This is a genomic window from Corynebacterium hiratae (assembly GCF_009708045.1).
Classification (GTDB): Bacteria; Actinomycetota; Actinomycetes; order Mycobacteriales; family Mycobacteriaceae; genus Corynebacterium; species Corynebacterium hiratae.
In genome coordinates, this window is sequence record NZ_VIOG01000009.1 from 54176 (window position 1) to 110559 (window position 56384).

The window sequence follows — 56384 nt, forward strand, 5'->3', positions numbered from 1 at the left end:
CCAATCGGCAAATATTCCTCCGCCCAGAGTACAGCCACCCAAGCTCGCTGTGGCCGTCTAAAGAACTCATAGTTTCTGGGGCTAATAGAATCGGATTCTATCTTCCTGAAGACTTAGGAATTGAGTCCGATCTGGGACGCGAAATCCTTGAGTGGACGGAGGAGTTTCAGCAGAATTTCCTCGAGATACCCGATAGCTTTCGCCAGCGTCCGCGTTGGAAGGGGCAATTCGATAGATTTCGATGGTACGACGCGGGTTGGCGTATTACTCACCAATTAAGGGAGCAATTTCCATCGGTACAGATTGTTCCCCAGTTCGCTCAATTCGTTTTCTCCGTTAATGAGCGAAGAGAAAATGCAGGGAAGAAGCCCTTATGCCTCCCCGGAGAACAACTCACAGGGTTTGTATGCATTAGGGATGTGAGGAATGGCGATTAAGGGAAGTTATCGCTTTACGGCGTCAGGCATTGTCTCCGTTGTTCATCGCTGCAGTCACCCAGCTCAGAACGCATCCCACTAGTAGGAACCCGCTAATTTGCAGGTGGGTGGCCCAGTTTCCGCCGCCGCCAGGCAAGGCGAGAAAAATTGAAAATGCAACTGCGGCAAGGCAGTGGAGGGTCAACCGGCTATGTGCGCCTAGACGTCGTTGTGGCCAGGCTTTTTCGATGGCCCAGCTCACTGCTGTGAGAATGGCGTAAAAGGTGATTCCCGCTAAGGCCCCTGGAACAAGGTAGAGCATGGATTCATCTCCTCTCGGGGGGGGAATAATGGTTGTGGTAAGGAAGGCGGTTTCGTGATGTCAGAGGATAACTATTCGGCGTGGGTAGAGACTGATTATCTTTTCGGCTCCCCAGTCAATGCTCGCCGGCTATTGGAGTCTTACGAGCAAGTACTGGACGGAAAGGCTAAGGAGCACGACATCGATCTAGATGTGTAAGAACTATCTTCCGATCGAAGTGGAGTATTCACCTTCTGGCAGGGTGGAACCGGTATTGTTTATCTGAGAGGAATTTTGCCTATTTCCGGTAAACATCTCGTCGGTGAGCAACGCGCAGGACGAGCACCACGAGTTTTCCGTCTATGATTTCATAAACCACGCGATAGTGTCCGACTCGAATTCTGTACAGGTCATCTGAAGCTTTTAGTTTCTTTACTCCATCCGGGCGAGGGGTAACGGCTAAGTCTTCGATTGCAGCAAGTAGTCGCCTTTGTGTCGGTCTGTCGAGCTTGCGTAATTCCTTGGCTGCGGATGCCTTATAGGTGATGCGATAAGTGGAGTTAGCCATAGAAGGCGATTAGGTGAGTCCGAGTTCTTTTTTAAGGTCTTCGTGTGAAATCTCTACGGACTCTCCTCGGGCAAGTTCAGCGGCCTGAACATCTTCACGATCTTCCAGTGCTTCGACTGCGCGGGCGAAAAATGAGGGAGAGACGACAAAAGCGCGAACACGGCTTCCACGGCTAGTGATGGCGACGGGTGTGTGCTGTGCCTCTTCAAGAATTTGGCTTTGGGATTGGCGGAATTGGCTGGATGCCACTGACATCGTTTCCATACTACGAATGTACATCTTGTACAATTCGGTGGGCAAGGGTTGCGGGATATCGGGTTGCTATTTATCCGATCCGCCCCGCCAAGATGCGAGGTAGCGCCTCCGCTGCGGTGGCGGTGACCACCACGCTGGCAAGCGGCGAGAGGTCCGTGGGCTGCGGGGTGACTTCCACGATGGGGATGCCGCGCGCGTGGGCAATCTGCGGCAGGCCGGCGGCAGGGTAGACCACGCCGGAGGTTCCAACGATGAGCAGCGCGTCCGCGGTGGACATGCGGCGCTCGGCCTCGGCCCATTCGTCGTCGGGCAGGGCCTCGCCGAACCACACCACGCCCGGGCGCACGAGCCCGCCGCACACGGGGCATTCGGGTGGGGTGATGCTCTCGACCGGTTCGCTCGGCAGTGCAATGTCCTCGTCATACGGCGTATCGCAGTCGGTGCAGCGGAATGCGAACAAGGAGCCATGCAGGTGAACCACGTCTTGGCTTCCGGCGCGCTCGTGCAGGTTATCGATGTTTTGCGTGGTCACCGTCATGCCGCGTGCGGCAGCAATTGCGCGGTGCCCGGCGTTGGGCGCGGCCCGCTGCGCCAGCTGGGCGCGCCACAGGTACCAGGCGAACATGGGCTTAGGATCATTGCGCCATGCGCTTATCGACGCCATCGCCACCGGATCCACGTTCTCCCAAATGCCCGTCTGCGCATCGCGGTACGTGGCGATGCCGCTATCCGCGCTCATGCCCGCGCCGGTGAACACCTCGACGTGGGTGGCATCAGAAAGAATCGAGTGTGCGCGCTCAAACAGGTGCTCCATATGCCTAGAGTACGGCGATGAGCACGCAGAATGCTATGGATGCAGTGAGGGCGATGCCCATGCGCCACAGGTAGCGCCGGCCCGGTTCGTGCGCGGTGTTGATCTGCAGCTTCGATGGATTCGTGGGGAAGACTGCCATGCACATGGGGTCTGTGGGCTCGTTGTAGACGCCCATGCCACCGGCAAAACGAAGTGCTTCGTTGCGAACCTTTTCATCATCGTCGGTTGGTATGGCTTTCACAGCCTTCGCAGATGTCAGCGTTAACCGGACGCCCTGAATCATGATGAACACGGTGAAGGCTATCCACGCGGCCACGAGGAGAAAGCCCGAGAAGGGGATATCCGGAATGACGGTGCAGACCGCAGTGAGGCACACGCAGGCCGTCATGGTGAGGACTGTCTGGGCAATGAACGTGGAGGTCTTTCCAGTGAGCAGCTCCGCGCGCTGTGCCGTGGCCTCGGAGAACGGAAGAGTTGACTCTGCCGGAACATCCATTGTTTTTCGAGCCAGCGAGATCGGCGGCACGCACAGCGGCAGCGCAATGGCGAACACAACGCCGATCCACACCAGGACCGTTGCGTTGAGGAAAGATTTGGGCTCGAAGCGGTCCGGGTTGCCCGAGCCATCGAAGTGGACCGGGATGGGATCAGGCACCGAATCCCAGCGCAGCAGCATGTACACCAGCGTGAGAGCACACACCACAGCGGTAGCGACGTAATACTGGCGGCTTCTCATGCCAGTGAGTTTACAAGGCGACCGGCCGAGGACCTCTGCGAAAGGCGTCTGGCAAAAGGCATCTGTCAAAAGGCATCTTTGGGATTAAAACGCCATTTGCGCGGGGGTAAAAGGCGTTTTTGGCTCTGAAAACGCCTTCTGGTTGATGCCTTTTACAAGATGCCATGTGAGCAGAGGAGACTGAGCAAGAGTGCGGGCTATGTGTCGTTGTGCTCTTGCCAGGCGTCGATGCCGCCGCGCAGCGAGTAGACGCTGCTGAAGCCGTGGGCGCGGAATGGATCTTCATTGGAGATGTGCTTAAAGGGCGACCGGCTGATTCTTTCCACGCTACGTGGTCTGGGTGAGCAGGTAGAGTCGAGCCCAAGCTGACCAAGAACCGGAAAGGACAGTAGCCGGCAATGGAACCTTATGTTGGAATTGTCGTGATGGAGCTTGCTAAAAAGTCCAGTTCATCTGCCCAAAGCTTCTTCCGCGAGGACTTTTATATTGTGTATGCGGAGTCGGAAGAGAAGGCTCGAGAGCGCGTTGAAGCGATGGCGAACGAGCAGGCCGATGGTGAGGACGTGAAGGTACGGCATATCGTGGATGTCGCGCCAGCCCTCTATGGTTATGTAGACCGCGATTGTGATCTCTACTCGCGGCACTTTGCGAACCTAGAGGACTACGAGCGTTTCGAGATGAAGCTCGGCGGAACCGACCCGTTGGCTGATTAATCGTAGACTTCGCGAAGAAACCTGCTGACTCTCTTCTGCATTGGCCTGGCTAGCTTTCGGAAGGCTTTCGCACCGCGCGGCGTGAAGTTAATTCTCCACGCTACGTTCGGCCTCTAGGTCATCGAGAGAAATGGTCTCTAGCTCGCCTAGGCGTCGGCTTCGGCCGAGAGTTCGGAGATGTGCTCTTGCCAGGCGTCGATGCCGCCGCGCAGCGAGTAGACGTTTCTGAAGCCGCGGGCGCGCAGGGCCTCGACGGCCTGGGCGGAGCGCAGGCCGCTGGCGCAGTAGAGGACGGCAAGGTCGGCGGGGTCTAGGGTCGGGTTGTGGCCGGCGAGGATCTCATCGAGCGGGAGGTGCTGCGAGCCGGGGATGAGGGAGGCGGCGCGCTCGGGGGAGGTGCGGACGTCGATAAGCGTGGCGTCCTCTGGGATCTCGCGGATGTCCGTGGGGTTGTCGGGGCGCGCCGGGGTGGCGCCGTTCGCGCGCACGGGGATGTATTCCCAGGTCCCGGCGAGGGAATCGTAGTAGCCCAGCGTGCCGATGAGCGGGGTGCCGATGCCCGTGAGGAGCTTGAGCGCTTCGACAGCCAGGGCGGAGCCGGCCACGCCGACGACCGGTCCCAGCACGCCGGCCTGCGAACAGGAGGGCACCTGCGGATCGGTGGGGAAGAGGTCCTCGTAGACCGGGCCGTGGCCGGAGTGGAAGACGGTGAGCTGCGCGTCGTATCCCAGAAGCGAGGCCCACACGTGCGGAATGTCCAGCTCATGGGCGGACCAGGAGGCAAGGTGGCGGGAGTAGAAGTTATCGGTGCCGTCGATGATGAGGTCAGCGCCGCGCAGCTGGTCGAGGGCGGTATCGGGCGTGAGGCGTGAGAACTGCTCGACGGTGCACTCCGGGTTGAGGGCACTCAAAGCCGCAGCGGCGGATTCGGTTTTGGGCTGGCCCACGGTTGCTGTGCTGTGGATGACTTGGCGGTGCAGGTTGGAGAGGGAAACGGTGTCGTCGTCGAAAAGCAGGATGCGCCCCACGCCCGCGCCTGCCAGGTAGAGCAGGGCAGGCGAGCCCAGGCCACCGGCGCCGATGACGGCGACGGTAGAAGAGCGAAGCTGTTCCTGTGTGGAGCTTCCCCAGAGGGTTTCCTGGCGTGCATAACGTGAGCTCATTCCAGGCCTACCCAGGTGATGGTGTCATCGGTGTGGAGCTGTTCTTTCCAGATGGGGACTTCCGCCTTGACGCGGTCGGCGCAGGTCGACGCTGCTTCGAAGGCGTCCTTGCGGTGTGCGGAGGCGGCGGCGACGATGAAGGCGGACTCGCCGATTTCTAGTGCTCCAGTGCGGTGCGCGCACCAAAGCCGGACGGCGGGGAAAGCGGCGGCGACTTCGCCGGCGACGCGCTCGATCTCCTGCTGGGCTGAGGGGTGCGCGGTGTAGGTCAGGAGCTTAACGCCCCGGCCGGAATCGTGGTTGCGCACGATGCCGTCGAATAAAACGACGGCACCCGTTTCCGCGGTGGCGATGTCGGGGGCCGTGATGGGCTCAGCACTGATGTGCGCGCCGAGTAGGCCGAAGTTAATGCTCATTGATGCCTTCCAGCTGGTTGATGATGTGGTGAAGAACTGGTTCGAGGACCGCGCAGCCGTCTTTGGCCGCACCCGTAGAGCCGGGGAGGGCCATGGCGAAAGTCCGACCAGAAACGCCCGCAACGGTACGCGAGAGTGCCGCGGTGGGGATGGCCGCTGAGTGCGCGTAGAAGGCGTGGGCCAGGCCGGGCAGTTCGCGCTCCACGTGCGGGGTGAGCGCTTCGACGGTGCGGTCATCCGGCGTGATGCCGGTGCCGCCGGAGGTGAGGATTACGGAGGGCGCATCGGCGAAGGCAGTGGCGAGGGCTGAGTCGATATCGGCGTCCGCGACGACGAGGGGCTGCGGGGTATCGAAACCTTGCTCACGAAGGAAGTTCACCAGGATGGGTCCGGAGCGGTCCTCGTACTCACCGGCGGCGGCGCGGGTCGAGGCAACGATGACGAGTGCGCGGCGGGTCATGAGAGCGGGAACACCTCCACGAGGTCGCCGGCTGAAAGCTGCGTGTTAGCCGGGATACGGATGAGGGCAGTAGCGCCGATGGCTTGGGACATCAGGTGGGAGCCGGTGCCGCCGAGGAAGGAGGCTTCGGCGGTGCCATCGGAAATGTTGATAGTTCCACGGCGGAACTGTTCACGGTTGTTGAGGCCTTCGGCGGGCTCAGTAAGGTGTGCTCTAAATGGAGCGGGAGCGCGGCCGATAACGGGTGCCAAGTAGAGGCGAAAACTTACTAGCGTGGAGATCGGGTTGCCGGGGAAGCAGACAACGGGAACCTCCCCCAAACGCGACAGGCCCTGCGGGCCGCCGGGCTGCTGCGCCACGTGGCCGAACCAGCCGTCCTCTTCGAAGATCTGGCGGATGACCTCAAACTTTCCGTGGGAGATGCCGCCGGAGGTGACGATGACATCGGGGCGGTGGGTGATGACCGCTTCGGTGAGGTCCGCGCGCAGGGCAGAAGGATCGTCATTCGTGCGCACGAAGCCGGCTACGTCGATGCCATACTGCGCAGCCAAGGCCGCGAGCATCGGTGCATTGGAATCGGGGATGGTGGCCTCGCCCGTGCCACCGATTTCCGCGCCGCCGGTGCAGATGAGGATGCGGGCGGGCGCGTATGTGAGGACCTCGGCCAGGCCCTGGGAGGCGAGGGTGGCGATGGAGGGGGCGTCGAGAAGCGCGTGCTCGTTGATGAGGGTCGTGCCGGCCTGGACATCGGAGCCGGCACGGCGGATGAACTGCTCGGGGACTGCCGGCACGGTGACCGTGGCGCCCTCCTCGGGGAAGTGCGGGGGCTCGCAGTGCTCGACGGGGACGATGGTAGCGGTGCCTTCGGGGATTTTGGCGCCGGTCATGATGGGAAGGGCGGTGCCTTCGGTGAGGTCCACCGGAGGATCACCCGCCGCAATGGTGCGGCCGACGGTGAAGGCGCCGCCGTGTGTAGTCGGAAGAGCATAGCCATCCATCTGCGAATTATCGAAAGGCGGAAGGTTGTGTTCCGCGCGGTACGTCGCAGCGGCACGGCGTCCGAAGGCGCTGCTCAGGGGAGTGGACACCATCCGGGGCTGCGGAAGGGCCGCGCGAACGGCGGCGAGGTGTTCCTCATAGGTGCGCATCGGGTTCCTTCCTGTCGCAGAGGCTGGCATAGTGGCAACCATGGTTGACATACACTACTTTGCCGCAGCCCGCGCTGCCGCGGGGCGCGCGCAAGACACGGCGCAGGCGGCGACCTTGGGGGAGTTGCTGGACGTGTTGCGTGCTCGGCATACTGGCAGCACCGAGGCCGGCATGAGCTTTGCGGAGGTGCTGGAGCGCTGCACCTTCCTGGTGGATGGCGCGAGCGCTACCGAGGACGCCGTGCTTGCCGACGCTTCCCGTGTCGACGTCCTCCCGCCTTTTGCTGGGGGTTAGTTGCGGACCCGCAGCGGGCTGGTGAAGAAGTTCACCACGCCGGAGACAACCGCAAGCACAATCGCGCCGATGATGGCGGCACCCCAACCGTCGATGACGAGCGAGTCCATGAGCGCGCTGACGAGGAGCAGGACCGCGCCGTTGATGACGAGCGCGAAGAGGCCCAGTGTGAGGCAGGTCAGCGGTGCGCCGAGGAAGCGAAGTACCGGGGTGACGACCTCGTTGACGATGATGAAGACCGCCGCGATGAGCAGGAAATTCTGGGTGGTCGCAGGAACGATGTCGATTCCAGGGACAATCGCCACTACTGCCCAGAAGGCCACCGCGACGGCAATGACGTTGAGTGCAAAATTGATAAATATCTTCACAACTGCACTCTAACGCGGAAACTAACCCTCTGCACCGAAGGCAGCGTCCCAGGCCTTAAGCAGGATTTCGGTTTCCTCCGCCGTGGTGACGGAAATGCGCACGCCCTCGGGGAAGGCGCGGACCAGGACGTCATTCTCCGCGAGTTTTGCGGCGACGTCCTGCGGGGAGCCCAGCTTCGCGATGCTGTCGGCGGCAAACCAGATGTGGTTGGCCTGGGACTCCGGAACCCCAAAGTCCGCGAAGTGCGTGACCAGGCGGTCGCGCTGCTCAACGGTCTCATCGGTGCGCTCGCGTAGCTCCTTCTGGGCGGCCAACGAGGCCACCGCACCCGCCTGCGCGATGGAGTTCACGGAGAAGGGGATGGCCACTTTGCTTAAGGCCTCGATGATCTCGGCGTTGCCGAAGGCATAGCCCAAACGGACACCGGCCAGGCCATAGGCCTTGGAGAAGGTGCGCAGGCCAATGACGTTGTCGTGGGTGTGGACATAGTCGGTGGCCAGCGGGACGGCGTCGTTGCGGTTGTACTCGATGTAGGCCTCATCGAGCGCCACGATGACGTCCTTCGGGACCTTGGCCAGGAAGGCGTCGAACTCCTCCTTGGTGATGATGGAGCCGGTGGGGTTATTCGGGTTGCACACGAAGATCAGGCGGGTCTTGTCCGTGATGGCAGCCGCCATGGCCTCCAAGTCCACGCGGTGATCCGCGGTGAGCGGAACCTTGACCGGGGTGGCGCCCACGACCTGCGCGAAGATGGGATAAGCCTCGAAGGAGCGCCAGGGGAAGACAATCTCATCACCGGGCACGGAGGTGATCTGCACCAGCTGCTGGCAAATGGCGGAGGACCCCGCACCGGTGGTGACCTGCTCTGGGGTGACACCGAGGTTTTCGGCGAGTGCCTTGCGGATTTCCACCGCGCCCATGTCCGGGTAACGGTTGACGTGCGCGGCAGCAGCCTCCATGGCTTTGAGCGCGCCGGGCAGCGGCTCCTGAGTTGCCTCGTTGGAGGAGAGCTTCAAGGCGTGCTCGGCATTCTTGCCGGGAACGTAGGCGGGCAGGGAGGAAAGGTCTGGTCGAATCATGTTCTCTACCTTAGGCGTTGCGGGGGCCGCGAGGGCCGAAGTCGAAATCAGCGGTCTGCGGGCCGAAGACTTGCAGGCCCTTCGGCGCGTCGAAGGCGTCGAGGCGCACCTCGAGGAAGGCACCGCGCTCCGGGTGGGCGGCGATGTTCTCGAGGGCCTTCGCCAGCTCGCCTTCGGTGGAGGCCACGTAGGACTCCATCGAGGTGTCCTTCTTGAACACCTTCGGCAGCGCCGTGTAATCCCACATTTGGATCTCGTTGTACTCGCGTTCCATGCCCAGGATGTAGCGCTCGATGGTGTAGCCATCGTTGTTAACCAGCACGATGATGGGCTTGAGGTCCTGGCGCAGGATGGTGGACAGCTCCTGTGCGGTGAGCTGGAAGGAACCATCGCCGATGAAGAGGACGTGGCGGCGCTCCGGGTTGGCCAGCTGCGAGCCCAGCACGCAGGGGAGGGTAAAGCCGATGGAACCCCAGATGGTGGAGTTAATGTACTGCACGCCCTCGGGCATGCGCTGCTGGCCCAGGCCGATATTGGAGGTGCCGGCTTCGGCGATGACCACGTCATCTTCCTGGATGAAGCCGAGCATCTGCGGCCAGATGCGCTCCTGGGTCAGCGGGGCATCCGGGTTCGGCTCGAAGGCCTCGGGCTGGAATTCCTTGGTTGTGGTTGCCTCCGCTTCCGGGATGCGGTCCAGGAGGACGTCGAGAAGCTCCAGCGTATTGATGCCCACGAAGAATTCACCGTCGGCGTTGAGGTGCTGGTCGCCGAAGTTATAGACGCGGGCGTCGGCCAGGTTGTGGGTGAAGGAGCCGGAGTTGACCTCGATGAAGCGCGGGTTCGTGGTGACTAGGAAGTCGGACTTTTCGATGCGCTCCTGCACGCCCGGGGCAGAGGCCGCGCCGTTGTAGGTGCCGATGAAGAGCGGGTGGCGCTCAGACAAGATGGCCTTGCCGGAGGAGAGCTGGGAGTAGGGCAGCTGGGCCTTGTCGATGATGGCGCGGAATTTCTCCGTGAAACCGTGGCGGTTGGTGTCCTGGTCGATGAGGATGATCGGGTCCTTGGCCTTCGCGAGGTGCTCCAGCACGTAGTCCGCAGCGGCGTTCAGGCGCTCCGGATCGGAGGTTGCGAGCTCGGTGGAGAAAGGTTCGTCGGGGACCTCGATGGTCAGGTGAGTGATATCGGAAGGAATCTGGATGTGGACCGGGCGCTTCTCGCGCAGGCAGGTGTGCAGGGCGCGGTCGAATTCCTCGACCACGTTCATGGGGGACACGCGTGTGGCCACTTCGGTGAAGGGCGCGAAGGAATCCAGCATGTTGGCATAGTCGCCGTCGGCAAGCGAGTGGTGCAGGTTCCAGCGGAACTCCGTGGCGTACTGCGGCGGCGCGCCTGCCAGCGACACCAGCGGGACGTGCTCAGCGCGGGCACCAGCGATGCCGTTGAGTGCGGAAAGCTCGCCCACGCCATAGGTGGTGAGCAGGCAGCCCACGCCCTTCTGGCGGGCATAGCCGTCGGCAGCATAGGCGGCGTTGAGCTCGTTGCAGGCGCCGACGAAGCGGATGCCCTCGGAAGCTTCAATCTGCTCGAGGAAGCTCAGGTTGAAGTCACCGGGTACGCCGATGATTTCAGTAATGCCGATGGCCTTGAGGCGGTCCAGGATGAAATCACCAATGGTGGTCTGCATGAGAGGGTCCTTTCTATTTGTTTCGGGCGTCGTGGCGCTTCTTGCCCAGCCAGATGAGGGCCAAGGTCACAATCCAACAGGGTAGGACAATGGCGCCGGTGCGGTAGTCGGGCAGCATGAACATCAAAACAATGACGAGTGCGAAGAAGGCCAAGCACAGGTAGTTGGCAAAGGGGTAGAGGGGCGCGCGGAAGGCCGCGTCCGGGCAGCGCTTGCGGAAATTCAGGTGTGCAAGGGCGATGGCGGACCAGGAGATGAGCTCCGCACCAACGATGATGGCGAGGAGAACAATCAGGATCTTGCCCTCGAAGAGGAAGTTAAGTAGCACGGCCGAGCCCATGAGTAAAGAGTTGAAGAGCAAGGCGCGAACCGGCACGCCCTTGGCGCTGACGGAATTGAAGAAGGGTGGGGCTTGGCCGCCGCGGGAGAGGTCCCGCAGCATGCGCGCGCCGGAGAAGGTCATGGTGTTGAACACGGAGACGGCGGCGACCAGCACGATGAGGTTAAGGCCCGTGGCGGCGGCCGTAATGCCCAGGGTGCTCAGTGCGCGCACGAAGGGTGAGGTGGAAGTATCGAGTTCATTCCACGGGGCGAGCAGCACGATGATGCTGATGCCGCCGACGTAGAAGAGGAGGATGCGCCAGATGACGTTGTTGATGGCCTTGGGCAGGCTCTTGGCGGGATCCTGCGCCTCGCCTGCGGCGGTGCCGATGGAGATGATGCCGCCGAAGGAGAAAATCACCGCGACGAGGGAGAAGAGCATGCCGGTAGCGCCGTTGGGGAAGAAGCCACCGTGCTCGGTGATATTGCTTAAGCCCAGGGCGGGCTCCGGGGTGAGGCCAAAGACGATGGCCGCGCCGACGATGATCATGAGGATGAGCGCGGCGACCTTGATGAGGGAGAGCCAGAACTCTGCCTCGGCGAAGGCACCGACGTGCACCAGGTTGATGGCGGTGACGATGACGAGCGCGACGAGGGCGGTGAGCCAGTGGGGGATCCCGGGGAACCAGAAATCCATGATGGTGCCGGCGGCGGTGAGCTCCAGCATGCCGACGACGATGGTGGTAAACCACCAGTTCCAACCGGTGACAAAACCGGCGATGGGCCCGATGTACTCGCGGGCATAAGCACTGAAGGAGCCTGCGACGGGGTGCTCCACGGCCATCTCACCAAGCATGCGCATGATGAGGAAGATGATGAAGCCGCCGATGGCGTAGGCGGCGATAACGCCGGGACCGGCCTCCTGGATGGAGGCGCCGGAGCCTAAGAAGAGGCCCGTGCCGATGCACGAGCCAAAAGCGATCATTTGCAGGTGGCGCGACTTCATGCCGCGCTGCAGGCCGTCGTCAGTATTGCCGTTGTCGCTGGCGACAACGTCCTGTGCCCTGACGGGATGGTTGGTTGTGGTCATGTAGACGCCCTTCATGAACGTAAATATGTGACGTTAGTCATTGAACTGTAGGAGATTATGGCGCACCACAGTTTTGTTTGTCACTAGACAAGAAGCGGAAGTATCTTTGACATATGTCAAAAGTACCGCCCCCGCAGCTGACGAGCATCCAAGACATCGTCGACGAATGCGCCCAGATCCTGCAGCGCTCCGTTGAGGTGACCACCCCCGCCATCGCGGTGATTGCCGCTAGTGCGCAAATCGGTGCCATCGATAAGAACCGTGCGGCCTCTATTCTGAACCGCACCCCGCCCCCGGAACCCATCCCGTGGATGCTCAGCTTCGGCATTCAAGAGGCGGTGTTGCCGGTTCGCCTGCCCGCCAACCCGGGCTATGACATGCTGCCCCGCGTGGTCATCCCCCTGCGTCATGAGGATCGGCTCGTGGGCTACCTGTGGATTATTGATGAGCCCGCGCTGGGTGATGCCCCCTTGGTCCGCCTCGGTTCTTTAACGGCTCCGCTGGCCAGGCTTATCGACGAACGCGATGCTCCCCTCGCTGCCCGCGCCCAGCAGCTCGGCGAGCTGGCCCGCGAGGTGCTCACCGGTGATCCAGCCGCGCTGGCTGGGGCGCGTGAGCGCGATCTCTTGCCCTCCGATGGTGAGCTGACCGTGCATCGCGTGCTGGTGGAAGGCGATCAGCGCGCGGTGGCCGTGGAACTTGCCCGCCCGCTGGTGCGCCGGCCCTTCTTGGTCGCGGACTCTCATGATTCACTCGTGCTCGTTGAGTGCCGTCGCGATGACAAGGACACCGAGGCTCTCATGGAGGAGCTAAAGAGTGCTGCGCTCGTCGCCGGCGCCGAGGTGGTGGCGCGTGGCTCGGCGCCGACGGCCCCGCAGGCGCGACTCATGGCGGATGTGGCCAAGCTCTGCGGCCAGGATTCTCTGCGCTGGGAGGAGGCCGGCGCGTGGCGGCTGCTGCGCGGATGGGAGCTGACCTCAGCAACGGTGGCGGAGATGAGCCCGGATGCCGCGGTGCTTCTCGACGACCCCCGCAACTCCTACTGGCACACCCTGCTGACCTATTTTGAGCATTCCCGCAATGTCTCTGCGACCTCTAATGCACTCTATATTCACCGCGCTACACTGCATTACCGCCTAGACCGCGTGCGCGAGATTCTCGGGCCCGGCGTGCTGGATGACGGCTGGCGTTGCGCGGCTCTCTACGTGGCCCTCAAGCTGCATGCGGCGCTTCAGGGAAAGAATAGGGAAGCCCCATTTTGTCCCTAAGGGAAGCGCTCAGGTAGAGTGATGGACGATTCATTGCGAATCGCTGGAGACGTGCCAGAGCGGCCGAATGGGGCTCCCTGCTAAGGAGTTGACTTACTTGCGTAGGTCCGGAGGTTCAAATCCTCTCGTCTCCGCAAACTACAGAACCCGAGTCATCGTTTCACCGGTGGCTCGGGATTTTACGTTTTCAGTTCCTTCGTAGGCCCAGTCCGCGAGCAGAGAACTTAGAATGAAGGCACTGAGCTTAATCTGTGCTGGCTGGGAGCGTCATGGAGTTACTAGAAGGGCCAATTTGGGATGTGGAAAGTAACGCGAACATCGATCCCGATGAGAGCTTTGTCCGAATTATGCTGCATGAAGAAAGCGTTGTAGCTGAATTTACTATTGCCGAGCTGTGTAGTTTCTTTGGAATTAACGGTTTCGAATGTCTGCAGCGACAATTCAAGGCCTGGCATGACTTGAACGCTTTCGCGTGGGATTCAAAAGGGGAAGTTCACTGTGAACAGATCCCTTTCTCCGAATATTTTGTTCTTTCCAAAATTGATGAGTGCTATTCCCCGCAGCCACTTCCCGAAGCAACGAACGGCATAGTGAGATGGGGGATGAAAAAGAAGTAAATATCGGGCGAATGTGCTTGATGGCGAAATGGGGCAGGGTGGTTCCGAAGAATTTTCGGTCTCCTAATTCCGCACTAGCGTCAGGACCAATACACCGATTGAGAGCGCGAGCATGCCTGACTAGTTAATCCAGAATTCACTGCCGAGGAAGTGGGCGCGGACATGGGCTGCTGTGGCTGCGCAGAAATGTGCGATGATGCCAACCATGGCTGCGATACCTACGCCGGGGAACCAGAGACCGACGATGAGTCCTGTGGCTGCGAGGCGCTCTAAAACCGGAAGGGCCAGTTTGTCGGCTGCTAGATGCACCACATGGAAAGGGTCCATGACTTTGTCTGCTTGTGGTAGTTGCTCCTCGACTGCGGTGGCATATCCGGTGAACCCATCCATGCTCACCACCTGTATCTGCTCCCGGAAGCTGGGGTCGCGCTCTTTAAGCCACCCGCTTCAGCACGTCGGCAGATCTGCCCGGTCGCATGTCTAACAAACGAGCAGGCCCACGCCCGTCCACCAGCGGGGTAAGGTCAACAAGTATGGTCACCAGGTTTGATGCCTGGCCTGGTTTTCGGGTGTGTTTCCATACATGTTCATCGACTCCGAGGACGCGAACCCCGTCCAGGTGACAGGGGTCGCCGTAGACAAGCTGGCGGCAGGCATCTAGTGCGACTTTATTGACCAGGTCCCAGCCCACACCGAGTGCTTTGGCGGTAGCTGACACACTCATCCGATCAATAGCAAGGCGCTGCAAGATCCAGCGGGTGACCCGATAAGTGAGCTTGGCGCCGTCATCAGCGCAAGCCAGAGATTCTTGGAAGATCTTTCTCTTACATGAGGCGGCTGTACACCGGAATCTAGGAACTTTTACGTGCAGCCTAGTGGGGAATCCAACGACAGGAAGATCAACGAGTCGACGGGTGATGTGGTCGCGTAACTTGCCTGACTGTCCGCAGTCCGGGCACACGCCGACAACGGCTACTGGCGTGGCCTCAATGATGGTCAACGCTCCGGCATCAGCGGCACCGGTGATGGCAAGTCCGATTTCCGCGGTACGGCAGATGGTCCGATAGTGTCAGCAACGAGGTTTCCAGTAGGCTTCACAGTACGGGTCCCTGGTGGGTTTAGATGGTTGTGTAGGAACTTTCATCTTCACACCAGGGACCCCTACATGTTGTGGTGACCCGCTGAACCCGTCATGTTCTACCTCACCCCGCTACGCACCCCAAAACCGGAAGAGCCTCTAAAACCGGAAGGGTCAGCTAAGCACTGACCCGTTATGTATTATTGGGTTTCCATACGCTTAATGGCGATAAACCAAATTGAAGTACCCGACTTCGAAACTTGCACCTATAAAAGGAGATAGGGTTGTCGCTTTGGGAAAATAGAGACTACAAATTGCTAATGTCGGGGCAAACAGTAAATGTAGTCGGTAATCAAATAACTACTTTCGCCCTATTTCTTGTAGTTCTTAACGTTACTAATTCTCCATCCGCTGCAAGTTTTTCGTCAGGATTATTTGTCTTAAGTATGGTTGTTTTGGGTCTGCCAATCGGCCGACTAGTAGACAGATATTCAAGACTAGTAATTCTTAAAATTTCCGCCACACTTGGCGTCGTTGGTTCCCTGTTATGCGTCTTTGCGGCCAATGGACATTATCCGATATCTCTTTTTGCAGTTTCAGCTTTCTTGCTAGGGGGTATCTCCTCGGCTTTTGGTACGGCAGAACGCGCATTTCTTAAAGAACTAATCCCCCCGAACTTGTTAGCAAAAGCCATGGCCGTTAATCAAGGTCGATACTCGATCGGAACTTTAATTGGGCCACCAATTGCAGGTCTACTTATCTCGCATTCGGCGCAAGCTCCTTTTTGGGTTGATGCAGCCTCATTCTGCTGGGTTCTAGCTTGCCTTTTGTTAATTCGTTTCCGATCAAGCGAAACAGACTCTTCGGAAACCCTCAGCGAAACGCCTCCGCTACGCCCAGCATGGGATTGGCTACGTGGTCAAAAGCAGCTCTTCTCCATCGGTTGGTATAGCCCGTTGATGAATTTTTCATTTGCTGGAATAACAACACTTTCGCTACTTAGTTTAAAATATGCATCTTTCAGCTCATTCTCGTTGGGAATATATCAGGCTGCAATTGGATTAGCAGGCCTAATGGGCGCAGTGATTGCAGGAAAGCTAGTCGAAAAAGCGCAGGCCGGAAGGCTAATTCTTTACTCCATGTGTTTGTTCACTGTAGCGCTTGCAGTAACCATGGTAAATAGTACGTGCATTATTCTTGGAATGGTGTTGGCTGGATTGGTCCTGCCAGTTTTCAACGCGCCGTGTAGTGGCTTTTTTGTAAAATCAGTACCGCAAGAGTTTCAAGGACGTTGTACTGCGATTCTGTCAACATCTGCGATGGTAACCATGCCTATCGGAAATGCACTTGCCGGCGTGCTCTTCGAGCACTTCGGAGGGTTGACGGCAGTAGCCTTTTTTGCTTTGGTCTTGATTCTCTCAGATCTGTTTTTCATCAAGAAAGGCGACGTTAAATCCATTCGTTTATAGGAGTCTACTTCCCCTTGATGACGCTAATCGCCCCTGTTTCGGGAGGTATTGTCCGCTTTAAGTTGAGGGCTTGTTGGTGTATTAATTGCTTGATTTCGCTGCTTCAACCTATAGAACCCTAGTCACCGTTCACCGGTGGCTCGGGATCTGCGTTTGTTGTTGTCATTCTAGAAGCGGGTGCCAGCGCAGATCTCGGAAGCGGACAAAGCCCTGATCTTGGCTCAGTAGGGTTGCTTCTTCTATTACGGCCGCAGCTATCCAGGCATCAGGGATGTCGCTGGCTTTAAGTTTGTGCAAGCGCACCAATTCAGTGAAGGTTGTCCAGGTCCCTGGGCTGGAGCTTAAAAGGGTGCCGTTTGGGGCTTCTAAAATGGTATTGAGTGCAGTCAGCGCTTGCTGGGCGGTAAGTGGTTTGTGAAAAAGCTTGTGGTTCGTCATGACTCGAAGAAAGCCCGTTGCCACAACATCCAGGAGTCCAATTGTTTCATGCCGATTTAGAGCACTACTTAGCCATTGTTGAGCGGGTTTATGTTGCGGTGCAGCGGAGTGGAAGACATAAACAAGAATGTTGACATCAGGAATGATCATCGAGCACCGCCCACACAGCGTCTTTGTCGCTGAGATCAACTAGAGCCGGTCCGCCGCAATCGAAGGAGGGCAGGTTAACGGGGGTGCCTTCGGTACTGATGCGGGTTTCCTTCTTGAGGGCAGCGCGGACCGCCTCTTCGACGTATGAGCTCAAAGTGACATTGTTGGCTTTGGCTTGGACCTTCGTTTCTTCAAGGAGTTTCGGCGGGAGGTTTATCGTGGTGCGCATACCTTTAGGGTAGAAAGCATCAAGTCATCATTCAAGAGGTGCAATGATGTATCTGCCTTCAGGAAGCCGTGAAAGGTTGACTGGTGTCTTAATTCAGTGCGAGCGTCAGGATCAGTACTCCGATGGAGAGTGCGAGCATGCCTAAGCAGTTGATCCAGAATGCGCTGCCGAGGAAGTGGGCGCGGACATGGGCTGCTGCGGCTGCGCAGAAATATGCGATGACGCCAACCATGGCTGCGATACCTACGCCGGGGAACCAGAGGCCGGCGATGAGTCCTGTGGCTGCGAGGCATTTGATGACAATGAGTGCCCACCACCAGTCTTTGGGGAGTTTGACACCGCTGAGGCAGGCTTCGATGAAGGGGACTGGCTTGAGGGAGAGGGCGGCGTCGCCAAGCAGAATGGCTGCTAGCAGTAGGGAGGGCCAGGCCGGGGAGGATTCTAGGATCATTGGGTTACTCCAAATGCGGTGTTGAGGCGTTCGATCGATGCGGCGGCTTGGGATGTGAGGTGCTCGGTGTCGTAGATTCCGGCGGCCCAGCCGATGAGCAAGCCGAGGTAGACGTTGTACAGCAGGTTGGAGTACTCGGCCGCATCGTCGCTGCTGAGTCTGGAGCCGAGGCGCAGGGTGATTTCATCGGTCAGAAGCGTTTTGAGCGCGGTGAGCGCTTCGCCTTGGTTGCCTTGTTGGATGAGTGCCGCGCCGAACGCACGAGAGAGTTCTTCGTGGCCGGTAAACATCTGAAGGAATGGTTTGAGGACGTCGAGGAGACTATCGGATTGTCCCCGGATGTCGTCGTGGAGTTCTGAAATGTGTTGGCCAATGGTGCGAATGAGCAGCGTTTGTTTGTCGCCGACTCCCATGACGGTTCCCACGCTGACGCCAGCTTCGGATGCGATGGTCCGGATGCTGGTGGTGGCGTAGCCCTGGGTGAGGAAGAGATCATAGGCGGTGGCCAGGACCTTGCTGTCGGTGCCAGCTTTGGCGGCCGAACGCGACGAGTGAACGTGTTCAGTGAACATGTTCAAAAGGGTAGCTCTTGATGGTTTCGGGGTCAATGGTGCCGAGAGGCTGGCGGCTAGATCAGTGCGGGGAAGACGCGGTCACGCAACAGATGCGCAAGCTCGCGGTCGGGTGCTGCCGGGTTGACCCAGGCGGTGTCGCCGATTTCGGCGGCGGCGTGGGGGTCGTCGGTGGTGACGGTGCGGGTGCAGGTGAAGATGGTGCCGACAATGACTGAAACAGCAGGTAGGCCGAAGCCTAAAGGAGGCTAAATGTCAGCAGGGGGAATTGCAGCACGATACGCCTTCTTGCGGGCTCTCGCAAGGATTTATGGGGAAGTGTATACGTTTGTCTACGGTTTCCATTTTTGCTTCCAAATTTGTCTACCACATGTAACTCTAGGGGTGTCCGAGTTCGTAGCCATCTTCCCGCGAAAGGGATAAGGGCATGTATTGCCCCAATAAATGTGCGCCTCTGGTAGTGCTGATTGCGGCAGCATCAGTTCTCGCTCCAGTTAATGCACGTCCTCAGCGGGTAGGTTTTTAAAAGCTATCGTTGCACTAAGTGGCGAAGGTTTTAGGGTCGCGTGCTTGGAATTTCGCCATATGGACGTTGCTGAACTGTCTGGAGAGCAGTCAGAGAGAATTTACCGGTTAGGGAGAATAAATTATGTGGAAGAAAATCTTGGCCACTATTGGCGTTATTCTGATGGCGCTTTCCGTTTATGTTCAATGGCCGTATGCTGTCACGATTGCTCTAGCAGTTTTGGTCATTGTCCTTGTGTTTCTTCCCAGCGGGAAGAAGTAAATGCCTGAGTAGGGGTGGGTATTTCAGCGGACCTGCCTCTGTTTTATGTTGATGAGCCGAGAAAATGGGCGCGGAGGTGCGCTGCTACAGATGTGTAGAAACAGGCGATGCGGCCTGTGGCTTCGAGGTGCTATTTACGAAAACGTACCTACCCAGCCAGCGCGGGGAAGACGCGGTCACGCAACAGATGCGCAAGTTCGCGGTCGGGGGCTACTGGGTCTACCCAGGCGGTGTCCCCAATTTCGGCGGCGGCGTGGGGTTCGTCGGTGGTGACGGTGCGGGTGCAGGTGAAAATCGTGCCGACGACGACCTCGCCCGGTTCGTTAGCGGCAGGAGCGTCGAAGGTGCCGAGTTCGTTGAGGTTCTCGGCGTCGAGAGTGAGGCCTACTTCTTCGGCGACTTCGCGCAGGGCGGCGTCGACAAGCGCCTCGCCCGCCTCAGGCTTGCCGCCGGGCAGCTGGTACTTGGTGGAGGACTTCTTGCGCACGGTAAGCACGTGACCTTGCGGGTTGCGGATGACGACGGCTGCGACTTCAATCATGGCCGCCGATTGTAGTGGGGTAGCGAAAGCGTTAGAAAATTTTTGTTTGTCGATACAAGTTGGCGGGGTGTGTGGGGGGCAAGGGTTTTGTTTCAGCAAACCATATCAACCTTTAAGTATTAATCATGGAAATTACTTTATTGGTTTCGGCAGGTTAGAGACTCGCAGCTTCAACGGGTATACTGCCTTCAGTGCGCCAAAGTTGGAAGATTTTTATCAGAGATGTAGCCAGGCTTGGCCGCGTCCCCAGGGCGTGGATCATCCTCATCGGACTCATCATCACTCCCGCGTTGTATTCATGGGTGAACATCGCGGCTTTTCGTGACCCTTACGGCCATACCAATAACATCAAGGTGGCCGTGGTCAACGAGGATAAGGGTGCTAACAACGAGCTGACGGGGAAGATAGATGTCGGCAGTGAGGTCATTGAGAAACTCAAAAAGAATGACCAGCTAGGCTGGCAATTCTTTGAGCGCGACGAAGCCGAGAAAGCCCTTTTAGAGGGGGACGTGTATGCCTCGGTGACGATTCCGGAGGACTTTAGCGAGAACCTCGTGAGCATGCTCGACGGGAAGTTCACGCAGCCCCAGTTGGTCTACCGCGTCAATGAGAAGAACAATGCCATCGCCGTGAAGATCACGGATGCCGGTGCCAAAGGTCTGGACAAGCAGATCACGGCGGCCTTCAAGGAGCAGGTGGCCACCGTCGCGGCGGAGAACATCAAGGACACCGGTACCGACTTCGAGCGAAAAGTCACGCGCGCGATGAACAACACTAGTTCGGCCTTCGGGGAGACCGCGCAGGAGATTGACGGCAACCGTGAGAACCTCGCGCGCATCCAGGGAAAGCTTGACGCCGCCGCTGATTCCACGTTGGGCGCCAAGTCCACGGTGGCTGATGTGAGTGCTGCGCTGGGCGACGCCCAAACCGCCCTCGCCGAGGTCTCCTCCCTAGTCGAGCAGGCCCAAGGGGGCATCGGTGACTTCACCGACCAGACCACCGGTGCCTTCGTCAGTGGCGCAAGTGCGGTGGCGGACGGTACCGCCAAGGCGCAGGAATCCATCGCGGATGTCACAGCTGGCCTGAACCAGGCCGGTGACCGTTTCGATTACGCCACGCAGCGGGCGAACACTGCTATTGACGCGAGTGCGGAATCGATTGCGCAGCTTAAAGCCCTGCGCGATTCCGCAACGCTCTCACCGCAGGTGGCCAAGGAAATTGATGACGCCATCCAGCGCCTCGATGAGGGCAATGAATCCAACCGCCAATTGGTGGGGAACCTCAATGCGCTGAGCAAGGATACCCAGGCCGCAGCGGACAACGTGCAGGCTAGCGCGGAGGCCATCAACCAGGCAGCGGCAGATACCAAGGCCACGTCGCAGACGCTGCGCGATACCGTGACCACCGCCGTGCCGGAAATCAACCGTGCCATGAGCAATCTGAGCTCCATGGCGAGTGCTTTGAGCTCCACCCTGGAAGCTCAGAAGGGAACCATGCAGGAGGCCAATGGTCTCCTGGACGGCGTGGCCCAGCAGCTGCGCGCCACGAAGGACACCTTGTCCGATTTCGATACCAACCTCCTGGCCCTGCAGGACAGCCTGCGCGCTATGCAGGGCGATGTAGGCTCGCTGCGTGCCGCGATGAACTCCAAAGTCGTTCAAAATGTCACCGGGCTGGACGCGGAAGAAATCGGTAAATTCTTTGCGGAGCCCATCGAGCTGAAGACCGAAACCGTGTACCCGGTGGACAGCTACGGCTCCGCCATGGCGGCGCTGTTTACTAACCTCTCTCTGTGGATTGGTGCCTTCGTCCTCATGGTGATCTTCCGGGTTGAGGTCGATAAGGAGGGCTTCGACCGCATCACGGTGGGCCAGGCCTACTTGGGCCGCTTCCTCCTCATGGCCCTGATGGTCATCATCCAGGCCGTCACGGTGACCGTGGGTGATCTGCTCATCGGCGTGCAGACCGTGAACGCGCCTGCCTTCATCCTGACGGGCGTGCTCGTGGGATTGGCCTACTTGAGCATTATCTATGGGTTGTCGACGTCCCTGGGTCACCTCGGCCGCGGCCTCTGCGTGGTCTTTGCCATCATTCAGATTCCAGGTGCGTCGGGCCTGTACCCGATTGAGCTGCTGCCCAGCTTCTTCCACAGCATCTACCCGCTGCTTCCGTTCACGTACGGCATTGACGCCATGCGCGAAACCATCGGCGGGTTCTACGGCGACCATTACTTCAAGAAGATGGGCGTGCTCGCCTTCATGTTCATTCTCTTCTTCGTCTTCGGCCTTCTACTGCGCAAGGCGTTGGCGCACTTCAACGTCATTTTCAACCGCGAGCTGAAGGACACCGAACTCTTCGACTATGAAAACGTGCAGGTTGTGGGCTCCGGCTACCGCATCGCGGACGTCATCCAGGCGCTGGATAGCCGCAGTGGCCTCAAGAGGGATTTGGACCGTCGCGCTCATAACTGGGGCTATTGGCTCAAGATGGTGGCCATCGCGGGCGTTATCGGCGTGGTCATCCTCATTGTTGTCTCGGGCCTCTTGCCCGACCAGAAGCCGTTGCTCTTGGGCATTTGGACGGCGTGGTGCTTCCTTATTATTGTCGCCGCGGTCACCCTGGAGTACCTGCGCATCAGCTTGAAACAGTCCGCGGAGCTCGTGACGTTGGATGAAGATGACCTTATTCATCCGTCCAGCATCGGCGCGGAGTCCACGGAGGGGGATAACTAATGCGTGGAACACTCGATCTTTTCCTCAACGATATCCGCACCGCATGCCGCAACGTGATGAGCGCGGTGATGCTCGTGGGTCTCGTCGTCATTCCGATGCTGTTCACGTGGTTTAACGTGTTGGCTAGCTGGGATCCCTTTGATAACACCAGCCAGCTCAAGGTGGCGGTGGCTAGCAAGGACACCGGCTATGAGAGCGATCTGTTGCCGGTGCCCATCAACGTTGGCGACCAAGTACTCAATGAGCTGCGCGCGAACGAGCAGCTGGATTGGGTTGTAACCACCTCCGATGAGGCGATTGAAGGTACCAAGTCCGGTGAGTATTACGCAGCCATCGTGCTCCCGGAAGACTTCAGTACCGACATGATGAACTTCTACACGGATGGTTCCCAGCCCGCGGATTTGTCCTTCTATATGAATGAGAAGAAGAACGCGCTGGCGCCGAAGATCACCGGTCAAGGCGCAGAGGGCGTGTCGGCTCAAGTGGCTGAAGCTTTCACCACGACGGTCGGTGACGTCTCCTTCGATCTGGTCACCTCACTCTCCGATTTCTTGAGCCAGGGTGATACCAAGGCTGTGTTGGACCGGATGCAGGCGCGCGCGGATGGCGTGCAGACCCAGCTCGATATGGCCGCCCGTACCGCGCGCTCCCTGGCTGGACTCGTGGATACCGCGGTTCCGCTCATGGAAAGCGCCCAGCGCATTGCGGACTCGGCGGACCTGCAGCTTCCGGAGATTCAGTCTTCCTCACTGAACGTGTCCACGGATGCGCTGCAGCAATCGCTCGATGCCACCAGCGCTAGTTATGACGTGGTGCGCCAACGCATTGATGCGCTTTACGCCGACGCCTCCGCCTCCCGCGCCGACCGCGTCGCCGCGCTCAACACCTTGGCCGGCCAGGTAGAAGGCACCATTGCCCAGTATCAGAACCTGCACGGCCACATTGAGGCCCTGCCAATTCCTGCCGGGGATAAAGAGAAGGCGCTCAGCCGTATCGAGGAGGCCATCGACGCGCAGCGCACTCTCCACGCGCGCCTCACTGCGGCCGCGAATGCTCCCGAACCCACGAAGCCGGATCTCTCCAGCATCGACAATGCCAAGAAGGCAGTGGAGGGAATCTCCACCTCTGGTCTGCGTGAATCCCTGCGTGCGCTGCAGGACTCCCTGGGCCAGGTGAGCGCGGATCTGGATACCGCGAAGACTCCCGTCACCATTGATTCCTCTTCCCTGACGGATGCTCGGGATGCGGTACAGAAGCTCGCCTCTGGCCTGCAGGATAAGGCCAACAAGTTCGGCGACCTGCGGAAGGATATCGACTCCGCTGCGGCATCTGGTGACCTGAAGAAGTTGGCGGACCTCATTGGTTCCGATCCGGATGCCTTGGCGCGTGCGATTGCGGCGCCGGTGGACGTCGACAGGCAAGCGGTCTACCCGGTTAAGAGCTTCGGCGCCGGCATGACGCCGATGTACACGGCGCTGGCGCTGTGGGTGGGTGCGCTGCTGACTGCGGTGAGCGTGCGCACGGATGTGGTGGATAAGGATACATATTCGCCGATGCAGCGCTTCTTCGGCCGCTTCGGAATGTTTGCCGCGGTTGGCCTCGTGCAGTCGACGATGCTGATTCTGGGCCTTATCTTCTTCGTGGGCATCGAGCCCGCGCACCCGATTCTCATGCTGTTGGCGGGCTGGGTTAGCTCGCTCATCTTTATGCTGATTTGCTACACCTTCGTGGTCTCCTTCGCCAACGCAGGCAAAGCCTTGGCGGTGCTCATGCTGGTGGTCCAAGTATCGTCGTCGGGCGGTGCCTACCCCTTGCAGGTGCTCCCGGAGTGGTTCCAAAACATTAGCCCGTGGCTGCCGGCGACCTACACCATTCGCGCCTTCCGCGCAGCCATCGCCGGAACCTACCACGGTGATTACTGGCTCTCCCTGTTCGCACTCTTGCTCTTTGCCATACCGATGCTGATTCTGGGCGTGGTCTTCCACAAGCCGTTGGAGAAGTTCACCAACGGCTGGGTGGAGACCTTGGACAAGACCAAGCTGATGTAGCGGTTACTTCGCGGTGCCTTCGGGGTTATCGATTGTGATGATTCACATAATAAAATCGCAATATTCAAGGCTGAGGGGAGTGTCCATCGGAGGTAAATGGCAGTAAGCTGAAGCGCTGTGAAACGCGGTCATTTCCTGGGCCCGGCTCGGCTCACCGCCGTGGGCTTTATCCTGCTCATCCTCGTGGGAACGCTGCTGCTGATGCTGCCGATTTCCGCCAACGTTCCGCAGTGGACACCGTTCCTGCCAGCGCTGTTTACGGCGACCTCGGCGGTCTCCTTGACGGGTCTCGTGGTGGAGGACACCGGCACCTATTGGACGCCCTTCGGCCAAGCGGTCATCATCGCGCTCATCCAGCTGGGCGGCCTCGGCATTATGAGCCTGGCATCGCTATCAGGCATGTTGTTGACCGGTCGCATCAGCTTCAAAGCCCGCCGGACCATGGCGGCGGAAGGTCGTGCTGTGGCTTCCGGAGGCATTCGACATGCCCTGCTGCTCACCTTGATCATGACCCTGATCTGCGAGGCCATCGTCGCTGTGTTTATCGGCGTGCGCCTAGCCACCGAACACGGCGTGGCACCGGGGCGCGCGGTGTGGGAAGGTATCTTCCACGCCATTTCGGCCTTCAATAACGCTGGGTTTAGTACCTATTCAGACAGCGTCATTTCCTTCGCCGCCGATGGTTGGATTCTGATTCCTCTCGCCTTCGCCCTGATTATCGGTGGTCTGGGCTATCCCATGCTGGCGGAGTTCGTGCGACGGGCCCGCGCACGGCTAACGCGCTGGCGTGGCGGCACGCCGCGCATTCACCGCATGTCCATGACCGCCCGGATGACGCTGGGCGCCACCGCGTTCTTGCTGCTGGGTGGCACCGTGGTCTTCTTCCTCTCCGAGGGGGCCGGTGTGCTGCATGGAATGCCGCTGGGCCAGAAGCTGATCAACGCCTTCTTCATGAGCGCTTCGCCCCGAACGGCCGGTTTCAACGCCATCGACTACGGGGAAGCGCACCCGTTGACGCTGATGGTTACGGACATCTTGATGTTCATCGGCGGCGGCTCCGCCGGTACGGCGGGTGGCATCAAGGTGACTACCGCATGCGTTCTGGGCGCGGCGATGATTTCTGAATTCTTGGGCAGGGAAGACACCTCCATCGGGCACCGTCGCCTGCCGCTGTCCACCTTCCGTCAGGCCCTCGCGCTGACGGCCGCCGGAATGATCGTCGTTGCCGTAGGTGTGGCGACGCTGCGCATCTGGGACCCCGAGTTCACCGCGGACCAGGTCACTTTCGAAGTCATGTCCGCCTTCGCCACCGTGGGCTTGTCCACGGGTATTACTGCAAGTTTGTCCGCACCATCGCAGCTCATGCTGTGTCTCATCATGTACGTTGGCCGCGTAGGCCCCACCACTTTCGTGGCGGCACTGGCCGCCCGGACCATCAGCCTGCGCTACCGCTACCCAGAAGAAAGGCCGTTCATTGGCTAACATGTTCAGCGCCCTGCGGCGCGAGAAGACGTCCATCAATATTCCACCGGTCGTCGTCATTGGTATGGGGCGGTTCGGTTCTTCCCTGGCCCGCGAGCTGATGGAGCACGGCGTGGAGGTTCTTGGCATCGACGCCGAGGAGAAGCACGTGCGCGAACACGCCGCGTACCTCACCGAAGCGGTGACCGCGGATACCACCGACGCCGAGGCCCTCCGCCAGCTGGGCGTTGATGAAGTAGAGCGCGTGGTCGTGGCCATCGGTTCGGATCTGGAGGATTCCATCCTTACGGCCTCCAACCTCGTGGAGCTCGGGGTAAGCGATATCTGGGCCAAGGCAGATTCGGATGCGCACGCCCGCATCCTGCGCCAACTGGGAGTGCACCACGTGATCCGCCCGGAGCGCGATACGGGTCGCCGCGTGGCGCACCTGCTGGGCGGGCGTTTTGAGGATTTTGCGGAAATCGCCACCGACTATGGCGTGACGGCGATGACCCCGCCGGCGTCGATAAGCAAGGGTCCTCTCAACCTCCATCAGGTATGGGAGGAGTACAACGTCCAGCTCATCTCCCGCTGTGAGGGGCCGGGCCAATGGCGCCCGCTTGTCGACGGCACCGAGCTCACCCACCGCGACCTCATCGTCGTCGCCGGTAGCCCTGCGGATCTGGAGGCCTTCTCGCAGTCCTAGTCGGCGCGCTCTGGGCGCCTCACACTGTGCAGTGAGGAGCGGGGCGCTACAGTAGCGCCTATGACGAAGGCACGTTTCCCGGGCTCGGTGTATGGAACAGGGGAGGAACCCGATCCGCGCTTCAGCATGGCTAATGAGCGCACGTTCCTGGCGTGGATCCGCACGTCCTTGGCCTTTATCGCCGGTGGTGTGGCCCTGGAGACCTTCGAGCTACCTCTGAACACCACGCTGACTCGCGTCGTCTCCATCATCATGCTGATCGTGGCCATCATCCTGCCGGCGGTGGCGTGGTTTCACTGGGGTGCCTCGGAGCGCGCGATGCGCCATGGGCGTCCGCTCCCGGCTAGCCCAGCGTTGGCACTGATTGTTGGTGTGGTGATCATCATCGGCCTGATGATTCTGGTGGGCGAGCTGCTAGCGTGAGCGAGCTTTTTGATCCAGGCCTTCAACCCGAGCGCACCCGCTTAGCCTGGCAGCGCACGGGTCTAGCCGGCCTCATCGCGGGTTTGCTCGTCGTGCGCTCCGTTGCGCCATGGGCCGCCGTGATTGTTGGGGTAGTGGTGGCCGTGGTGTTGTGGTTGGCCACCGCCAAGCTTCGCGACGCTGACGAGATCCTGGCCCGGGCCGAATCACCTGCCCTGCCCGGGGCCCCAGCGCTCGCCGCCGTTGCGCTGGGGACGATGCTCCTCGGCGCGGTTGCCTTCGCCGCTATCTGGTAGCGCAAACCCCCAGACCTCGATCCCGAAACTCCCTGGGCGGTGGGGCGTCGGCAAGCGCTTGGCGACGCCCCACCTGGGGAGTTGCGGGATCGAGGTCTGGGGATCTGCGGAGGAGGGGGAATTGGGTGGGGAGTGCCCACAGATTGGTGAGCAAACTTTGCAGTTGTTCTGCAATAGAGTTTGCTAACAGGGGTGATTTTATGGCGCTAGCGGGGGTAATGATCGGAAAGTGTTTGTTGGCAGTCTGTGACCTCGATAACCTGAAGTTGTAGGCCCATTCGGCGATCCTAATAACTCTCTCTCAGCTGAATGGGGGCTGGTTAACCAGGAAAAGGAGGGGGCAGATGACTACCCCGCACACTCACGTCTCAACTTCGCATACGGAGGGCGAGGACGACCGCGGCGTCGATACGCGCGAATGGCGCCGCATGGCTATTGGCCTTATCCTCGGTCTCGTTTTGGCCGCTCTTGTGTGGTTTCTCTTTCCCAGCAACGCCGTAGAAACGGTGCTGGAATCACCCGGCGCTAAGGAAGACACCGAATACACCCAGAGCGCGCTGCGCGCCGTAGCGGCCGTGACCATTCTCATGGGCGTGTGGTGGATGACGGAGGCTATCCCACTGGCCGCCACCGCGCTTTTGCCGCTGGTTATCTTCCCGCTGGCCGGTGTGGGCAGCATCAAGGATGTGGGTGCGCCCTATGCCTCGTCTACGATTTTCTTGTTCATGGGTGGCTTCCTCATCGCGTTGGCGCTGCAGCGCTGGAACTTGCACCGCCGCATGGCGCTGTTCGTGGTCAAGGTTGTAGGTACCTCGCCTAAGCAGCTGATCCTCGGCTTCATGCTGGCCACCGGCTTCTTGTCTATGTGGGTGTCCAACACCGCTACCGCAGTGGTCATGCTGCCGATTGGTATTTCGGTGCTTTCGCTGACTGCCGACGCCGTCGGTGGCATGGCTAACCAGAAGAAGTTTGCCACTGCGCTCATGCTCGGTATCGCGTATTCGGCGTCGATTGGCTCGCTGGGCACGCTCATCGGCACCCCGCCGAACACCCTGCTGATGGGCTACATGAAGGAAACTCACGGCATCGTCCTCGGCTTTGGCAAGTGGATGATGGTGGGCATGCCGCTGGCATTCATCTTCCTGTTTATTGCCTGGTTCATGCTGGTTACCGTGTTCAAGCCGGAGATGGACAAGATTCCAGGCGGCCGCGAGCTCATTGATTCCGAGATTGAAAAGCTTGGCCCATGGACCGGCCCGCAGGTCATGACGGGCATCATCTTCCTCGGTGCCGCCTTGGCCTGGGTGATCATTCCCTTCTTTGTGAGCAAGGAATCCAACTACGATGACGCAATCGTGGGCATTGCCGCTGGTTTGCTGCTGTTTACCATCCCGGCCGACACGAAGACTGGCGTGCGCCTGCTGGATTGGAAGACTGCGAGCGAAATGCCGTGGGATGTGCTCCTGCTCTTCGGTGGTGGCCTGTCCCTGTCTTCGATGTTCAACAAGTCCGGTTTGTCTCTGTGGATTGGTGAGATGGCCAAGGGGTTGGGCAGCCTGCCCATCATCCTGCTCATCGCTTCGGTGGCCCTGCTCGTGCTCTTCCTGACGGAGATCACCTCCAACACCGCAACTGCGGCGACCTTCCTGCCGATTATGGGCGGTGTGGCCGTGGGTATCGGCCTGACCGAGAATGGCGACATCAACGTCCTGCTGCTCACCATCCCAGTGGCGCTGGCCGCAACCTGTGCCTTCATGCTGCCGGTGGCGACCCCACCGAACGCGATTGCCTACGGTTCTGGTTACGTCAAGATTGGCGACATGATCAAGGGCGGTATTGGCCTCAACCTGATTGGCTGCGTGCTCATTACCATCACTGTCTACCTGCTTGCCGTCCCGGTCTTTGGGTTGGTCCTGTAGCCCTCAATTAATGAAAAACGTTATCATTACGGGATGCCTACACCCGTTACCGTGCTGTCCGGATTTTTAGGCAGCGGAAAGACCACCCTTCTCAACCACCTGCTTGCTAACCGTGAGGGGCGCAAGCTGGCGGTTGTTGTCAATGACTTTTCCGAAGTCAACATCGACGCCGCCCTCGTCGCCGGCGAGGGCCATCTTGAGCGCGGCGAGGACCGTTTCGTCGAACTCTCCAACGGCTGCATTTGCTGCACGTTGCGCGAGGACTTGATTGAGTCCGTCAGCAAGCTGGCTCGTTCCGGCCGCTTCGATCAGATTGTCATCGAGTCCACCGGCATCTCTGAGCCCATGCCCGTTGCCGCCACTTTCGAGTGGGAGTTCGGGGACGGCACCACGCTTGCCGACGTCGCCCCTATCGACACCATGGTCTCCCTCGTGGATGCCTCTACATTCCTGACTAATCTTCGCCGCGGCCGCAGCTTGGTCTCCGAGAACATTGAGGCCACGCCTGACGACGACCGCACCATCGCCGATCTCTTCGTGGATCAAGTCGAGTTCGCCGATCTCATCCTCATCACCAAGACGGACCTGGTGGAGGCCGCCGAAACCGAGCGCGTCATCGCCACCGTGCGTGCCATGAACCCCCGCGCCCGCGTCGTGCCGGTGACCAACGGGGTCATCGATCCCGCGCTGGTTCTCGACGCCCACCTTTACGACGCCGCCACCGCCGCGACCTACCACGGCTACGCCGAGGAGCTGGCGAACCCGCACGCCCCCGAAACCGAAGAGTATGGCATCTCTTCGGTGGTCTTCCGCGCTGACCGTCCTTTCAACCGCGAGCGTCTGCTCAAGGCCTTGCGTGCGAGCACTGGCTTAGTGCGTTCGAAGGGTTATTGCTGGATTGATGCTGATCTGCGCGTGGCCCACGCCTGGCAGCAGGCCGGTCCCAACCTGCAGATCGCGCCGGCCTCCTTGTGGGCTGCCAACGGCGTCACGCCCGGCACCGAGCTCGTGCTCATTGGCATCGACTTCGACCACGAGTCCACGCTTCAGTCCTTCCGTGACGCCGTGCTTTCCGACGCCGAAGTGGCCGCCCTCGTCTAGCCGCTCCTTAAGGTGAACACGGGGTGAATTGCTATGCCTATTCTCTGGGGTGAAAACATGCATTGACATCGGGATTTGTTAGTTCTCTGGAGTGTGGGTATAGTTATTCCTCGTTGCACAGCAGAGCACACACGCTCCGGCGTCAAGCACTGCGGACCAACGGACTGCGCCCGTAGCTCAACGGATAGAGCATCTGACTACGGATCAGAAGGTTGGGGGTTCGAATCCCTCCGGGCGCACCAAATCTCAGCCGCCTTCGGGCGGCTTTTCTCGTTTTCTACTCCGTGGGTTGGGCAAACCCGGTAGTGTTCTGAAATATGATCAAAGCGATTCTCACCGCCATTCTGCTATTCATCTCCTCGCTGTTTTCTAACGCGGGCTCCTCGGAGCTGGCGGGGAGCTCGGAGGCGTGGGGGCTAAACGTCGCCCAGCACGGCATCATCACGGACGCACCCGGGGGACTGGTTGAAGCAAACGATGAGCAGATGGAACATATCACTGCTTTCAGGTGGGAGTCTGCGGCGAGCCCAGAGGATTTCTCCTTGAATTTCCAGGACCAGAGGGTGTGGTTGCCCTGTAACGGCGGCGACTTCACCTTGGTTGATGGCGGCGTGGAGCTCAGCATGTTGACGGATAAGGCCTGCCCTAGAGGAAAAGTCGACCTTCCCTTCATTATGTTCCTGTCCGAACCGGCGAAGGTGAAGGTGGACCCCGATGCCTCCGCAACCCCTGAGCGCATTAACCTCGTGCGGGATGGAAAGGCCATTGCGCTTAGCCGCTGAGACGCATATCGCGCAGCGCTGAAAACGCGCACAAGTAAGAATGCCGGCCAGAGCCACTGGTTGGTCGGTGGGGAGGGATACAATGATGCCCATGATTCAAGCGATTCTCTCCGCTATCCTGCTTTTCATTTCCTCCCTCTTCTCTTTTGCTGGCTCCTCGGAGCTGCCGGGGAGCTCGGGCATAGCGGAAGCTGGATCCTCGCAGCGCAACATTGTTACTGGCGTGCCCGCAGGCCTGGTCACCGCCAATGCGCAGCAGATGGAGTTCGTGGTGAATTCCGAGTGGGAGTCCGCGCAGCAGCCGGATTCCTTTCGCGTGAACTTTAGGGATCGGGTCGTGCAGTTCTCCTGCGATATCCTCAGTTTCCACTTTGAGAGCAGCGGAGATGGTCAGCTAGAAATCACTCGGGATTTGAGGTTGGACAAAATCTGCTTTGGCACGCAACCTGACGGGGCCATCATGAAACTTCTTGCAGGTCCAGTAACGGTGATGGTGGACCCCGATGCCTCCGCAACCCCTGAGCGCATTTACCTCGTGCGCGATGGCAAAGCTATCACGCTCACCCGCTGAGACGTATATCACGCAGCGCTGAGTGAAATGCAGAGCTGAAAACGCACACAAATAAGAAGACCGGCCAGAGCCACTGGTCGGTCTTTAAACGTTTTCAACTGCAAGGAGATGAATAGGTGTCAGCGCGCGCCCGAATAGTGGGCCTCGATATTGCTCGTTCCTTGGCCATCATCGGGATGATTATTTTGCACATGGCCAACCTGGTGTGGAGCGCCAAAGTGGTGCTCTCCGGGCTGCCGGCGGCGGGCTTTGCCATCATTGCAGGTACCACGATGATGATCCTTGCCCGCGACTATTCGCTGCGAGTCTTCCTCAAGCTGGTCGCCCGTGGCCTGATAGTCATGCTCATCGGCGTGGCCCTGCTACCTGTGGGCGGTGAGATTCAGGTGGTGCTCGTCGTGATGGGCGCGGCCATGGCTCTCACAGCTTGGTTGCCGCCGCTCGCCACCGGCTGGAAGGTCCTGCTCTTCGCGCTGGCTACTGCGGGCGCCACGGTGCTCTACGCGCCGTACACCCTCCCACAGGTCTACCCCCTCGTGGCGTTCCTGGCGTACATGGTGGCGGGCATGCTGCTTTACGACGTCTACCTCACCCGCCCCACCCGCATCCAAGCCGTTGTGACCGCGGTGGCCGTCGTCGTTGCCGGCATCGGCCTGTGGCAGCGCTTCAACCCGGATATTGCCGGCTGGCTGCGCTTTACCGGACATACGGGTGTGCTTGGTGAAATCCTTCTCTCCGTGGCAGTCACCGCGGTGGTGTTGCACCTGTGCCTGATTATCGGCCGTCAGTTGCCACGCTTGACCTTCCCCTTCGCGGCATTGGGCTCGATGTCGTTGACAATCTATATCCTGCACATTCTCACCGCACGCTACTGGCAAGCACACGTCTCACTGCACAACACCATGGCGGCACTGGGCTTTGTGCTCGCGTTCTTGGTGCTGAGCGCGCTGTGGAAGAAGTTCTGTGGAAAGGGCCCGGCCGAGAGGGTCGTGGCCTGGGCAATCAAGGAGGTGGCTGCGTAATGGTGGCACGAAAGATAACTGCTGTTGTGGCCAGCTCTCTGGTCGTGGGGCTAGGCGCTGCGCCGGCCATGGCCTTGGAATTCGCCCAGCCCGCACTTCACTCGGAGGAAAGCGCTGCCGTGGCTGCGCTGCGTATGGGCAAGATCGGAAACTTCGGCGATTGCACCGGCACGCTGGTGGCTGAGCAGTGGGTGCTGACCGCCCGCCACTGCTTGGAGTCCGTCAACAACGAGGGCTCGCAGGCCCGCTTTGGCCAGGGCAAGGACACCCGTGTCTATGACGTGGACTCCTGGGCTGTTTCACCGACTATCGACGCCGGCCTCATGCACCTGACCGAGCCCGTCAAGGGCATAAAGCCAGCCAAGCTCGCGGACGCTGTCCCCACCGCCGGCGAGAAAGGGCACTTCTATGGCTGGAGTAGTAGCTCCCGCATGGCCCGCAAGGGCCAACTGCCGATGGCTGAGATGGAAGTAGGCGAACTGCTATCCGGCGGTACCCCGCCGGCAAGCCCAGACGAGTCTGGCCAGAAGATGACGCCGGTGGCTCCGGGCGATTCCGGTGCCATGGCTCCTGGTGACATGGCAGTGCCTGCTCCCGGTGGAATGGTCGCTCCCGCCCCTGGTTCGTCCGACGCGCCCCAGGTGATGGAGGGCGGCGACATGCCAGAGATCGCTGTTGGGCCCGATGGCGCGGAGAGCATTCCGGCCGGTGAGCTTGGGGGAGTGGGGCCGATGATTGCCGCTGCCATCATGGATGTGAAGTCCCTCAACGGCGAGGGCATGCAGGGCGGCGACTCCGGCGGCCCATTCTTTGTCGACGGTCGCCTCGTGGGCGTGGCCACGGCTGGTACATCGAATGCGGACCCGGACCTACCTTCCCCAACAGCGGCGATTACGTCCGTGGTCGAAGTCCGCGACTGGATCGAGGACGTCACCAGCGGCCGTGATACCGACGGCGTCCTCAACGCCGATAACTCCCCGGCGCCGCCAGCAACGATGCAGGTCAGCGCGCCCGCAGCTCTGACAGCCGGCGTGACTGGGGTGGTGGGCCTGATCGTGCTAGCCATCGCTTCACGTTTGCTTCGCCGCAAATCTGGTGCTGAGCGGGGTAGCAACTAGGCTGTTTCTCCATGAAGGAGAAACTCGTTCCGTGTCTCATCGCTGGCGCCATCCTCGGCGTGGTCTTGTGGCTGGCCTCCGGCATGCTGTGGTTGTTGCCTGTGGGCCTAGTGGCGGGCCTCGCGGGCTACCCGCTGCTTGGCATCACGCGCGATGAGTCCCAAGCCCGCAAGCGCCGCGACGACACCTTCCGCGACTAAGCGCCCCGCACCGCCCCACGCCACCGCACTACGCCGCTTCACAGCCGGTCACCAGATGGCACCCCACAAAAGGCTTCACTCAGAAGTCTCCAGTCAAAAGGTTCCTCTGGGGGCAAGTAAACCTTCTGCAGCCAGGTAGAAGGTTCGTTTGGGGGCAAAGAAACCTTTTGACTGGAACCAGGTGAGGGGAACCCGTTGAGAACCGCCTGCTAGGAAAGAAAGTCAGGCCTAGAAGCCCACCGGCGAGTTAGAAAATCTCGATGCGCCCGCCCAAAGACTCGGTCTGGCGCAGCTGCGCCACCCAGTTCGGCGCACCCGGGTGCAGCCGCAAGACCGGGCGGGAAGAAATCTTCACCGGGGAGACCGATTCCTTCCGAGCACCTGATCGGGCTTCGATGCGGGTGCGGGCGCGGAAGCCAGCGTCGGCAAGCGCGGCGATGGAAGGCTTATCCGAGGCCAGCGATTCGCGCGCATCCTGCAGCAACTCAAGAGCCTCGTCGAGGGCCTGGACCAGTGCCGGTGCATTGGTCTCGCACATCTGGCGAACCAGATCCGGGCGAGTGCCCGCCACGCGGGTGCCGTCCTTGAAGGAGCCGGCCGCGAGGGACTGCGCCAGAATGCCGCCATTATCGCCGACCACCGCGAGGGTCTCCGCCAGCACGTGCGGCAAGTGCGAAATGCGGGCAACCGCGGCATCGTGGTTCGCCACGCGCACCGGAACCGCCTCCGCGTGAACCATCTGGGTCATGCGGACCACGTCCGCAAAAATGTTCTCCCACTCGGCGGGGATGCGCTCGCCGCGGGCCTCGCACTCGGCGGCATAGTCATAGGTGATAACCCAGGCAGCGCGGTTGAACAGCCCGGTGTGGGAGTTCTCCCAGCCGGACTTGGAGGTGCCGGCCATGGGGTGGCCGCCCACATAGCGCGACTCCATGTTGCGCTCCACAATGAGCTGGCGCACCTCGGTCTTGACCGAGACCACGTCCGTCAAACCGCAGCTCGGGGCGTGTGCCTGGATGGCGTCGAGGACCGAAGCAACCGCATCCATGGGCACCGCGATGACAATAAGTGCATTGTCGGCTTCAGCTCGGTGCAGGATGGCCGGCAGATCATCGGTGACGTCGTAGCCCTGCTTAATGGCCGTTCGCGCACCAGAGGTGGAGTGGTTGTAGCCGTACACGGAATGGCGTGCAGCAGCTAGGTCACGCAGGAGGGAACCTCCAATGAGACCGAGGCCGATAATGCAGACGGGGCGTTGAACATCTTGAGAACTCACGGTGACAATTGTGGCACAACCCGACTAATCTGACGAGGTATGAGCCACGACGATCTGTCCTTTGCCATCACCGTCGCCAGTGCCGAAGGCGGCTGGGTGATTCGCCCTTTCAAGGATGACTTCACCGACGTCAACACCTCCATCAAAGCGGTGCGCAACCTGCGTTCCGAGGGGGCGGCATTCGCGCTGCTGTGCGTGGAGGATGACTATTTCGTCGTCGTGCGCCCGGTGCCGGGGGATGTGCGCATGCTGCTTTCCGACGCCACCTACGCCTCCGAAGACGACTTCGCCGCGGATTTCCTAGACCTGCGCGATCTCGAGATCCCGGATCTGGACGAAGACGAGTGGGAGGACGCCGACCCGTACGGTGACGGCGATTTCGATATCTTCGCGGACCTCGGCCTCGATGAGGACCAGGTGGGCTACATCATCGACAACGATGAGGACTGGCCTTCCGATATGCTCCTGCGCATCGCCGGCGAGCTGGGTTTTGGCGATGAGCTGGAGGATTTCATCGACGGCCTCGACTCGGATGACTCTTAAACCAGCAGCGGGGCTGGTGCGCGCAGAGGCCCGCATGCGCCGCGCCCTGGAGGTTGCGCGCACCACGCCGGCGGGGGATATCCCTGTGGGTGCCGTGCTTTACGACGCCTCCGGCAACGAACTCGCCACCGGCGTTAACCGCCGCGAGCAGCTCAATGATCCCACCGCGCACGCAGAGGTGGAAGCCATCCGCCAGGCGGTGCGCGTGCATGGCGATGGTTGGCGTCTGGAGGGCTGCGAGCTGGTTGTCACCCTGGAGCCCTGCGCGATGTGCGCGGGCGCGATTCAGGCTTCCCGGGTGTCTTCGGTGGTCTTCGGGGCCTTTGAGCCGAAGACGGGGGCGTGCGGTTCGCTGGTGGAGGTATTGCGCGCCCCGGGCGCCCTCCACGTTCCCGAGGTGCGCGGCGGTGTGCTGGAGGAGGAGTGCGCGGAGCTGCTCACGGGCTTCTTCGGGGGTCTTCGCGGCAGCGGCGCTTAGCCCTTGAATTGGTTAGTGACCCCGGAGCCACCTTCCGATTCGCGTGTAGGCTGGGTGGCCCACGTGAGAGAAGTAGAGAGTAAGGAGAAAACCATGGGTGATTTCGAGAACAAGAAGGACGAGTTCGTTGGCAAGGCTAAGGAAGCCGCTGGCGGCCTGACCGATAACGAGAAGCTGGAGAATGAGGGTAAGGCCGACCAGGTCACCTCCGAGGCTAAGCAGAAGGCTTCCGACGCCGTTGAGGGCGTCAAGGATAAGGCCAACGAGGTCATCGGAAACCTCAAGGACTAATTCCTAGCCTCAAATAGCTGAATCGCTGTCCTCGCCGCCTAGCGTGGGCAGCGATTTTGTCGCTCGGGATGACTCCCGTAATCTGGAACGCGGTGGCGTGTCCGAGCGGCCGAAGGTGATCGCCTCGAAAGCGATTGTTGGGTAACCCCCAACCGCGGGTTCAAATCCCGCCGCCACCGCCACATCCGGCACTCCAGTTCTTAGCTCTGGGGTGCCGGTCTTTTTATGTTTTAGAAGCCAGCCCGCCCTCTATCAACATCTCTTTGGAAATCCAGCGCGGCTTGGCGTGTCTCGGGGTCGTGGTCTTCCGTGCGTTTGTGAATCCGTCGGCTCATCATGCCTGCTGGGATGGCAATGAGAAGGATGGCCGCGATGGCAACGATGACGAAAGTGGACATGGGGTCTCCTAAAGCACTTCAGCGGTTAAAACTTTGACTGGACAGGGGGATGTACCCTGACTCTCTATAGTTAAATACTATGATGTGTAACATTATAAAATGTTGAGGTCGATGAATAGTCTTTCTTTTAAATCTACGTTCTCGCTCGTCTTCGCAGCCGCTGTCGTTTCCGGGTTAGGTGACGGCCTCATCCCGATTGCTTTTGCGCTTCAGGCACACCGAGTAGATCCGTCGGGGCGCGGCTTGACGGTGGTGCTTATCGCGCTGTGGGCGGGCCGTTTCCTTAGTTCTTTAGTGGTCCGAAAGCTGCCGCCACCTCACCGGCCAGTGACCTGGATGCTGGGTAGTGATGTCGTTCGGATGCTGGCACAGTGGGGACTTGTAGCGTGGGTGGTTGCTCGCGGCGATTCCATTGCTGCGTTCGCGCTCTCAAGCTGCGTGTACGGTTGTGCCTCGTCATTCTTTGGGCCAGCAAGGTTTAGCCTCTTGTCGCAGCTGTTTTCCGATGAGCAGCGCACTCGCGTCAATGGAACCCTGTCGATGCTCGGTGATGTGCTGTTTATCGCCGGCCCCCTCATCGGTACTGCCGCAGTGCTCACCTTGGGATTTAACACGGTATTACTCATCGACGGCGCCACTTTCCTCGTGGCCATGCTCTTTGTTCTTCCGTTTCTCTCAGTACGTAGCGAACCAGCAGGAGAAAGCTCTAATAGCGCAGCGGCTGAACCAGAACCGGACAGCGCAGGTTCAACGACTTCGAACGAGCCTCTTGCGTCCCCAACGCTCCCGAGCTGGGTGCGGGTAGGGCTCGGCACCTGGCTGGTCGCGGCAGTGGTCAACGGCTTCCTGGGAAGTGCTGGCCCTACATGGATTATGAATACTTTCGACGAAAAGTCGTGGGGGTTTATGGCAACTGCGCTTGCGGTCGGTTCGCTGCTTGGCTCAGCCGCAACAATTCTGAAGGCATTAGATCGGGTGCGCTTTAGCACCTTGCAAATCCTGATGCTGATTCTTCTGGCCGGGCAGATCCTGGCTTTGGCATTCTCCTCTGTCTTCGTGCTCATCGCCGCAGTTGCTGCTGCTGCGTCCTTGTTGATGACTGCGGCAGGCATTGCGTGGGATTCTCTCGGGCAGTCTTTGGGGGATGATGGTCTGGTGCATCAGTTCGCTACGAAGGATCAGCTGGTCTTTACCGCCGGTACCCCACTTGGAATGATTCTTTTCGCGGCACTTTCTTCTCATCCTGGTGTTGCGGCGGTTGCCTTGGCAGCTGCGTTGGTAGTTGCAGCTGTTGCGTCGTCCTTGCCCGTGGCGCGTTCGCCGCGTACTGCAGATATGGCTGAGGGTGCTGTTCCTTTGTAATGAAGTAGGTACACATCGCAGGTGTGCAATTGGCTATGTGCGAGCTTAGGCCTCATTGAATTGTCTAGCCATGATTACTTGTGGATCGACGACCACCGAGCTCAGGCTCATCAAGAAGTAGAACAAATTTTGTTTGTCCACATTGGATGGGTCAATGCAGCAAGCAGCCTCTGCAAGGGCAGAAACCTTGCCATAGTGGATAATCAATTCATCTGGTTCTTGGTCAATGTGTGCTTGATGGGTTCTCTCATCACTCGCCTTGAGCCATCGCTCCGCGCTCTCGAGATTTTTGGAGAACTCGGATTCTCTAAGTCGATTAATGATTTCCGGAGGAATCTCTTCGAGGAATGGAGCAGACACCGCGAGGAATGTCTTAGCCATCACTTCCAATTTCGATGAATCGCCCGTCAAACTTAGGGTTCTGGAGATGACAGGATCAAACCGAAGGTGGTGGTCCTCTAATGAGGTCAAGATATACCTACTCCCTTTGAACTGGCTCAAGTAGTTTGTCGTTTGCTCGTGCGATGTCTTCATTTAAGGAGGCCGAAAGCCCTTGGTCTTGGGACTGTAGTTTGGATTGCTTGGGATTCCCTAGGAAAAACTTTGGGGGATGATGGTCTAGTGCACCAGTTCGCTGCGAAGGATCTGCTGGTCTTTACTGCCGGTACCCCGCTTGGAATGATTCTTTTCGCGGCGTTTTCATCTCATCCTGGTGCCCAGCTGGGCGTGCTGTTGCGACCGTTAGGGCTTCACAGCCCAACTGGTTAAACTGGTGCACATTCGTGTCCACCACCAAAGCTTCCGCGAGCAATAATCGCGCATGTGAAGGGGAATTTCCGTGGCAAAGCTGCTCTACCACCTAGGCCGCTGGTCTTACATCAACCGATGGAAGGTCATCATCGCCTGGATCTTCATCGTGGCGGCTGCAGGCGGAGCGACCTTGAGCTTGATGAAGCCGATGACCACGGAGTACTCCATCAGCGGCACGCCCGCTATTGATGCCACCCGCCGCGCGGTGGAGCTCTTCCCGGAGAACGGTAACCCGGCCAATGCGCCGTCGGTCAACCTCGTCTTCAAGGCCCCGGAAGGGCAGAAGCTCAGCGATCCGCAGAACAAAGAAGCTGTCGAAGATGTGGTGCACCACATTGCTGAAGGCCTTGATATCCCAGAGGGCAGCCAGCAGCGCTGGGGTAACCCGCTTGAGGTATCGCCGACACTTCAGCAGCAGGTCATCGAGCAGTTCACCTCCATGGGCTTGCCGGAGGAGACCGCGCGGGCGGATGCCGACAACCTGGCCATGGTCAATGCCGATGAGACCATCGCCTACACCACCTTCGACTTCGATGCGGAAAGCCCCTATTCGGTAGACCCAGCGGATAAAGACGTGGTCCATGAAGCCATGGATATCGGCCGCGCGGCGGGTCTGGAAGTAGAGGCCGGCGGCGCAGGCTTCGGTGATGAAATCCAGGTCAACTCGATTTCTGAGGTCATCGGCCTCGCCGTGGCGTTTATCGTCCTCATCATTACCTTCGGTTCCTTGGCTTCCGCGGGCATGCCGCTTATCTCCGCGGTCGTGGGCGTGGGCCTAGGAGCGATGGGCGTCATGATAGCGACCCACTGGATGGAGCTCAACAACCTCACCCCGGTGCTGGCCGTCATGATTGGTCTGGCCGTGGGCATCGACTATGCGCTGTTCATCATGTCGCGCTACCGGCAGGAGCGCTCCCGCATGGATGGGCCGGATGCCGCCGGCATGGCCGTCGGCACAGCGGGTTCCTCGGTGGTCTTTGCCGGTGCCACGGTCTTCATCGCGCTCTTCGCTCTGCTCGTGGCGCGCATTAGCTTCCTCACCGCCATGGGCCTGGCCGCTGCGGGCACGGTCTTCATGGCAGTGCTCGTCGCGCTGACCTTGGTGCCCGCGATGCTGGGCCTGCTCGGTGATAAGGCCTTCGCCGGGCGCATCCCCGGCGTGGCCGGCAACCCCACGAAGCGCCGCCCGCGCCGCACGAAAGCAACGATGGGCAACCGTTGGGTGCGCACGGTGCAGCGCGCCCCTGGCATCGTCATGGCCTTGGTGGTGCTCGGCCTCGGAGCCTTGACCGCCCCGGTCCTGCACATGGAGCTGGCCCTGCCAGCGGATACCACCTCCAACCCGGATACCACCCAGCGCAAGGCGGCGGACCTGCTCTCCGAAGGCTTTGGCCCCGGCATCAACGGCCCCTTCCTGGTGATCGTGGATGGCGCCAACGCCAACCCGGAATCCGCGGCGCTACAGCCCTATATCCAGGGCCAGGAGGGCGAGGAAGACGAGCAGAAGAAGGCCGCGCTTTCCTCCTTTATCTATTCCGTGCAGCGCCTGAACCAGGTGGGCGGCGTCAAGCACGCCCAGCTGGTGGGCATGAGCAAAGACATGAAGTCCGCGCAGATCATGGTCAGCCCCACCACAGCGCCAACGGATGAGGCCACGATTGGCACCGCCTCCGCCTTACGCACGGCTAGCGCGGAGCTGGAGGATGCTACCGGCGCCGAGATCGGCATGACGGGCCTGACCGCGGTGCAGCTCGATATCACCGAACGCCTTGAAGGGGCCATGGGGCCATACCTCGCCATCGTGGTGGGCCTGGCTATCTTCCTGCTGCTGGCGGTGTTCCGCTCCATCTTGGTGCCGTTGGTCGCGGGCCTGGGCTTCCTGCTCTCCGTCGGCGGCGCCTTCGGCCTGACCGTGCTTGTGTGGCAGGACGGCCTCACCGGCCTGGTGCCCGCGCCGGGCCCGCTGATTTCCTTCATGCCCATCTTCCTCATCGGCGTGACCTTCGGCCTGGCCATGGACTATCAGGTCTTCCTGGTCACCCGAATGCGCGAGCACTTCTCCCGCTTCCCGCAGGGCAGCGGCGGGAAGTACAGCAAGTACAACGCCAATGATGAGGCCACCATCGCTGGCTTTACTGCCGGTGCCCGCGTGGTCACCGCTGCGGCCATCATCATGATTTCCGTCTTCGTGGCGTTTATCAGCCAGCCCCTGCCCTTCATCCAGATTTTCGGCTTCGCGTTGGCGGCGGGCGTGCTTTTCGACGCCTTCTTAGTCCGCATGTCGCTTGTCCCCGCCACGATGTTCCTCATGGGGCATACCACCTGGTGGATGCCGAAGTGGCTGGACAAGCTGATCCCGCAGCTGGATATCGAGGGCACCGCACTCGAGGAAGAATGGGAGCGCAAACACGCGGCAGCATCCCGTGAAGCAGAGGATAAGGCAGCGCAGCCCGTAGAATAGTTCCCTATGACTCACCCTAAGCCGCAGCTTGAGACCGATCTTTCCTTCGACGTGAAGAAGGGGCTGGACTTGAGCGGTCCAGCACAACCGGGAAAGCACGGCCGCACCGGCGTTATCCATACCCCGCACGGTGATATCCAAACCCCGGCCTTCATCCCGGTGGCCACCAAGGCCACGGTGAAGACGCTGACGCCGGAACAGATCCGGGCCACCGGCGCCCAAGCCATCCTGTCCAACGCCTATCACCTTTACCTGCAGCCGGGCCACGACATCGTGGACGAGGCCGGCGGCGTGGCTACCTTCGAGAACTGGCACGGGCCGACGTACACCGACTCGGGCGGATTCCAGGTCATGTCCCTGGGCGTGGGGTTTAAGAAGGTCCTGGCCATGGACGTGGCGGACCTGACGGACTCCGACATCCGTGCGGCCAAGAAGGAGCGCATGGCGCACGTGGATGAGGACGGTGTGGACTTTAAATCCTTCATCGACGGCTCCACACACCGCTTCACCCCGGAGGTCTCCATGCAGATCCAGCATGGCTTGGGTGCGGACATCATGTTTGCCTTCGATGAGCTCACCACGCTCGTTGATACTCGCACTTACCAGGAGGAGTCTGTCGAGCGCACGCGCCGCTGGGCGCAGCGCTGCCTGGATGAGCACGACCGCTTGACACTTGCCCGTGGCCCGCAGAAACCGCGCCAATCCCTGTGGGGCGTGGTGCAGGGCGCGCAGTACGAGGACCTGCGCCGCCAGGCCGCGCGAGGGCTGGTGGAGCTCTCCGATCGCGCCGAGGCGAATGGCCGACGCGGCTTCGGAGGCTTCGGCATCGGTGGCGCGTTAGAGAAGGAGAACCTGGGAACGATTGTGGGCTGGGTATGCGATGAGTTGCCCGTCGATAAGCCCCGGCACCTGCTGGGTATCTCTGAACCGGATGATATTTTTACCGCCGTTGAGGCTGGTGCCGATACTTTCGACTGCGTGGCGCCGACCCGTCTGGCGCGCCGCGGTGGTGTGTACACCCTCGATGGCCGTATGAATCTCACCAATGCGCGTTTCAAGCGGGACTTTGCTGGCGTGGACGAGGAATTCGGCGGCTATGTCTCGGAGAACTACTCCCGCGCCTACATCCATCACCTGCTCAAGGCCAAGGAATTCCTGGCGGGAACGCTGTGCACCATCCACAACCTAGAGTTCATGATCCGCCTGGTGGATAACATCCGGGAGTCCATCGACGGCGGTTATTACGAGGCCTACCGCGATGAATTCCTGGGGCGCTATTACGCCAAGTGACCGGTGACGATCACGTTGTACTCCAAGTCAGTGCTGCCGTCTACCGCACAGGCGATGAGTACGATGCGCCCGGGAACCTCGGTATTCATCAGGTCCGCGTCGCTTCCTAGTTGTTCCTTATCAACTAGGAAGGCGTTATCCACGATCCACTCGCGGCCCTCACCACCCTCGGAGGTCATGCGGATGTGGGAGCCGTTGAGGATGGGCGTCGTAAAGCGCTGCACCTGCGCCCCGTCGAGGCCCTCCACGGTGGTGGGGTTGCTCAGATCAACGTTGGCGGTGACCACCTCGGAGAAGGGGTTGAACACCAGTTTCTGCTGGCCCCAGGCATGGCCCAAGACGTAGGTGGTGCCCTGCTCCGCCGTGGCGGGGGACTCGCCCCAGTCTTGCACCCAGCGCACCATGGTCTCCTGCGGGCCGGCCGGGTTGAGGGGCACGATGAAGGGCATCGAGTCATAGGTCGCGCCCGTGATTGTGGCCGGGCCATCCATCTCAAACGCACCGGTCAGGGCTGGTGCTGGGCCTTCATTGAGTGGCGGCGGGGTAGGGGTGGCGCTGGGTGCGGTGCTTGGCGACGCCTCACCGCTCACCGTCGTCGTTTCCGGTGCCGCGTCGCTCGTCGTTGCGGGCGACGCGGTGGTTTCCTCTGTATCCGAGCACGCCACAAGATTGAAGGCTGTGGCCAGGCCAAGGATGGGGAGGAGGGAACCTCGCAGATGCTTATGCATCGTAGATGTCCTTTAAGATCTCATCGAGGCTAAACCGCTCGCCGGAATCCTCTGCCATTGCTGCGCGCAGTTCCTGAAGGTCGTAGTAGTCTTCGACCCGTTCTAAAAGCGCTGCGCGGGCAGAAGCAGATATCGGACGGCCTTCACATGCAGCCATTTTATTCTCCTTTGCTCCTGTGAATGCATCGTATTACGCAAGTTGGGTGAAGGGAAGAGAGAAATAGACCCCCTCAGCACAGTGCGTGCCAAGGGGGATTCGGGACGGGTCGCTCCTACTGAGGCTGTGTTGCCGTTGTGTTTCCGGCCTCGTCGATAGGTGCGTAATCCTCGCGGCGCTTAACCCAGGAGATGACCAGCGTGGTCAGCGGAAGCATGATGACCTCGCAGGCGGTCTTCCAGAGGAAGCCCACGATGACGTAGTTCAGGAAGCCACTGAAGGAATCGATGCCGATGACGGGCGCTGCGATGGCGCAGAACAGCAGAGTATCGCCGAATTCGCCGACGACGGTGGAAGCAACAAGGCGGCCAATGAGGCCCTTCTCGCCGCTGCGGGCCTTCATCTTCACCAGGGTGAAGGAATTGAGCAGCTGGCCTACGACATAGCCGACGAGGGAAGCCAGAAGGATCTGCGGAACCAGGCCCAGCGTGGCGGCGAAGGCTTCCTGACCTTCGTAGAAATCAGCCGCGGGCAGCCAGATTGCAATATAGAAGGAAACTGCGGCCAGAAGCGCCATGGCAAAACCGATGTAGACGGCGCGGCGGGTGGACTTGAAGCCGTAGCACTCAGAGAGAACGTCGCCCACGATGTAGGCGAGAGGGAAGAGGAAGAAGGCGCCATCGGTGATGAGTGGGCCGAGCTGGACGCCCTTCGTGGCGTTGATGTTCGAGATGAGGAAGGTAACGACGAACACCGCGACCAGCCACGGGTACAAGGTGGAATGTACCGGGATGAATCGGATGCTCTCGCCACCGTTTGCGGTGGTTGCGGTTGCCGATTGAGTTGTCATGGCTCAGCATTTTTCCATGAAGATGGGGGAAGCAGAAATGGGGGAAATTGATTCCCGTCAGGTGGGGAGTACTCCCATTCCTCCTCGTTCCTTAAGAAAGAGCAGTTGAGCTGCACCTTTCTGGGAAGCAGTTCCGGTAGTCCACCCATAAAGATCTGTGAAGTGGGCAGAAAAAACGCTCCTAGTGTGGCATTCTTTTGCTTGCAGTGTTTTTGTGTTCCCTGCACGTTACCTGTCTACTGTGCCACGGCGCGCGCTCGAAGAGATTCGGGCGCGTTCGAATTTCGGGGCTACTGAAGGTCAGGCCGTGTCAGGGGGTGCGGCTACCTTGGTTCTCGTCCTTAAGTCACCGGCTGGTCTTTTCGCCTTCTGCGCCTTGCGATGGAGTAGGTAGAGGCTAGTCGGTGGCATAACCTCGCATTAGGGAAGGTCATCGATATGACGTTTGGTTCCCCAGGCTCGTCACCACAGTTCGGCGGGCGCCGCCACAGGGGGCTCCCCAGCCAGGCACAGGGTCCGGAAACAGTTCTGGCTCTGGGTTTGGCGCGCCCGGTGGACCTGGCGGATTCGGTGGCTTTGGCGCACCGAATCCTGCGCAGAATCCCGTACAGAAGCCTTCCTCGGGTTCTGGGTTTGGCCAAGGTTCCGATTCGGGTGCCAGTGGCTCCTTCGGCGCGCCGGGCTCGCCGGATGGCTTCGGCCAGTCTTCCCCGGCGCCGGACTACCGCCGCCAGGTGGCAACACCCACGGGCCCCACGAAGGGACCGTGGCCGCTTCTCATTGCAGCGGGCGTATCTGCGGTCATTGCGCTGATCCTGTTGATTGTCGCCCCGCTCGTGGCGGCCCCTACGCAGGTCCTGTTCTTTGGCCTGGCTATTGGCGGCTGGCTTCTGGCTGGAATCGTGTCCTTTATTCTCTTGGGTATTTACACGTTGAAGAACACGCAGCGCCAGGCTGAGACGTTTTATGTAGAGGACACCACGCAAACCTTGCTGTACCGCCTCATCATGGGTGGAAGCTTTGTCCTTGTCATTGTCGCTGCGGTAGAAATCGCCTTCTACGTAGGAAAGGCGGTTGGCGTCTAATGAAGAATCTCACTCGTGTACTTGCCCTGTCCGCAGCGATGGCACTCGCCGGATTCGGCGGCAGTTTGGGAGCGGTGGCGCAGGAAGCTCCTCCGGCCCCAGATGCCCCCGCGCCGGAGGCTCCTGCACCAGAGGCCCCGGAAGCTCAGCCGGAAGAACAAAACGGGGAGAACCCAGAAGACCACGGCGGGGAGAATCAGCCGCCACAGGAGCACGTTGAGGGAATCGGCTCCGAGTCCGCGCTTTCTGAGGTCTCGCAAAAGAACCTCTCTGATTTTGGCTCCTGCATCGCCAGCGAAAAATCTGCGGACCTGTTGTTCGTTCTTGACCAGTCGGCCTCGCTGGTGGGCTATGAGGGATCGAAGCCGACGGATGCTGATTTTTTCCGCGTTGATGCCACGGCGGACATCGTCAAGCAGCTGGCCAACCTCGGGGAGGACAATGGCGCAGACATCAACGTCAAGCTCGCTGGTTTCGGCTCCGAGTACTACAGCGATCCGGCTGACTATGGCGGGTGGACCAATGTCTCCGGCAATGGGGATGCTCTCAAAGGCGAACTGGACAAGTTCCGACAGGAGGACCGTGTTGCGGATCTAGAGACCAACTATGGCGCGGCCTACAAGGGAGCACTCAAGGAACTGGCTTCCCACCAGGGCAGCAGCTGCCGCGCCATCGTGTTCTTTACCGATGGCAAGTACTACACCGATGCCGAGGCTCATGATCTCCAGGGAGCGCAGGACAAGCTCTGTGAGGTTAATTCCTCTGTCACCGCGTTCCGCAACTCCAATATCCGCCTCTTTAACGTGGGCCTCGTGCCGGCTGCGGAAGCACAAGATCAGGTCCGCCAGCTCACCCGCATGGCGGAGGGCGAAGACTGCGGCCAGGGCGCCCCTAACGGTGCTTTCTTCGACGCGGGTGAGGATCCAGCGGCGCTGTTCGCAGCCTTCCGTAACCTCATCCCCACCTCGGGTGGTGTGACCAAGGAGGGAAACCTCAAGGACCAATTCGATTTCGTCCTCGATAACTCCGTGTCCCCAGTGCGATTGTCGGCGGTGCCGAAGAGCTCGGTTGGGGAAGGAGAGCTCATCCCGACTCTGACTGGGCCCGATGGTGAAACCGTTGAGCTCAAGCCTGATACCACTCACGTAGCCGGCGCGAAGGTCTCCGTGACGGAGAACAGCAAGCTTCCAGGCATGGTTGATATCGCGATGGAGAAGGACGGCGACCCCTGGGCAGGCGCCTGGACTTTTGGCTACAAGGTGGCTGAAGGGACTGACGGTGAGTACCTCGCGTCCGTCGTTATGGTGCCGGGCCTCAACCTGGACCTCAAGACGGAAGACGGCTCTAAGGTGGAAGGCGGCATCAACTCGGACCAGGTCCTGAAGGGGCAGTTGGTCGATGGCCAAGGCGAGCCGCGCACGCTGGAGGGCGAAGGCACCCTCCACGCCGAGTTCGTACCGGAGGATGGTTCCCCGGTCACCCTCGTGGACAATGCGCCCATCACGGATGGGCAGCCAGTCGACATTCCGCTGGACCAAGTGGAAAACGCGGCATCCGGTCAGCTGGTGACGCGCGTGGAGATCACCACCAAGGGCACCGATGAGCGCCCAGGCTCGAAGCTGGATCCCATCAACGCGGAAACGCCGCTGACCGTTACCCCGGTTAATATGCCGACGGTGGGCTCGGCGCAGACGATCACCATGACGGAGAAAGAAATTACCGTCGATGTCCCCGTGACCGGTCCCGGCAAGGTCTGGGTAGCAGACCAGACCGTGGATTCTGCTGACGGTATGCTTCCCGCAGGAGTACCTTCCGTTTCCGTGAGCTCCAAGCACAACTCTGAGGATTCCGCGCTGGAGCTTTCCAAGGATGAGAAAACGACCATCCCGGTGACGGTGAGCGTTGAGGAGATGGCGGATGGCCCGCTGCGCGTGGAGCCGGTGATTAACCTGCAGTCGGCTGAGGATAACCAACAGCTGGAGCTACCGCTGACGCTGCAGGGCTCCATGAGCGCGCCATTGAACAAGTCCGCGTTCGGTCTGTCCTTCGTCCTTGCGGTTGTGCTCGCGTTGCTGATCCCCCTGGGAATTCTGTACTTGATGAAGTGGATTAGCGGCCGCATTCCGGAGAAGCCGCGCATGTTTGCGAAGACCATCCCGGTCAAGCGCGATGGCGCGAACCTCATACGCACCGATAATGGCCGCCCATTTGCGGTGTCCAAGGACGAGTTCCAAGGTGCCGTTCCGGTGGAGACCTCTGCACGTTCTGTTCGCCTGGGTGGCAACGACGCCAAGGTAAAGATGGGCCTGAGCCCCTTTACCGCCGCCCACGTGGAGGTTCAGCGCGATGGCACTATCTCCGGTAAGGGCAAGAAGTCCGGATACCGCGCAGTGCTGCCACTTGCTGTGCAGAACACGTGGTTCTTCGTGGGCAACGCGAAGGACCGCAACTCCGGAGAGATCGTCCTGACTGTCGATACGCTGGCGCAGGCCAGCGCGTACGACGAGATGTCCAAGGAGATCAGCCGCCAGGCCCTGCAGCTCTTCGACCAAGTGGAATTCCCCGCCGAGAAGTCACAGTCGCAGACACCGCCGCAGACGCCGCCGCAGGCGGGCCAGCCTGGCCCGCAGCCGCCGAATGCCCCGCAGAGCGGACCACACCCTGGCCAACCACCTACGCCGCAGCGCGGCCCGCAGAGTGCTCCCCGCAATGGTGCGCAGCAGCAACCGCCGCAGCACGGAGGCTTTGGGCTGTCCCAGCCATCCGGTCCACCGAATCACGGCCAGCCAGGGCCCACAGGCGGGCCAGGGCGCCCCGGCTTTGGCGGTGGCCCCAACGTTGGTGGCGGATCCAGCTTCGGTGGAGGCCCCGGTTTCGGCCCGCCAGGCCAGCAGCGACCGAACAATCCTGGTAACCCTGGTAACAATGGCGGCTGGCCCCCGAGCCCGGGATTCGGATCCCAGGGCTAAGCCGGTTGAGCAGCACACACCAAACCTAAATAGAACAGAAGCGAACCTCCCCTTCGAAAGGTAATTAGAGATGAAGAAGTTCCTCGTCGTCGGTTGCGGTGGCTCCGGCGCCAAGACACTGGCGTTCATGATGGACCAGCTCAAGGCCGAGCTGCGAAGCATCGACCCGGACTTAACCGAACTGCCCAAGGCTTGGCAGTTCGTCAACATCGACGTGCCGCTCGAAGAGGAAGCCGGCCCACAAAAGCTGCCGAACGTTACGCAGAACGGTGGCCACTACGTTGGCATTGGTTCGCGCCAGAACTACAACACCTTCGATGAAGGCGTATCCAGCATCCTGGGCCGCTCCGGCAAGCTCGGGGAAATCGCAACGTGGGCCACTCGCAACCCCGCCACCAATGACGTGAAGCTGGCTGACGGTGCCGGCCAGTACCGTGCGATCGGTCGCATGCTGACCCTCCCGCACCTGAAGGAGATTCGCCAGGCCCTCAAGGATGCGGTGGATGAGATGTTCACGCAGGAGGCGATCCAGGAGCTCAACCGCCTCAATTACAAGCAGACCAAGCTGGACTCCGATACCGGCGATTCCCAGCCGGTTGTCCTCGTGGTCTCCTCCATGGCGGGCGGTGCAGGTGCTTCGATGTTCCTCGACGTGTGCCGCGTGCTCACCACCATTCCGAACGTGAACCCGCAGGGCACGCTCGTCTTCATGTACACCCCGGAGATCTTCTCCGATAACAAGGCGGATGACATGGCCGGCGCGTGGCCGAACTCGCTCGCCATGTTCGGTGAAGTCGTCGCCGCACAAATGGGCAACTCCAGTGACCACGACCGCGCTGTGTTTGAGGCCTTCGACATGGGTACCCCGCCGGAGGGCCAGATTTTCAGCCGCATCTTCCCGATCGGCTCCAAGATGGGTACCACCAGCGCCCGCTTCGGTGACGGCTCCGCCATGTCCATCTATCGTGGCCTGGGACGAGCCTTGGCAGGACTGATGGCCTCCACCAAGGCCAGCGATAACTTAGTGTCCTATGCAATGACTAACACTCCGGCCGGTGACGGCGGCCGCCGCTTCTTCGGCTGGGATAGCCCGACGGGTGGAACCCCGTGGGGCCGCCTGCCCTGGGGTTCGCTCGGCTATGCCCAGGTGTCGATGGGCCGCGATCGCTTCGCCGAATATTCCTCCCAGCGCCTTGCGCGTAGCGCCTTCGAGCGCCTCTTCAACGGGCACCTCGACCCGCAAAACCCCGAGGCCGGCGAGATGCAGATTGCCAAGAAGCTGGAGGAGCGCCTGCCCAATGCCTTCGGCTCCATCACGCTCGATCCTTCTTGGGCGCAGGGCGGGCAGATCGACAGCGGCAGCGTGTGGAACTGGCTCAACAGCGTGTTTGGCGGTCAAGCCCAGCAGGCTGCAGACAGCGCCACGAAATACCTGCAGAGCTTCATCCCCGTAGGCCAGGGCCGCAACGTTAACGAATGGCGTGAAGAGTTCGAGGGCAACATGGCGGATCCGCGCAACGAGCAGGCCATCGCATCTGTTCTTAACAATGCCGCCTATGACATCGTCTACCGCTACGCCAACTTCTTCAGCGATAGCGTCCTCGCCGCCGTGGAGGCGGAGCTGGCCGCGGTGGGCGTTCCTTATGTGCGCGAGATGCTCTCCAAGATCACGGATGTTCTCACCAACTCCGACCGCCTCCTGCCGTGCCTGGCAGAGTACTCCGGCTACTACCAAAACACCCGCGTGCTGACGAAGCCGGAAGGCGCGGATCCCATCCTCAGCCCATTGACCGGTAAGGGCCAGATGACGGATCCGACCCCCACCGTCAATGCGCTCATGGGCCTGTACTTCAACCAGTTCTACAGCTACGCCCTCATGGCGATTGCGCACCTGCTCAAGGACGTCCTTCAGGATTACGCCGATGAGAACCTCTTCCACCTCAAGCGCGAGCTGGGGGATGCCCACGCGGTGTTGGAGAAGGCCGTGTCGAAGCGCCCGGAAACCAACAAGCTGGCTGATGTCCGCACCGATGAGGTCAACTCGTGGCCGACGGAGTTCGATGAGGTCGTGGAATCCCGCTTCAAGGGCGCGGAGAACGAAATCATGCTGACTGACGTTAACTCCTTCATCTCGGACTATCGGGACCAGATGCTGCGCACCATCCAGGGCCAACAGTCCACCGCGGATGTCACCAACTACGAGCAGGCCTATCCCTTTGCCGTGCGTGCCGTCATCCGCGGCGAATGGGAATCGCTCGATGCGGCCCAGGCGCCGAATGACACGTTGGCGCCGCAGAAGCGCACCAACGATGCCTACTCCAACCGGGCCGGCTGGGTATCCAAGTACCTCTCGCGCCATCCGCAAAATGGCGAAACCCGCGAATCACAGCGCGCGCACTACCGGGCGAAGATTCGCCCGACTGACCTGCTGGAGCGCTCGCGTCAGTGGATTAACCGCCGTGACTACGAGTTCCAGAAGTTCAACTCTGTGGACCTGCGCCGCTACCTCACGCTCACCCCAGACATCAACGAGGTTGAGCACGCGGAGCGTCAGCGTCGCTTCGTCGAGGCTTTCCAACTGGCCCTGAGCTATGCCCGCCCATTGGCTGCCGTCAACGATGAGATGGTGCAGCGCATCCACGGCAAGTCGGTGCAGTACACCTACTCTTTCTCCGATATCCCGTTTGCGGAGCTGGGCTCTGCGGAGACCGGCATTGCCGCTCAGCTGGAGTCAGTGCTGAGCCGCCCTGAGATTGATGGTCCTTCTTCCGTGGCTTTGCGCAATTCGCTCAACATGTCGGACCACGTCCAGCACATTGAGATCTTCGGGTCCTACCCGAACTACTCGCCGATCGTCTTCTCCTCCATGTTCAACTACATTGCCAAGGACATTGAGAAGCAGGACAATTTCGACGGCTCCTGGTGGTCTGAGCGCCGCACCCGCCCGTTGCCGGCAGCACTGCCTTTGACGAACACAGAACGCCAGGCCATGGTGGCCGGCTGGATCATCGGGCGTATCACCGGCCGCGTCTACATTTCGAACCCGGATGCTGCCAACGCCGCGGCCCACATTTTCGATGACACAGATGGCGGCGTCAACGATTGGGTGGACTTCCCGAACCCGCTGCTCATCTCACCACGCCGCATGATCAAGAAGTCGGACTGGATGTCCTCGGTGCTGGAATCCATCTTCATCGCCTACGCCAAGGTTCAGGAAACCGGGCGTTATGGTTTCGCCTCCTCGCTGTACCCGTACCAACTGTTGCGTGGGCTTTTCGACGACGGCCTCGACTTCGCCCACTCTGGCGCCTCGACGCACCCAGTGGTGCATCGCCTGGCACAGTTCCTGGCTAACGGTGACGTCCCGAACCGCGGAGTTGTAGGCACTTCTATTCAGGATCGCTACGAAACTTTCGTCAACGAGCTGGACAAGTTTGCTCGCGGCGCAGACCACTTCGTGCCGGGGCACTCCAATGCTCTGCCGGGCCAGGGCCGGAAAGAAAAGCCTTTCGCTGAGATCCGTTCCCGCGAAGTTGCCTCGATAACGCCGTACTACCGTGACTTGGCGTTGGACGTCATCGCGATGGTTCCGGTCATCCGCAACTACCTGGATCAGGCTAAGACGGTGGCGGAGAATCCCGTGGCCCAGCCGGAGCCGCAGGTGCGTAGCTCCGAGTCAGGCTTCGCCCAGCCCACCGCGCCGGAATTCAACCTCAACGACCTGGATGACACCTTCTAATGACGAACGTAATTATCTTTGGACACGGCGCCACCGCGGATGACATCCGCTCTCGCCTGAGCGATCTGCGTGCGGTTGGTCTCCTGCAGAACTTCCTCTGGATCGACTATGCCCACCCCACTAGTGGGGCCGTCGTGCGCTCCTTTACGGAAGAGGGAACGGCGCGCTTGTCGACGCTCGACGAGGCCCTCCGCAGCTTCAGCGGGGACGTCCTCCTCGCCACCATTGACCCGATGGACGCGGAACAACCGCAGGACGTCGACGAGCTCACGGAGTGGGTCAGCGCCGTCGATCAGCGGCTCATCCAGGCCTCCAATCTGCGCGTGCGCCTGCTGCTCTCCGCCCTCCCGCGCGAAAGCGTGGACATCGCCCCGTTGCAGGGCTGGAGCAACCTCGTGCTCTCTCCGGAGGAGGGCGGAACCCCGGCGTCGTCGCGCATCCGTCCCATCAAGCGCACCGCGGACGGCTTCGAGTTGGCACAGTTCGCAGCCCCGGCCGTGGCCAGCATTTTCGGTCTGTGGCGCGGCATGCCGGAACCGGCCGTGTTGGATCCGGAGACGCACCGCGTCATCGAAACCGGTGACCGGCAACGTTTCCGTCTCGTACGCGCTTTCCACCGCACCATCGATGCCAATGACATCGAGGACAAGGTAAAAAAGGCTGTCTTCGATCCCGCCCAGCGCCTGCCGCAGCCGCAGGTCAGCAACATTTCGCGCGCCGTGCATTATGCCAACCCGGAGCAGCTCACGGAGCAGTGCGCACAGATGTTCATCAACCAGGAGATTGCTCCGTTGGTGAGCACCCCGACCGCCTATGAGGAGCTGCAGTCCCACAAGGTCAGCGGCTGGGCAGCACTGAAGGATAATCTGCGTTTGTACTGGTCCACTGTGGTGGGCAAGCCCCAGGATTGGGTTGAGGGCCAGCGCGGTGCGATGAACAAGAACGCGGCTACCTTCTTGCAGAAGATGCTCTACGGCGAGGACTCCAGCGTGGAGGTCGTCTTGGCGGGGCACTCCGGCAAGGGCAGCGGCGCGACGAGCGTCGAAGAGTTGCGCCAAGCCAGCGAGCACACCATGCGGGTCGCCCGGGAGCAGCACTTTTCCCTGGGACAGGAACCGCAGTTGTCGCGCACGTGGGAGGCATACCACGACTATGCACTCGGCTTGGTCGATGGCTCGTGGCGCGAGAGCATCGACACCAAGGGGCTGCGCAATAACCAGGGCAACATGTACATCGTGCAATACGGTGGCCAGTCTGTGCAGGATGTCAGCGCTTCCTTCCAAGGCTTCCACCCGCTGATGACCAGCACGCTGGGCTACACACACGAGTCCCAAGCAACCGTCGCGCCTTTCGATCCGGTAGGTGCCGAGCGTTTTGCCGCTGACATCGAGTACACCAGCCAGCAAACCCGCAACGAGGCGGTGAGCCGCAAGAAGCACGAGTTTGCGTCGTGGCGAGCAAAGAACAGCACCACCTTCGCCTGGAAGGTGGGCCAGGGCCTATGGGAGAAGCTGGGGCATGCCCAGCAGAAGTACCGCGACGCGCACGCCAAAGCACGCGAGCTGCAAGAGCTGGCCAATAACTTCCAGGCGCGTGATTTCAACGCGGAAAACAAAGCACTGACCCGGAAGCTGCGTACGATGTGGATCGTGCTCTTCGTGGCGCTTGCCCTCATGACCTACATGGTGGCCGGGCGCTACAACCCAGACTTGCCGCTGGGTGAGTACCTACAGTGGTTCGACTGGCCGTGGTACGTCGTGGGCATCATCCTGGCGGTCGTGCTTTTCCTCGTCTGCTCCTGGGCGGTCTTTACTAAGGCGCAGCGTGAAATCTTTGACTACGTGCAGAGACGAAAGCTGCTCAACCGCAATCAGGAAATTGCCGCCCAGAATCTGGCAACCTCCTCCGCGGAGATCTCGCGCATCTCTAATGCCTATAACCAGTTCCTGAGCTGGTCGGCGCTGCTGGGCCGTGCGATCTACGCACCTTTCGGCCGCAAGGAGACGTCGAGCGATCGGTTGCGGACACCGCAGTCGGGTCTTCCGGAGAACGCTCGTATTGCCCAGGCCGTGCTCAACCGCGACGATGCTGTGCGCATGACGGATGAAATCCGCTCTTACATCTTCCAGACGGAATGGGCGCACCGTTCGCTTAAGTCGCTGCTCGACGACATGAATAACACCTTCGAGCGCAACCGCACTGGCCACTCGGCCGTGGCGCTCAATGAGATGTGGGGCATGGCTGGACTGGGGTCCAGCACTGCCTTGGATAACCTGTCGCGCAACCTCGATCACGCGTACATGCAGGACCGTGACCTGAAGCAACAGGAATGGCAGAAGGTCATCACGGACCCGCGGATGACCCGCAGCCTGCAGCGCTACCTAAGCCGCGTGACCTTCCGCGAGGAGGGCGGCAGCCGCGTGCAGAGCACCTCCGAGTTCCTCGCCGGAATGAACCAGGAAAAGGGAGCCCTCCAGGCCTTTAGCCCCAACGCACTCACCAGCGCTGGCGGCGCTGAAGGTTATACCGAAATTGATGGCTCCCGCACGCGCATCGTGGAGGTCGACAGCCAGACCGCGCTGACCAGCCAGCTTTCACGCTCTGTGACCGTGGTGCAGTACGGAAAGATTACGGATTTCAAGTACTTGATTCCGGATGCGTCGTCCAGCGCACAGTCCTTTGCTCAGCCCTCGGATCTGTCCTTGGATGAGCTGGATGACACGAATCACATGGACTTTAAGTCGCCGGTGCAGGAGAACAACGAGGGCTCAGCCGCGCGGCCATTCTTTGGTCAGCCGGCAGCCCCGGACCTCTCAGACCTCGACGAAACCTTCTGACGGAACCTCTTTAAGGAACGTTGATGACACACAACCCGAAACCTTCGATTGCGGACGTGCCGCTGAGTGAGCTGAGGACGCTGCACGAGCTCAAGCGCGTGAGCGCCGATGATGTGCGCGACGCCGTATCAGCACCGTTTAGGCAGTTCGCTGAGCAGATCGCCGCCACGTTCAACGGCGAAGAGGTAACGCATCCGGAGCTGAGCGCGGAGGCGCGCAACGCTGCGGTGACGCAGGAAGAACGTGCCGCGCGTGAACGTGCCGCGCGCGAGCGCGCGGCACAAGAAGAGGCCGCCGCCCAAGAGCGCGCGGCGCGAGAAGAAGCGGCACGAGTGGAGGCAGCCCCGGCATTCCCCCAGCCACAGCAGACACAGAAGGCACAGTCTGTGTCGGCAGGTCCTCGCGACTTCTTCGCTGAGTGGGAAGCACTGCAGGCTGAGGAGGAGCAAAAGACTCAGGTCAACGAAGAGGACTACATCACTATCCCGGGCTTCGGTATCCGGGCGGAGTATCAGTACCGCCAAGAACCAGACTGGGTTCCACCGGGCATCAACTTCGAGGTTGAGGTACCGCTTGAGGCACAGCCGGAACAGGATTCTCAAGAAGAGCCTGGTTATGGCGTGGAACCAGAACCGGTTCCAGAGGACACCGACCAGCGCCATCCGGTGCGCTTGTGGTGGCCCGAGCTGAAGCACACGCCGGATGAGGTGGTCTTCTACCGAGTGGTAGCCGATGATTCTGAGATGGTTGCCTCACCCGACGCGGGCGACACCCTCGTCTACACCAAGGGGACCGCCTACCGTGACCACACCCCGGGCGAGGCAGGTCTGCGCCACTACGCGGTGTGGGCCTACAAGGGCCGGGACCTTCGTGAACTCATCAACAGCCAGCCGGTCTTTATGGGAGACACCGGCGTGGTCTTCCCGCCAGTCAACGTCCAGGTTTCCACTATCAAGGGTGCTATCCAAGTGTCCTGGGACCTGCTGCCGGGGCACTCGAGCGCCATGGTTTATGCGTGCCGGGATAGTGAGAAGGAAAAGCTGTCACCGCGCTTCGAACAAGACGTGGACAGCAGCGGGCGCAAGGCCACCATTCCGGTGCAGGAAGCCGGGCAGACCGTGGTCATTTCCCTGCTGGGCCAAGCGGAGTTCCACGGCGCTACCGAGCAGAGCCAGGACGAGGTTGCCGTTCAGCGTTCGGTGAAGCTGGCTAGCGAGCTTGAAAAACTGGAGCTTTCACGCTGCGAGCGGCGCAGTGACTATGGCCAAGATTCCATTGAGGTGGACTGGTATTCGCCCAAGAC

Annotated in this window: 54 protein-coding genes, 3 tRNA genes and 1 pseudogene (1 of these 58 cut by a window edge); 34 read left to right on the forward strand and 24 right to left on the reverse strand. The window is 60.4% G+C overall.

Going from position 1 to position 56384, the window contains the following annotated elements:
• Window positions 1–795: 795 nt before the first annotated feature.
• A complete protein-coding gene (locus FME68_RS13050) occupies window positions 796–936 on the forward strand; it encodes a type II toxin-antitoxin system Phd/YefM family antitoxin (protein WP_010188335.1) in 141 nt (46 codons plus the stop codon).
• Window positions 937–1015: 79 nt separating this feature from the next.
• Here FME68_RS13050 and FME68_RS08885 read toward each other — a convergent pair whose 3' ends face one another.
• The 4 genes from FME68_RS08885 to FME68_RS08900 all read right to left on the reverse strand — a co-directional run bounded on the left by FME68_RS08885 (window position 1016) and on the right by FME68_RS08900 (window position 3090).
• Window positions 1016–1285 (reverse strand): type II toxin-antitoxin system RelE family toxin, encoded by a 270-nt coding sequence (locus FME68_RS08885; protein ID WP_158397311.1) that lies wholly within the window; start codon window positions 1283–1285, stop codon window positions 1016–1018.
• A gap of 9 nt (window positions 1286–1294) precedes the next feature.
• A complete protein-coding gene (locus FME68_RS08890; RefSeq protein WP_082254406.1) occupies window positions 1295–1540 on the reverse strand; it encodes a type II toxin-antitoxin system Phd/YefM family antitoxin in 246 nt (81 codons plus the stop codon).
• A gap of 70 nt (window positions 1541–1610) precedes the next feature.
• On the reverse strand, window positions 1611–2354 hold the full coding sequence (locus FME68_RS08895; protein WP_158397313.1) for an NAD-dependent deacylase: 744 nt from the start codon (window positions 2352–2354) through the stop codon (window positions 1611–1613).
• A gap of 4 nt (window positions 2355–2358) precedes the next feature.
• Window positions 2359–3090, reverse strand: a complete 732-nt coding sequence (locus FME68_RS08900; protein WP_010188341.1) for a DUF1648 domain-containing protein — start codon at window positions 3088–3090, stop codon at window positions 2359–2361.
• 398 nt (window positions 3091–3488) lie between these two features.
• On the opposite strand from FME68_RS08900, the gene FME68_RS08905 reads away from it, so the two are divergent.
• A complete protein-coding gene (locus tag FME68_RS08905; RefSeq protein WP_010188343.1) occupies window positions 3489–3803 on the forward strand; it encodes a DUF4288 domain-containing protein in 315 nt (104 codons plus the stop codon).
• Between the two features lie 146 nt (window positions 3804–3949).
• On the opposite strand, the gene FME68_RS08910 is transcribed toward FME68_RS08905, so the two are convergent.
• From FME68_RS08910 to FME68_RS08925, 4 genes are read right to left on the reverse strand one after another with little or no spacing between them, the layout of a single operon-like run.
• Window positions 3950–4966: a ThiF family adenylyltransferase gene (locus FME68_RS08910; protein ID WP_158397315.1), complete on the reverse strand. Its 1017-nt coding sequence runs from the start codon at window positions 4964–4966 to the stop codon at window positions 3950–3952.
• Window positions 4963–5382, reverse strand: coding sequence for a molybdenum cofactor biosynthesis protein MoaE (locus FME68_RS08915; protein ID WP_158397317.1), 420 nt, complete (start codon window positions 5380–5382; stop codon window positions 4963–4965). The genes FME68_RS08910 and FME68_RS08915 overlap by 4 nt, the downstream gene beginning before the upstream one ends.
• A complete protein-coding gene (locus FME68_RS08920) occupies window positions 5372–5842 on the reverse strand; it encodes a MogA/MoaB family molybdenum cofactor biosynthesis protein (protein ID WP_158397319.1) in 471 nt (156 codons plus the stop codon). Before FME68_RS08920 ends, FME68_RS08915 begins: the two co-directional genes overlap by 11 nt.
• Window positions 5839–6990, reverse strand: a complete 1152-nt coding sequence (locus tag FME68_RS08925) for a molybdopterin molybdotransferase MoeA (RefSeq protein ID WP_158397321.1) — start codon at window positions 6988–6990, stop codon at window positions 5839–5841. The genes FME68_RS08920 and FME68_RS08925 overlap by 4 nt, the downstream gene beginning before the upstream one ends.
• 40 nt (window positions 6991–7030) lie before the next feature.
• Here FME68_RS08925 and FME68_RS08930 point away from each other — a divergent pair, with 40 nt between their 5' ends.
• Window positions 7031–7285: a MoaD/ThiS family protein gene (locus FME68_RS08930; protein WP_010188351.1), complete on the forward strand. Its 255-nt coding sequence runs from the start codon at window positions 7031–7033 to the stop codon at window positions 7283–7285.
• Here the strand turns inward: FME68_RS08930 and FME68_RS08935 are convergent.
• The 4 genes from FME68_RS08935 to FME68_RS08950 are packed head-to-tail and all read right to left on the reverse strand — an operon-like array spanning window position 7282 to window position 11828.
• Window positions 7282–7653: a phage holin family protein gene (locus tag FME68_RS08935; protein WP_070546111.1), complete on the reverse strand. Its 372-nt coding sequence runs from the start codon at window positions 7651–7653 to the stop codon at window positions 7282–7284. The genes FME68_RS08930 and FME68_RS08935 overlap by 4 nt on opposite strands.
• 21 nt (window positions 7654–7674) lie before the next feature.
• A complete protein-coding gene (hisC, locus tag FME68_RS08940) occupies window positions 7675–8733 on the reverse strand; it encodes a histidinol-phosphate transaminase (RefSeq protein WP_070546113.1) in 1059 nt (352 codons plus the stop codon).
• A gap of 10 nt (window positions 8734–8743) precedes the next feature.
• Window positions 8744–10417: an alpha-keto acid decarboxylase family protein gene (locus tag FME68_RS08945; RefSeq protein WP_102234579.1), complete on the reverse strand. Its 1674-nt coding sequence runs from the start codon at window positions 10415–10417 to the stop codon at window positions 8744–8746.
• 13 nt (window positions 10418–10430) lie between these two features.
• Window positions 10431–11828, reverse strand: a complete 1398-nt coding sequence (locus FME68_RS08950; RefSeq protein ID WP_083295518.1) for an amino acid permease — start codon at window positions 11826–11828, stop codon at window positions 10431–10433.
• A gap of 113 nt (window positions 11829–11941) precedes the next feature.
• Between FME68_RS08950 and FME68_RS08955 the strand changes: the two genes are divergently transcribed.
• From FME68_RS08955 to FME68_RS08965, 3 genes are all read left to right on the forward strand, one after another.
• A complete protein-coding gene (locus tag FME68_RS08955) occupies window positions 11942–13096 on the forward strand; it encodes a PucR family transcriptional regulator (protein WP_158397323.1) in 1155 nt (384 codons plus the stop codon).
• Between the two features lie 45 nt (window positions 13097–13141).
• A tRNA-Ser gene (locus tag FME68_RS08960) sits at window positions 13142–13230 on the forward strand.
• 135 nt (window positions 13231–13365) lie between these two features.
• Entirely contained in the window at window positions 13366–13713 is a 348-nt protein-coding gene (locus tag FME68_RS08965; protein ID WP_158397325.1) for a hypothetical protein, read from the forward strand.
• Window positions 13714–13998: 285 nt separating this feature from the next.
• Here the strand turns inward: FME68_RS08965 and FME68_RS08970 are convergent.
• Window positions 13999–14811, reverse strand: a pseudogene (locus tag FME68_RS08970) (ISL3 family transposase); the annotation flags it as partial.
• Window positions 14812–15111: 300 nt separating this feature from the next.
• Between FME68_RS08970 and FME68_RS08975 the strand changes: the two are divergent.
• Window positions 15112–16260, forward strand: a complete 1149-nt coding sequence (locus FME68_RS08975) for an MFS transporter (RefSeq protein ID WP_158397327.1) — start codon at window positions 15112–15114, stop codon at window positions 16258–16260.
• 162 nt (window positions 16261–16422) lie between these two features.
• On the opposite strand, the gene FME68_RS08980 is transcribed toward FME68_RS08975, so the two are convergent.
• From FME68_RS08980 to FME68_RS08995, 4 genes are all read right to left on the reverse strand, one after another.
• The gene (locus FME68_RS08980) at window positions 16423–16848 is read right to left on the reverse strand and encodes a TA system VapC family ribonuclease toxin (RefSeq protein WP_158397329.1); all 426 of its coding nucleotides are present in this window, start codon (window positions 16846–16848) and stop codon (window positions 16423–16425) included.
• The gene (locus tag FME68_RS08985) at window positions 16835–17077 is read right to left on the reverse strand and encodes a YlcI/YnfO family protein (RefSeq protein ID WP_158397331.1); all 243 of its coding nucleotides are present in this window, start codon (window positions 17075–17077) and stop codon (window positions 16835–16837) included. The genes FME68_RS08980 and FME68_RS08985 overlap by 14 nt, the downstream gene beginning before the upstream one ends.
• Window positions 17078–17165: 88 nt before the next feature.
• Window positions 17166–17528 (reverse strand): DoxX family protein, encoded by a 363-nt coding sequence (locus FME68_RS08990; RefSeq protein ID WP_158397333.1) that lies wholly within the window; start codon window positions 17526–17528, stop codon window positions 17166–17168.
• Window positions 17525–18100: a TetR/AcrR family transcriptional regulator gene (locus tag FME68_RS08995; RefSeq protein WP_158397335.1), complete on the reverse strand. Its 576-nt coding sequence runs from the start codon at window positions 18098–18100 to the stop codon at window positions 17525–17527. The genes FME68_RS08990 and FME68_RS08995 overlap by 4 nt, the downstream gene beginning before the upstream one ends.
• Before the next feature lie 92 nt (window positions 18101–18192).
• Here FME68_RS08995 and FME68_RS13505 point away from each other — a divergent pair, with 92 nt between their 5' ends.
• Complete coding sequence (locus FME68_RS13505) at window positions 18193–18318, forward strand: hypothetical protein (protein WP_268865441.1); 126 nt, start codon at window positions 18193–18195, stop codon at window positions 18316–18318.
• Window positions 18319–19035: 717 nt separating this feature from the next.
• On the opposite strand, the gene FME68_RS09005 is transcribed toward FME68_RS13505, so the two are convergent.
• Window positions 19036–19428, reverse strand: coding sequence for an NUDIX hydrolase (locus tag FME68_RS09005; protein WP_046648872.1), 393 nt, complete (start codon window positions 19426–19428; stop codon window positions 19036–19038).
• Between the two features lie 191 nt (window positions 19429–19619).
• On the opposite strand from FME68_RS09005, the gene FME68_RS09010 reads away from it, so the two are divergent.
• The 14 genes from FME68_RS09010 (at window position 19620) to FME68_RS09075 (ending at window position 33807) form a co-directional block, all read left to right on the forward strand.
• On the forward strand, window positions 19620–22160 hold the full coding sequence (locus tag FME68_RS09010; RefSeq protein WP_328287791.1) for a YhgE/Pip family protein: 2541 nt from the start codon (window positions 19620–19622) through the stop codon (window positions 22158–22160).
• Window positions 22160–24208 (forward strand): YhgE/Pip domain-containing protein, encoded by a 2049-nt coding sequence (locus tag FME68_RS09015; RefSeq protein WP_158397339.1) that lies wholly within the window; start codon window positions 22160–22162, stop codon window positions 24206–24208. Before FME68_RS09010 ends, FME68_RS09015 begins: the two co-directional genes overlap by 1 nt.
• A gap of 117 nt (window positions 24209–24325) precedes the next feature.
• Window positions 24326–25690: a TrkH family potassium uptake protein gene (locus FME68_RS09020; RefSeq protein ID WP_328287792.1), complete on the forward strand. Its 1365-nt coding sequence runs from the start codon at window positions 24326–24328 to the stop codon at window positions 25688–25690.
• 1 nt (window position 25691) lies between these two features.
• Window positions 25692–26375 (forward strand): potassium channel family protein, encoded by a 684-nt coding sequence (locus FME68_RS09025; protein WP_070516281.1) that lies wholly within the window; start codon window positions 25692–25694, stop codon window positions 26373–26375.
• A 60-nt stretch (window positions 26376–26435) separates the two neighbouring features.
• Window positions 26436–26798, forward strand: coding sequence for a YidH family protein (locus tag FME68_RS09030; protein ID WP_070516283.1), 363 nt, complete (start codon window positions 26436–26438; stop codon window positions 26796–26798).
• The gene (locus tag FME68_RS09035; protein ID WP_070670820.1) at window positions 26795–27094 is read left to right on the forward strand and encodes a DUF202 domain-containing protein; all 300 of its coding nucleotides are present in this window, start codon (window positions 26795–26797) and stop codon (window positions 27092–27094) included. Before FME68_RS09030 ends, FME68_RS09035 begins: the two co-directional genes overlap by 4 nt.
• Window positions 27095–27438: 344 nt before the next feature.
• The gene (locus FME68_RS09040; RefSeq protein ID WP_070510752.1) at window positions 27439–29013 is read left to right on the forward strand and encodes an SLC13 family permease; all 1575 of its coding nucleotides are present in this window, start codon (window positions 27439–27441) and stop codon (window positions 29011–29013) included.
• Window positions 29014–29046: 33 nt separating this feature from the next.
• Complete coding sequence (locus tag FME68_RS09045; RefSeq protein ID WP_158397341.1) at window positions 29047–30114, forward strand: GTP-binding protein; 1068 nt, start codon at window positions 29047–29049, stop codon at window positions 30112–30114.
• A 166-nt stretch (window positions 30115–30280) separates the two neighbouring features.
• A tRNA-Arg gene (locus tag FME68_RS09050) sits at window positions 30281–30356 on the forward strand.
• A gap of 75 nt (window positions 30357–30431) precedes the next feature.
• On the forward strand, window positions 30432–30896 hold the full coding sequence (locus FME68_RS09055; protein WP_158397343.1) for a hypothetical protein: 465 nt from the start codon (window positions 30432–30434) through the stop codon (window positions 30894–30896).
• 91 nt (window positions 30897–30987) lie between these two features.
• The gene (locus tag FME68_RS09060) at window positions 30988–31467 is read left to right on the forward strand and encodes a hypothetical protein (protein WP_158397345.1); all 480 of its coding nucleotides are present in this window, start codon (window positions 30988–30990) and stop codon (window positions 31465–31467) included.
• A gap of 116 nt (window positions 31468–31583) precedes the next feature.
• Window positions 31584–32489: an acyltransferase family protein gene (locus FME68_RS09065; RefSeq protein ID WP_328287793.1), complete on the forward strand. Its 906-nt coding sequence runs from the start codon at window positions 31584–31586 to the stop codon at window positions 32487–32489.
• Window positions 32489–33607, forward strand: coding sequence for a trypsin-like serine protease (locus tag FME68_RS09070; protein ID WP_158397347.1), 1119 nt, complete (start codon window positions 32489–32491; stop codon window positions 33605–33607). Before FME68_RS09065 ends, FME68_RS09070 begins: the two co-directional genes overlap by 1 nt.
• 11 nt (window positions 33608–33618) lie before the next feature.
• Window positions 33619–33807 carry a hypothetical protein gene (locus FME68_RS09075; protein ID WP_010188398.1) on the forward strand — a complete coding sequence of 63 codons (189 nt, stop codon included), beginning with the start codon at window positions 33619–33621 and terminating at the stop codon, window positions 33805–33807.
• A 247-nt stretch (window positions 33808–34054) separates the two neighbouring features.
• Here the strand turns inward: FME68_RS09075 and FME68_RS09080 are convergent, their stop codons facing one another.
• On the reverse strand, window positions 34055–35083 hold the full coding sequence (locus tag FME68_RS09080; RefSeq protein ID WP_046648856.1) for a prephenate dehydrogenase: 1029 nt from the start codon (window positions 35081–35083) through the stop codon (window positions 34055–34057).
• A gap of 39 nt (window positions 35084–35122) precedes the next feature.
• Between FME68_RS09080 and FME68_RS09085 the strand changes: the two genes are divergently transcribed.
• The 4 genes from FME68_RS09085 (at window position 35123) to FME68_RS09100 (ending at window position 36577) form a co-directional block, all read left to right on the forward strand.
• Complete coding sequence (locus FME68_RS09085; RefSeq protein WP_046648855.1) at window positions 35123–35626, forward strand: tRNA adenosine deaminase-associated protein; 504 nt, start codon at window positions 35123–35125, stop codon at window positions 35624–35626.
• Between the two features lie 34 nt (window positions 35627–35660).
• On the forward strand, window positions 35661–36104 hold the full coding sequence (locus FME68_RS09090; RefSeq protein ID WP_046648879.1) for a nucleoside deaminase: 444 nt from the start codon (window positions 35661–35663) through the stop codon (window positions 36102–36104).
• A 93-nt stretch (window positions 36105–36197) separates the two neighbouring features.
• Window positions 36198–36395 (forward strand): CsbD family protein, encoded by a 198-nt coding sequence (locus FME68_RS09095; protein ID WP_046648854.1) that lies wholly within the window; start codon window positions 36198–36200, stop codon window positions 36393–36395.
• Window positions 36396–36486: 91 nt separating this feature from the next.
• Window positions 36487–36577: transfer RNA gene (locus FME68_RS09100), tRNA-Ser, on the forward strand.
• A gap of 48 nt (window positions 36578–36625) precedes the next feature.
• Here the strand turns inward: FME68_RS09100 and FME68_RS13055 are convergent.
• Window positions 36626–36793: a hypothetical protein gene (locus FME68_RS13055; protein WP_168166986.1), complete on the reverse strand. Its 168-nt coding sequence runs from the start codon at window positions 36791–36793 to the stop codon at window positions 36626–36628.
• Window positions 36794–36904: 111 nt separating this feature from the next.
• On the opposite strand from FME68_RS13055, the gene FME68_RS09105 reads away from it, so the two are divergent.
• Window positions 36905–38155: an MFS transporter gene (locus FME68_RS09105; RefSeq protein ID WP_070516304.1), complete on the forward strand. Its 1251-nt coding sequence runs from the start codon at window positions 36905–36907 to the stop codon at window positions 38153–38155.
• Between the two features lie 45 nt (window positions 38156–38200).
• Here FME68_RS09105 and FME68_RS09110 read toward each other — a convergent pair whose 3' ends face one another.
• On the reverse strand, window positions 38201–38536 hold the full coding sequence (locus FME68_RS09110; RefSeq protein WP_158397349.1) for a hypothetical protein: 336 nt from the start codon (window positions 38534–38536) through the stop codon (window positions 38201–38203).
• A gap of 457 nt (window positions 38537–38993) precedes the next feature.
• Between FME68_RS09110 and FME68_RS09115 the strand changes: the two genes are divergently transcribed.
• Window positions 38994–41426 (forward strand): MMPL family transporter, encoded by a 2433-nt coding sequence (locus FME68_RS09115; protein ID WP_328287794.1) that lies wholly within the window; start codon window positions 38994–38996, stop codon window positions 41424–41426.
• A gap of 6 nt (window positions 41427–41432) precedes the next feature.
• Window positions 41433–42716, forward strand: a complete 1284-nt coding sequence (tgt, locus tag FME68_RS09120; RefSeq protein WP_158397351.1) for a tRNA guanosine(34) transglycosylase Tgt — start codon at window positions 41433–41435, stop codon at window positions 42714–42716.
• Here the strand turns inward: tgt and FME68_RS09125 are convergent.
• From FME68_RS09125 to FME68_RS09135, 3 genes are all read right to left on the reverse strand, one after another.
• A complete protein-coding gene (locus tag FME68_RS09125; protein WP_158397353.1) occupies window positions 42704–43444 on the reverse strand; it encodes a sortase family protein in 741 nt (246 codons plus the stop codon). The genes tgt and FME68_RS09125 overlap by 13 nt on opposite strands.
• Window positions 43437–43601 carry a DUF6290 family protein gene (locus tag FME68_RS09130; RefSeq protein ID WP_158397355.1) on the reverse strand — a complete coding sequence of 55 codons (165 nt, stop codon included), beginning with the start codon at window positions 43599–43601 and terminating at the stop codon, window positions 43437–43439. Before FME68_RS09130 ends, FME68_RS09125 begins: the two co-directional genes overlap by 8 nt.
• A gap of 115 nt (window positions 43602–43716) precedes the next feature.
• Window positions 43717–44451, reverse strand: a complete 735-nt coding sequence (locus FME68_RS09135; protein ID WP_158397357.1) for a queuosine precursor transporter — start codon at window positions 44449–44451, stop codon at window positions 43717–43719.
• Between the two features lie 734 nt (window positions 44452–45185).
• Here FME68_RS09135 and FME68_RS09140 point away from each other — a divergent pair.
• From FME68_RS09140 to FME68_RS09160, 5 genes are all read left to right on the forward strand, one after another.
• Entirely contained in the window at window positions 45186–45536 is a 351-nt protein-coding gene (locus tag FME68_RS09140; RefSeq protein ID WP_046648877.1) for a hypothetical protein, read from the forward strand.
• Entirely contained in the window at window positions 45536–48505 is a 2970-nt protein-coding gene (locus FME68_RS09145) for a VWA domain-containing protein (protein ID WP_230308951.1), read from the forward strand. Before FME68_RS09140 ends, FME68_RS09145 begins: the two co-directional genes overlap by 1 nt.
• Before the next feature lie 70 nt (window positions 48506–48575).
• Complete coding sequence (locus FME68_RS09150) at window positions 48576–52244, forward strand: tubulin-like doman-containing protein (protein WP_158397359.1); 3669 nt, start codon at window positions 48576–48578, stop codon at window positions 52242–52244.
• Window positions 52244–55081, forward strand: a complete 2838-nt coding sequence (locus FME68_RS09155; RefSeq protein WP_158397361.1) for a hypothetical protein — start codon at window positions 52244–52246, stop codon at window positions 55079–55081. The genes FME68_RS09150 and FME68_RS09155 overlap by 1 nt, the downstream gene beginning before the upstream one ends.
• A 23-nt stretch (window positions 55082–55104) precedes the next feature.
• A protein-coding gene (locus tag FME68_RS09160) for a SaeA-related protein (RefSeq protein ID WP_158397363.1) crosses the window boundary here: on the forward strand, window positions 55105–56384 show its 5' portion. 1102 nt of this gene lie beyond the right edge of the window; only the first 1280 of its 2382 coding nucleotides appear in the window; its start codon is at window positions 55105–55107; the stop codon falls past the right edge of the window.

What these genes read in the sequence shown, in the direction of transcription:
- FME68_RS09030 (WP_070516283.1), top strand. Translation starts at nt 26,436, where the DNA reads ATGACGAAGGCACGTTTCCCGGGCTCGGTGTATGGAACAGGGGAGGAA.
- FME68_RS08945 (WP_102234579.1), bottom strand. Translation starts at nt 10,417, where the DNA reads ATGCAGACCACCATTGGTGATTTCATCCTGGACCGCCTCAAGGCCATC.
- FME68_RS08980 (WP_158397329.1), bottom strand. Translation starts at nt 16,848, where the DNA reads ATGATCATTCCTGATGTCAACATTCTTGTTTATGTCTTCCACTCCGCT.
- FME68_RS13055 (WP_168166986.1), bottom strand. Translation starts at nt 36,793, where the DNA reads ATGTCCACTTTCGTCATCGTTGCCATCGCGGCCATCCTTCTCATTGCC.
- FME68_RS09090 (WP_046648879.1), top strand. Translation starts at nt 35,661, where the DNA reads ATGCGCCGCGCCCTGGAGGTTGCGCGCACCACGCCGGCGGGGGATATC.
- FME68_RS08885 (WP_158397311.1), bottom strand. Translation starts at nt 1,285, where the DNA reads ATGGCTAACTCCACTTATCGCATCACCTATAAGGCATCCGCAGCCAAG.
- FME68_RS09040 (WP_070510752.1), top strand. Translation starts at nt 27,439, where the DNA reads ATGACTACCCCGCACACTCACGTCTCAACTTCGCATACGGAGGGCGAG.
- FME68_RS13050 (WP_010188335.1), top strand. Translation starts at nt 796, where the DNA reads ATGTCAGAGGATAACTATTCGGCGTGGGTAGAGACTGATTATCTTTTC.
- FME68_RS08965 (WP_158397325.1), top strand. Translation starts at nt 13,366, where the DNA reads ATGGAGTTACTAGAAGGGCCAATTTGGGATGTGGAAAGTAACGCGAAC.
- FME68_RS09060 (WP_158397345.1), top strand. Translation starts at nt 30,988, where the DNA reads ATGATTCAAGCGATTCTCTCCGCTATCCTGCTTTTCATTTCCTCCCTC.
- FME68_RS08990 (WP_158397333.1), bottom strand. Translation starts at nt 17,528, where the DNA reads ATGATCCTAGAATCCTCCCCGGCCTGGCCCTCCCTACTGCTAGCAGCC.
- FME68_RS08900 (WP_010188341.1), bottom strand. Translation starts at nt 3,090, where the DNA reads ATGAGAAGCCGCCAGTATTACGTCGCTACCGCTGTGGTGTGTGCTCTC.
- FME68_RS09070 (WP_158397347.1), top strand. Translation starts at nt 32,489, where the DNA reads ATGGTGGCACGAAAGATAACTGCTGTTGTGGCCAGCTCTCTGGTCGTG.
- FME68_RS09005 (WP_046648872.1), bottom strand. Translation starts at nt 19,428, where the DNA reads ATGATTGAAGTCGCAGCCGTCGTCATCCGCAACCCGCAAGGTCACGTG.
- FME68_RS09105 (WP_070516304.1), top strand. Translation starts at nt 36,905, where the DNA reads ATGAATAGTCTTTCTTTTAAATCTACGTTCTCGCTCGTCTTCGCAGCC.
- FME68_RS08895 (WP_158397313.1), bottom strand. Translation starts at nt 2,354, where the DNA reads ATGGAGCACCTGTTTGAGCGCGCACACTCGATTCTTTCTGATGCCACC.
- FME68_RS09075 (WP_010188398.1), top strand. Translation starts at nt 33,619, where the DNA reads ATGAAGGAGAAACTCGTTCCGTGTCTCATCGCTGGCGCCATCCTCGGC.
- FME68_RS09095 (WP_046648854.1), top strand. Translation starts at nt 36,198, where the DNA reads ATGGGTGATTTCGAGAACAAGAAGGACGAGTTCGTTGGCAAGGCTAAG.
- FME68_RS09045 (WP_158397341.1), top strand. Translation starts at nt 29,047, where the DNA reads ATGCCTACACCCGTTACCGTGCTGTCCGGATTTTTAGGCAGCGGAAAG.
- FME68_RS08925 (WP_158397321.1), bottom strand. Translation starts at nt 6,990, where the DNA reads ATGCGCACCTATGAGGAACACCTCGCCGCCGTTCGCGCGGCCCTTCCG.
- FME68_RS08915 (WP_158397317.1), bottom strand. Translation starts at nt 5,382, where the DNA reads ATGAGCATTAACTTCGGCCTACTCGGCGCGCACATCAGTGCTGAGCCC.
- FME68_RS08995 (WP_158397335.1), bottom strand. Translation starts at nt 18,100, where the DNA reads ATGTTCACTGAACACGTTCACTCGTCGCGTTCGGCCGCCAAAGCTGGC.
- FME68_RS08920 (WP_158397319.1), bottom strand. Translation starts at nt 5,842, where the DNA reads ATGACCCGCCGCGCACTCGTCATCGTTGCCTCGACCCGCGCCGCCGCC.
- FME68_RS09085 (WP_046648855.1), top strand. Translation starts at nt 35,123, where the DNA reads ATGAGCCACGACGATCTGTCCTTTGCCATCACCGTCGCCAGTGCCGAA.
- FME68_RS09110 (WP_158397349.1), bottom strand. Translation starts at nt 38,536, where the DNA reads ATGGCTAAGACATTCCTCGCGGTGTCTGCTCCATTCCTCGAAGAGATT.
- FME68_RS08930 (WP_010188351.1), top strand. Translation starts at nt 7,031, where the DNA reads ATGGTTGACATACACTACTTTGCCGCAGCCCGCGCTGCCGCGGGGCGC.
- FME68_RS08975 (WP_158397327.1), top strand. Translation starts at nt 15,112, where the DNA reads ATGTCGGGGCAAACAGTAAATGTAGTCGGTAATCAAATAACTACTTTC.
- FME68_RS08955 (WP_158397323.1), top strand. Translation starts at nt 11,942, where the DNA reads ATGTCAAAAGTACCGCCCCCGCAGCTGACGAGCATCCAAGACATCGTC.
- FME68_RS09155 (WP_158397361.1), top strand. Translation starts at nt 52,244, where the DNA reads ATGACGAACGTAATTATCTTTGGACACGGCGCCACCGCGGATGACATC.
- FME68_RS13505 (WP_268865441.1), top strand. Translation starts at nt 18,193, where the DNA reads ATGCGCAAGCTCGCGGTCGGGTGCTGCCGGGTTGACCCAGGCGGTGTC.
- FME68_RS09150 (WP_158397359.1), top strand. Translation starts at nt 48,576, where the DNA reads ATGAAGAAGTTCCTCGTCGTCGGTTGCGGTGGCTCCGGCGCCAAGACA.
- tgt (WP_158397351.1), top strand. Translation starts at nt 41,433, where the DNA reads ATGACTCACCCTAAGCCGCAGCTTGAGACCGATCTTTCCTTCGACGTG.
- hisC (WP_070546113.1), bottom strand. Translation starts at nt 8,733, where the DNA reads ATGATTCGACCAGACCTTTCCTCCCTGCCCGCCTACGTTCCCGGCAAG.
- FME68_RS09145 (WP_230308951.1), top strand. Translation starts at nt 45,536, where the DNA reads ATGAAGAATCTCACTCGTGTACTTGCCCTGTCCGCAGCGATGGCACTC.
- FME68_RS09055 (WP_158397343.1), top strand. Translation starts at nt 30,432, where the DNA reads ATGATCAAAGCGATTCTCACCGCCATTCTGCTATTCATCTCCTCGCTG.
- FME68_RS09125 (WP_158397353.1), bottom strand. Translation starts at nt 43,444, where the DNA reads ATGCATAAGCATCTGCGAGGTTCCCTCCTCCCCATCCTTGGCCTGGCC.
- FME68_RS08910 (WP_158397315.1), bottom strand. Translation starts at nt 4,966, where the DNA reads ATGAGCTCACGTTATGCACGCCAGGAAACCCTCTGGGGAAGCTCCACA.
- FME68_RS09130 (WP_158397355.1), bottom strand. Translation starts at nt 43,601, where the DNA reads ATGGCTGCATGTGAAGGCCGTCCGATATCTGCTTCTGCCCGCGCAGCG.
- FME68_RS08890 (WP_082254406.1), bottom strand. Translation starts at nt 1,540, where the DNA reads ATGTCAGTGGCATCCAGCCAATTCCGCCAATCCCAAAGCCAAATTCTT.
- FME68_RS08985 (WP_158397331.1), bottom strand. Translation starts at nt 17,077, where the DNA reads ATGCGCACCACGATAAACCTCCCGCCGAAACTCCTTGAAGAAACGAAG.
- FME68_RS09025 (WP_070516281.1), top strand. Translation starts at nt 25,692, where the DNA reads ATGTTCAGCGCCCTGCGGCGCGAGAAGACGTCCATCAATATTCCACCG.
- FME68_RS08950 (WP_083295518.1), bottom strand. Translation starts at nt 11,828, where the DNA reads ATGACCACAACCAACCATCCCGTCAGGGCACAGGACGTTGTCGCCAGC.
- FME68_RS09135 (WP_158397357.1), bottom strand. Translation starts at nt 44,451, where the DNA reads ATGACAACTCAATCGGCAACCGCAACCACCGCAAACGGTGGCGAGAGC.
- FME68_RS09015 (WP_158397339.1), top strand. Translation starts at nt 22,160, where the DNA reads ATGCGTGGAACACTCGATCTTTTCCTCAACGATATCCGCACCGCATGC.
- FME68_RS08905 (WP_010188343.1), top strand. Translation starts at nt 3,489, where the DNA reads ATGGAACCTTATGTTGGAATTGTCGTGATGGAGCTTGCTAAAAAGTCC.